Raw genomic sequence first — 57671 nt, 5'->3', positions numbered from 1 at the left:
TGCTACAGCGATACCGAGCCATAAAACGAATGGATACATAAAAATACGTTGATACCAACAAAGTACACAAGGCTCAAATTTCATGATTTCGGAAAAATAAAGACTTCCCAGTGTAGCGATAAAAGAAGCTCCCCATGCGGTAAGTAAAGCATATTCTTGCTTTTTTTCTCGTCCCATATTTTATACCTCTCTTATAATAGTTACATACTAAATTATAGTATGAAGTGGTATGGAAAAGAAAGAAAAAATATGTTTATCAATAAAAGTTTTATGAGGAGAAACTTTTATTGATATAAAAATTTAAAAAAAGCGCCATTCTCCGGAAGAGAATAGCGCTATAGTTTACATTTGAATTTGTTCTACTTCTTCTACATGCGACTTTTGGGATGCGTGGTCAATATATTGAAATAGGAGCTGCAATTGTTTATCAACTTCTGGCAGTTCCTTGCTGTATTGATAAGCGTGTAAAAAATGCTCAATACGCTTAGAAAATAATTGATCGTTCGTTTGAACCATGAGAACGAGTAATTTATCCCAATTACAGCAATACGTGTAATAGAGAGCTTTATCATAGTCGTTATATGTTTGCACTGTGTACCCTCCTTACCGAGAGTTATATATAGTGTGTGATAAGTAAGGAGAAATACACTTGAAAGAATTTGTTAAGAAAAAATGAGAATGAAAAGAAAAAACGAGGAATTCCCTCGTTTTTTAAGCTTTTGGCATTGGCGTAGGTGTTGGTTTGCCATAGCCTTCTTTGTATTTATTATCGATATAGTTACGAATTTCAAGCGTTGATTTTCCTTTTTGTTTCATGGAAGCAGATTCAACTGCAATTTCTAGGCAATTGACGCAAGTCGTTGCATGGGAGTCCCAAACAACTTCACCATTCTTTTTAATTTCACGAATAAAGCAGTTTTTATTATTTTTATGTCCTACACTTTCACCGCAACCACAATAGCATGGAATCCAATCTAATAGCTCTGCATTTTGTCCAGCGACGGTGTAGATATCTTTCATTTGTGGATCAAGCTTATCTAGGAAGGTTGGAAGTGTGTCGACTCCTTTTGTTTTCTCTTGAATGTCAGCTTGCTGAGTGTGCGATGCGTGGTCATGTTCTTCTTGTTTTGATTCAGAAGATTTTTGGTCATTTGTACCAGTACTTCCGCATCCAGCAAGAATTAAGCTTAGTACTGCAAGTAAAGAAAATACATACTTTTTCATTCGCTTGTCCCCTTTACAAATGTATTAATCAAATTGTATCAGAGATTACGGTGTATCGGTTGAAGATTTTTTTGACTGATTTTTGAAGCGCCATCTTAGCGAATGGAATAGAAATAAAATTGGGATATAAGCGTATACAATATATAAACCCGCTTGAGATAGTACGGTATTTAATGTGTTGATACTTTCACGGTTTGTGAAAAGTAGAGAAGCTGAAAATATGATGAAAATAAAAAACGGTAATGTAAATTTAAATGAAATATGAAAGGAACGCTTCATCGTTTGACATGATGACCAAATGGTTAAGCAAAGGTTTGGTAAAATAATTAAAAACCAAACGAAAATAATAATATATTCAAAGCGCTGAATAAAAGGAACTTTAATTATTTTTAACATCGTTAAAGTAGGCCAAATAGTACGGTTTAATTGTCCCTCGCTGTAATACATAAAAGATACGATAGCTAAAACTACATAAATTAAGGTGCTAAAAGCAATTCCAGCATGGGCCCATCGCTTTAAAGATTTTCCTTTTTCAATAAAGGGATAAAAGATAAGAATTGTTTCAAACCCTAGAAATTCCAATGCAGAGTGTTTTGCAGATATAAGCATGTCAAAAGGTGAATGTGTAAAAATAGGTAAAATATTACGAAAATGTGCATACTTCATCGGATAGACTAAAAAGAATACAACGAACATAGGAAGAACAATACCCCAAAAACATATCCCTGTCACAGAACGGAAGCCACCTTTTATAATGTAGTAAGTGACTAATAAAAACATAAGCGTAAGTTTCCATAACTTAATGGTAGGGAAAATCCAAACTTGTATCACTTCTATATATGTACGAAGAACAGTAAGGCAAAATAATAAGCAATAAAGAGTGAAAATTACAGAAAATATAGAGCCAACCCATTTTCCAAAGGTTGTTGTATGAATACTAATTAAATCTCCGTCTTTTTCAAGCATTTTTAACATACAAAACAGTACAATATGAGTTGCAATACCTGTAATAATAAGAGAAATCCAAGCATCATAACCTGCATTTTTCAAAATTACACGTTGATATCCGAGAATTCCTATACCAACCTGGAGAGAATGCAATAAAATAAATGCAAAATATGGAGATACGGTCTTTGTTTTATTCATTGTATTCATTGCTTATTTCACCTCACTATTCTCCGATTCCAGATTGTACAATATTAAGATCTAAATTTATATCTACCGCTATATTTTTATACATATTTCGAATTTGTTTTATATTCCATTTTCTCGTATGGCTTCTAATTTCATCTCGTATTCCTAAAGGATCAATTTCTTTTTCTTGAAATTGTTTTATTAAATCTTCACAGTCTTTTTCGACATTTCGTTCAATTTGTTTTTTTATATAGTTGATATTTGTTTTTTTTCTTAGATCAATCCAATTAGGAGAGTTTTTAATTAATCCATTTAGTTTTAAATGGATTTTTACTTTTGGTATGTCGCCAGTTTGATCTATATCATACTTATTTTCCCCAGCTAAGTTTTGTATAACAACCATACCTTTATGTTTATCCTTTTTTATTGCTGCTTCGTAACGTCCATTTTTCGTAGGATTAATAAGTAATTTTGCTAAAACAGAATGTCTTTTATCCGTATACATGACGACTTTATCGCCTTTTAAAAAGGCAAGTCCTTTGACAGCGACAGAATGATTATCGTCCATTTTAATATAAGGAACATAGGCATCACATACAGAAGAGTAATAATTATATAAAAAAATGTTTAATTCAGTTTGTGGAATGTTCTCATTTCTTATATTTTGCTCGAGTAAATCAGCAATATATAAAGACCCATTTTTTTTTCCGTAATTTAAAAGCTCTTCAGCCGATCCATCTACAATTGCTAGTTGTACATCACGCCCGATATTTGGGTCACGTTGTAAGTTAGTAATAATCTCTCCCATTCCGCGTTCCCCTAGAGCCTTTCCAAATAGGACGACACGCATTTGACCTACAACAACATTGTGAGGAGATTTCGCATTTAATCGTGAAGCAATTGTTTCAAGTGAACGGGCAGATGTTGTTTGCGTCTCTGGTTTAGACTTTACACCATGTGTGTACTCTGGGAATAGAATAGTTCCTTGGAATTTTTTGTTTTTTGTGATGTCAAATCCAGCAATATGAATAATACGCTGTGCATCCACTATATACGTTTGTGTACAGCCAGTTTGTAAAACGAAGAAGATAATGATAAGGTGCAATAAAATTTTTTTCATTCATTCTCACCATCACGTTTTTGCTTCGATTTGTTTGGATTGTAGCGCCATTTTGATTTTGGTCTAAGAAAAGAAGGTCTTTGTGCCGTTTGACTAAATGGTAATCGAAGAAAACCTTCTGCTGTACCTAAACCACGAAATGGATATAAAGGTAATAAATAAGGTGATCCAAGTGATTTTAATTTAATTAAATGAGCTAAAATAAATACAAATCCGACAATAAGGCCTAATCCTCCGAATGCACCAGCTAAAAGAATAAGCGGAAAGCGTAACAACCGGATAGTAGAAGACATCTTTACAGTCGGTGTTGTGAAAGATGCAAGGGCGGATAAAGCAACTGCAATTAATAAAATTGTACTTGTTAAAGCTGCTTCAACAGATGCTTGTCCAATTACAATCCCCCCAACAATCCCAATCGTTTGTCCGACTTTTGTCGGTAAACGTGCTCCTGCTTCACGAAGCAATTCAATTGTAATTTCTAAAAAGAGTGCTTCTAGAATAGGAGGGAAAGGTACGTTAGCTCTCGAGAAAATAATAGGACCTAGTAAATCGGCAGGAATCATTTGATAATGATATGTTAAAGCCGCTGTATAAATAGCGGAGGAAAACAGAGAAAATATAGCTCCGAAAAAACGAATAATACGAAAGAACGATCCAATCATCCACGGTAAATAATAATCTTCTGGTGAAATGAAAAAATCCAGTAACGTTGTTGGTCCTGATAAAGCATATGGAGAGCCATCTGTTAAAATTAAAACTTCCCCGTTAATTAACGCAAATACAGCTCGATCTAATCGCTCTGTAGGTAATAGAACAGGAAAAGGTGAATTGCTATTATCACTAATAAATTGCTCAATCATAGTTGAATCAAATGGGACATCAAAGTCAATGTCTTCTAGCCGTTGAAGTGCGGTGTTGACAAATTGTTCATTTGTAATTCCTTCTATATAAGCAACTGCTACTTTCGTTTTTGATATAGATCCGACGGTAACTTCTTTAAAAATGAGTTGCTCCGTTACGATATTTCGGCGTAATAAGTGGATATTTGTATCAAGGTTTTCAACGAAACCGATTTTAGGCCCGATTACGCTATACTCATTTTCTGTATCGTTATATAATCGTTTTCCTAAAACAGTACTTTCGGCACGAATTAAAGCATATTGATCAGGATTCGAATTGTTTTTTAATCGTATTAAAATATATCCACCTAATAATTTTTCACGAATATCATCAATAGAAGGGGAGGTAATAATGTCTTCAATAGAGATGATATTACATAAATCAGAGATGTTTTGGATTTGTTCCGATTCCTTTTTTATAGGAGTTAAAATGAATTGTTTAATAATAAGTGCTTCCACGACAGATTTATAATAAAACAAGCACAACGTTTCATCTTTAAGTATGTTATAAGAGACAAAATCGCTTGATTCTTTCATGGTTTGTATAAATTCTGGGATAGAACAAAGTGTTTTTGTATTAGTCTTTTTTGATTTCTTAGATGATAAACCGAACATTTTCTCACCCCTAACTTACATCATTTACTTGTGTTAGTTTTTGGGAAAGACGGGAATTTATACTTGAAAATTGAAAGTTCATAAAGAAAAGGAAGAGTGGTGAATGGCTCTTCCTTTTTAGCATTTTAATTTGTTTTTTGTTCTTTAATAGACTTCACTAATTTCATCATTTCCGCTCGTATATCTTCTCTTTTTACATTTAATTTTTCGGCAATTTGTTTAATGTCCATTCCATCTTTTTTCATTTTTAATACATCATCAAGAGGGGTATTGCTTTTTTGAGAGATGATTGTTAACACAGTAAGATGACGCAATTTGATGTTATATTCTTTCATTTTTTGCTTTAGCTGATCAGGTGTGGATTTTTGCATAGTTGCTAACTGTTGTAGCAGTGCTTGCTTTGTTTCTTTATTCATATGATGCTTTTTCAGCTTACTTGGATCTACACCGAAATGCTCGGCTGTTTTCTCCCAAGATTTATTTTGCTTATAGTAAGCTAAAACATCTTTTATTTCTTTATTACTAATTCTTGCAATATGAGCAGCTTTCCAAATTTCATGTTTGTTATAGCCGAGTTTTTCTAGCGATTGCACTTCTTCTTCTGGAATTGGTTTATGGTGATGCATTGTTACTTCTTTTGGTGTGGCAGCGGAAGCGGGGAAGGTGGATATCCCGCATAATAATGCTGCCATAGTCATACAAACAGCGATTTTTTTGTACATGTAAACTCCTCCTAGATGGATAATGTAGAAAACTGTACACATATCATTTCCATAAAATGTGAAATACTTGTGAACAAATCAAGTTTTTTTATTCACAGTATGAAATGACGTTTTTAGAAGTTTTCCAACATAAAACATTGATTAATAGTAAAAAACTAAGGTATAATCGAAATTGAAAATCAATATCAATGATGACGATAAACTTATACATATAGATAAAAATAAGGGAGAGATAAATATGACTACATATACTTCCATCGCTAATGTGATTAAAGAAAGACGCTCTGTTCGTACATTTACAGACAAAGCAGTAGAAAAAGATTTATTAATTGAACTATTAAACGATGCAACATGGGCACCAAATCATAAGCACCGTGAACCATGGAATTGTAAACTATACATCGGAGAAGGCCGCAAGAAATTAGTAGATGCAGTATTAAACTCTTTCACGGAAGAAGAAAGAGCGAAACGCGGTAAAATTTTATCAGATCGTTTTTTAAGCACGCCTGCACAAATCGTTGTATATATAAATGAAGATCCGCGTCAAATTCAACGTGATGAAGATTATGCTGCAACATGTGCATTCATGCAAAACTTCCAACTTCTTGCTTGGGAACGCGGATTAGGTTGCGTTTGGAAATCAGGCGGATTAAACTACAATCCATTATTTATAGAAGGAATCGGTTTAACAAGAGGCCAACGTATCGTTGGAATTCTTCATATCGGCTATTTCGATAAAGCGCCAGAAGGAAAAGCACGTACTCCGATTACGGAGAAGATGGAGATTATTGAAGGTTAATAGATGAGACATTCTCGTTTTTGCGGGGGTGTCTTTTTATTATGCAATCAATCCTCATGAAAGCTTGTTCTTCATCATACACTTTCTTAAGGGAAAGTGTAAGGAGGGAAAATAATGAGAGCAAGTGACGATAAAGCACTGCAATATGCGATTGCGGAAATTACGGAAATTGCGACTGGATTTGGGCTTGATTTTTATCCGATGCGTTATGAAATATGTCCAGCGGAAATTATTTATACATTTGGTGCATATGGGATGCCGACAAGGTTTTCACATTGGAGTTTTGGAAAACAATTTTTCAGAATGAAATTACAATACGATTTAGGACTTAGTAAAATATACGAACTCGTTATTAACTCTGATCCATGTTACGCCTTTTTATTAGATACGAACTCTTTAATTCAAAACAAATTAATTGTAGCGCACGTTTTAGCACACTGTGACTTCTTCAAAAATAATATTCGTTTTTCAAATACGAAGCGAGATATGGTAGAGAGTATGTCAGCGACAGCTGAACGGGTGAAAGCATATGAGCATAAGTACGGAAAAGAAGAAGTAGAAACATTTTTAGATGCCGTACTTGCCATTCAAGAGCACATTGACCCGTCGCTCATGCGTCCCAAACTTGCGTGGAGTATTGATGATTTAGAAGAAGAAGTAGAAAAGAAAAAGGTATCACAATACGATGATCTATGGAATTTAGATGATCGAAACAAAAAGAGAGAACGATCCAATATACGCAAAAAGAAGAAGATCCCACCGCAACCAGAGAAAGACTTGCTCCTCTTTATTGAAGAATATAGCCGTGAGCTAGAAGATTGGCAGCGTGATATATTAACGATGATGCGTGAAGAAATGTTATATTTCTGGCCGCAGCTTGAAACGAAGATTATGAACGAAGGCTGGGCGTCCTATTGGCATCAACGCATACTTCGTGAAATGGACTTAACATCTGATGAAGCAATTGAATTTGCGAAATTAAATGCGGGTGTTGTACAGCCATCAAAAACAAGCATTAACCCATACTACCTTGGGATTAAAATGTTTGAAGATATTGAAGAACGTTACAATAACCCAACAGAAGAAATGAAACGCCGTGGTGTAAAACCTGGGTCTGGTCGTGACAAAATCTTTGAAGTACGCGAAATTGAATGGGATGTATCGTTCTTAAGAAACTACTTAAATAAAGATCTCGTTATGCGAGAAGATATGTACTTATTCCAGCGCCAAGGAAAAGAATATAAAGTAATAGATAAAGAGTGGGAACATGTGCGTGATCAACTCGTAAATATGCGTACAAATGGCGGCTTCCCGTACTTAGTAGTAGAAGACGGAGACTACTTAAAGAACGGAGAATTGTACATTAAACATAGTTACGAAGGAATCGAGCTCGATTTAAAATACTTAGAAAAAGTATTACCATATCTTCATCAACTATGGGGAAGAACGGTGCATATGGAGTCCATTGTGGAGAGTAAGGGTGTTGTGTTTTCTTATGATGGAAAGATGGTGCATCGGAAGTATGTGTGAGGGGAAGAACGGACATAGGATACTGTGTCCGTTCTTTTTTATTTGGAACAAGGTCAAATATGCTATTCTTTAAAAAAGGGAGTTACATAGAGAAATGGAGCGATTCAAATGAGCAAAATAGGGGTATGTAAGGTTGATATTACGCCGCCTGTAGGTATTGATTTTGTCGGATATCATAGAGAGGCAGGCATAAATAATGTTGAAGAACGTATTTACGGGACAGTTTTTGTATTTGAAAAAGATGAAATGAAGACCGTGTTTATAAGCATTGATAATATCGGTATGTTAGTAGAAGATACGAATATGATTCGTGAACGAGTAGCGAGTGAGGTTCATGTGCCAGTTGAGCGAATAACTGTTGTTTATACTCATACGCATTCCGGTCCAGAGACAGTCGGTGATGATCCGCTAGTGCAGTCGTATAAAATGATTTTAGTAAATAATGTAGTACATGGTGCTGTTACTGCAAATAACAATTTAAAGCGATGCGAAGTTGGATGGGGTGTTACGACAGGTGATATTGGTGTAAACCGACGAGAGAGAACATCTGATGGAAAAGCAAAGATGGGAACAAATATAGAAGGTGTTGTAGATAAGCGAATTGGCATGTTGGCAATAAGAGATGCTGAAACGAAGGAGCTATCTGGGATTATAGTATTTTGTACGGCGCATCCGAATGTTTTAAAAGGTGATAGCGATGAATTATCAGCAGATTATCCTGGAATAACGAGAGAGATTCTAGAGCAGATAGTGAACTGCCCTGTTATTATCGTTCAAGGTGCCGCTGGAAATGTGAATGCGAAGTATCGCGGTTCAAGTGAAGCCTTAAAACAAATGGCTTACATACTTAGTGGACATATATTAACGATGTTGCCAGCAGTTACATATAGCCCAATTTTAAATTTAAGGACAGTTTCAAGTATGATGCAAATGAAGTTGAATGATATTCCTGAAATTGATGAGATACGAAGCATGGCTCGATTAGCCGAGAAGCAGTGGGGCGTGAATACGGATGAATGGGTTGCTATCGTATTAGAGAAATATAGGCAAGGTATTCGGAAGTTACGTATAGATTTAGAAGTTCAACTGTTTCAAGTTAATGATGGTATGTTTTCAGGTATACCGATGGAACCTTTTTCAGAAACTGCCTTAGCAATGAAAGAGAGCCTTCAAAATGAATTGGCTTTCTTTGGTGGATATATGAACGGATATCTTGGTTATTTACCGACAAAAGACGAATATGCATATGGCGGATATGAAGTAGAATTAAGTCCTATTGTGTATGGAACAGTTACAAATTTGTTAATGCCACCGGGAGAGAATACTGCGGAGTTGATTGTGAAAAAGGTTATGGATTTATGTAATATGGTGAAACTTTAATGAGACAGGTTTTTGAACGCAGAGTAAAGAATATGACTCATTGTTTGATTTTGTTAAGTCAATGTAATTAATAATGATAATCATTATTAATTACATTGACTTCTAAAAAAAGAAAAACTAGAATTTATAAAGGGATCTTCAATTGTTCGCTATCATTTGTATAGGAGGTAAGTTATGTTGGATAGCTTTATTTCTATAAGATGTAGGTTGGCTCTTTATAGTTTTGGTGTTCTTTTTATCTTTTTTTGTACAGTATTTTTGGTGAATCAGAAGGTGTATGCAGAAGATGTACCGTGGACATCAGTTTCAAATGAGGGAGAACGTGTACTTTTTCAAGAACAATCTTTGTATAGTAATGATCGAAGGGGAGAAGATCTTGTTTCACCTTCATTTGAAGGGCGTAAACATGGTGGGGAAGATTGGGGAGCCTTCTTAGAAAATACGAAGTTAAATTATTCACCTAACATTCTTACCTATTCTGTTATAGGAATAGATGATCGAATACGGGTTAATGATACAACTTCATATCCGTATAGTGCTGTAGTCCATATAGCAACTCAGTATAATAGTGGAGAAATTTATGGATGTACAGGAGCACTAATTAGTAAAGATACAGTGCTGACAGCTGGACATTGTATTTACAATAAAGAAATTGGTGGATGGGCGACAAATGTTATTGTAACTCCAGGACGTAATGGAGGACAAGCACCGTATTTACCTTATAAAGGAACAAAACTTTACTCGGTAAGTGGATGGACTGATAACGAAAATTCAAATTATGATTATGGAACGATTAAATTAAATGGGTCTCCAGGAGATTATACGGGTTGGTTTGGATATAGAACTACCTATGTAGAATCACCAAAAGGTTTACTTGCGGTGATTCCTGGATATCCAGCTGATAAAATAGGAAATGAACGTTACACAATGTGGAGAGATTATGGTCCAATTGAAGGTGTTAATCCTAGCAGACTAACATACAAGATTGATACTTATGAAGGGCAAAGTGGATCACCTGTATATCATTATTTTGATACAGGTATCAAAATAATAGCCATTCATACAAGAGGAAATAAAAATATGAATTTTGGAAATCGGATAACAGACAATGTGTTTAATAATATTAAAAGATGGTCTGAATAAATATAGTAAATCCATTTGGAGTCATTTTCTTAGATTGTGGTATTTAAGAATTTTAAGCGAAATATATTTAACTTCAAGTGAAACTATTGAGTTTGGAAATTTAAATGTAGGTGTAGTTCAGTTATCTAAAACAAGTATTCCCTCATACTACACCATTTTTAGGTATTGATGTAATAGTAAAGAAAGTTATAGAACAGAACTATATGAAAAAGAACTTGGAAATATCTAAGTTCTTTTTTGTTTCAAATTTGTGAAAGAAAGACATATTGATTGAAATTAAATTTTTTATACCCTATTATATACCCATACAGGTATAGGTTTTTGTGTGATTCATGAAAAAATTAAATAATAAATAACATGGAGGTTTGAAATATGTCTAGAAAAATTGTTGTAGTAGGCGGAGTTGCTGGCGGGGCATCAGTAGCTGCAAGGCTTCGTCGTTTAAGTGAGGAAGATGAAATTATTATGGTTGAACGCGGTGAATACATTTCGTTCGCAAACTGTGGATTGCCATATTATATTGGCGGTGTCATTACAGAAAGACAAAAGTTATTAGTACAAACTGTTGAAAGGATGTCAAAACGTTTTAATTTAGATATACGTGTATTGAGTGAAGTTGTAAAGATTAATAAAGAAGAGAAAACAATTACGATAAAGAATGTAACTACAGATGAAACATATAACGAGGAATATGATGTTTTGATTCTTTCACCAGGGGCGAAACCAATTGTTCCACCTATTCCGGGCATTGAAGAAGCGAAGGCGTTGTTTACGTTACGAAATGTACCTGATACAGATCGTATAAAAGCGTATATTGATGAGAAGAAACCACGTCATGCGACGGTTATTGGTGGAGGATTTATTGGAGTGGAAATGGTTGAGAATTTAAGAGAACGCGGGATTGATGTTACTCTTGTAGAGATGGCGAATCAAGTAATGCCACCAATCGATTATGAAATGGCAGCATACGTACATGAACATATGAGAAATCACAATGTTGAGCTTGTTTTAGAAGATGGTGTAGATGCGTTAGAAGAAGACGGGGCTATTGTACGTTTAAAAAGTGGCTCAGTTATAAAAACAGATATGATTATTTTAGCAATTGGTGTACAACCAGAGAGTAGTTTAGCGAAAGAGGCAGGATTAGCATTGGGAGTTAGAGGAACGATAAAGGTAAATGAGAAATTTCAAACATCTGACCCATATGTATATGCAATTGGTGATGCGATTGAAGTGAAAGATTTTGTTACAGAAATAGAAACGATGATTCCTTTAGCGTGGCCAGCTAATCGTCAAGGTCGCATGTTAGCAGATATTATTCATGGTCATACGGATTCTTTATATAAAGGTACGATGGGAACTTCTGTGGCTAAAGTTTTTGATTTAACAGTTGCTTCGACTGGAGTGAATGAGAAAATATTAAAACGACTAAATATACCCTATGAGGTAGTACATGTACAGGCAAATTCTCATGCAGGATACTATCCGAATGCTACGCCAGTGCTAATAAAATTAATCTTTAATAAAGAAAGCGGAAAAATTTACGGAGCACAGGCTTTAGGGCGTGATGGGGTAGATAGGCGTATCGATGTTATTGCAACGGCAATGAAGGCAAATTTAACTGTAATCGATTTACCAGATTTAGAATTATCATATGCCCCGCCGTATTCTTCTGCAAAAGATCCAGTAAACATGGTGGGGTATGCTGCAAGTAATATAGTAGATGGTTTTGTGGACACAGTGCAATGGCATGAAATAGATCACATTGTTAAAAATGGTGGGTACCTTATTGATGTTCGAGAACCTAATGAACTAAAACAGGGAATGATTAAAGGCTCTATTAATATTCCATTAGATGAATTACGTGATCGATTGGAGGAAGTACCAATGGACAAAGAAATATATATCACTTGCCAACTTGGTATGAGAGGGTATGTTGCAGCGCGTATGTTAATGGAAAAGGGATATAAGGTAAAGAATGTAGATGGTGGTTTTAAGTTGTATGGGACAGTATTGCCAGAACGTGTTGTATATTGATATTTTTCATCTTCTACTTAAAAATTTAGTGGAAGATGAAAATCTATAGATTAAGGTTTTATTTTTTGGTTTGCGAACATATAAGACAAAAATTAAAAATAGGGGTTTACAAAATACCCTACAGGGTATAATATATTGTCATAGGTTATAAATGGTGACATAATGGTAATGAGGTGATTATAGAATGGAATATAATCAAGATATGAAAAATAGATTGAAACGTATTGAAGGTCAAGTTCGTGGTGTGCTTCGTATGATGGAAGAAGGAAAAGATTGCCGAGAAGTTATTACACAGTTAACAGCATCTCGTTCTGCACTTGATCGTACAATTGGACTCGTTGTTGGAACGAATTTAGAGCAATGTTTGCGTGAACAGTTTGAAAGTGGTAATGGTTCAAATGAAGAGTTAATTAAAGAAGCTGTTCAATTACTTGTAAAAAGCCGATAATCTGTCAAACGTAAGTGTTGACAGATTTTCAAAAACGTTTTAATATACCCCTACAGGTATACGTATATAAATTGTGGAGGAATCGATTATGAGTATAAAAGTGGATATGAGTTTAGATTGTAAAGGTTTGGCTTGTCCGATGCCTATTGTGAAAACGAAGAAGGCAATAGAAGGGTTAACACCAGGGCAGGTGATTGAAGTTAAGGCAACAGATAAAGGATCTACGGTAGATATAAAAAGTTGGGCGGGTAAAGTAGGACATCAATATATCGGGACGAAACACGAGGGTGATGTATTGGTGCATTATGTTAGGAAAGCAAACGAGCATGAAGTGAATGAAATTGTGAAATATCCTCATACAATTATGAATGCAGAATTACAGTCTATATTGTCTAATGGAGAAGAGAACATTGTATTAGATGTTCGCGAAGCAGCGGAATTTGCTTTTGGCCATATTCCATCCGCCATTTCGGTACCATTAGGTGAATTAGACAGCGCAGTATTAGATAAGACGAAGCAAATTTATGTTATTTGTCGAACTGGTAACCGTAGTGATGTAGCTTGCCAAATGTTGAATGAGAAAGGTTATTTAAATGTGAAAAATGTCATTCCAGGTATGGTAGAGTGGCAAGGGAATATAGAGAAGTAAATTTTTTTGAATAAAAATATACCTATGGGGGTAATGAAATGAATGTTAAACCGTTACAAGCAAAAGATGTGGCAGAGAAAATTTTATTCGGAGAGTTATTCATTTTAGATGTTCGTAATGAGACGGATTATGAAGATTGGAAAATTGAAGGGAAACAAGTTTCTTCTATTAATAGACCTTACTTTGACTTATTAGATGGTGTAGATCATATTGTAAGTGAATTACCTAAAGATAAAGATGTTTTAGTAGTATGTGCAAAAGAAGGGTCTTCTATATTTGTGGCAGAGCAATTAACAGAGGCGGGATTACAAAATATTTATTATTTAGCTGGTGGCATGAAAGCTTGGAGTGAATATGTGAAGCCGTTAAAAGTAGGGGATGTACAGGGCGGAGGAAGTATATATCAATTTAATCGCCTTGGAAAAGGCTGTTTATCTTATATGGTTGTTTCTAACGATGAAGCAGCAGTTATTGATGCAGTAAGAACGGTTGAAGCATATGAGGAGTTTGCGAAAGAGCATGGTGTTACGATTACGAATGTAATGGATACACATTTACATGCAGACCATATTTCTGGTGGGCGTAAGTTAGCAGAAAAGGTAGGTGGTACGTATTGGTTACCGCCAAAAGATGCCGAGGAAGTCGTTTTCTCATATGAACCACTTGTAGAAGGATCTGTTATTACGGTGGGGGGTACAAAGATTGAAATTGACGCGTTATACTCACCAGGGCATACGATTGGAAGTACGTCATTTATTGTAGATGATTCTTATTTATTATCAGGCGATATTTTATTTGTAGATTCAATTGGACGTCCTGATCTTGCTGGTAAGGCTGAAGATTGGGTGAGTGATTTAAGAAATACGTTATATACACTTTATAAGGAACTGTCTCAAGATTTAATTGTTTTACCAGCTCATTATTCAAAAATAAGTGAAATGGATGAAAGTGGTATTGTGAGTGCGAGCTTACAAGATCTATTTAAAGAGAATGTAGGGTTAAATATTGCTGATGAAATAGAGTTTCGTAAAACTGTGACAGAGAACTTACCGCCACAACCAAATGCATACGAAGAAATTCGTCAAACGAATATGGGGAAAATTCATCCGAGTGTGGAAGAAGAGCGTGAAATGGAGATTGGCCCAAATCGTTGTGCAGTGCATGAGTCATTATAAAAATAACAAATTGGAGGAATTGATGATGAATATAAAACAAGTATTAGATGCGAAAGGTTTAGCATGTCCAATGCCGATTGTAAGAACGAAGAAAGCGATGGATACTTTGCAAACTGGAGAAGTGTTAGAAGTACATGTAACGGATAAAGGATCAGTTAAGGATATTCCAGCGTGGGCAAATAAAGGTGGTCATGACATCGTAAAGCATGTAGAAGAAGCTGATGTGCTAAAATTTTGGATTAAGAAGGCGTAGGAAAAAATATTGTTATAAATGCAGAGAGGGTGGTTATATGAACACAATAGTAAGTACGCTTTTCATTGTACTTGCTACATGGTTTGTTATTTCACGATTTTTACCAGTGAAAGGTGTGCAAAATATCAGTGGAAAAGAATTAAAGAATATAGTGGAAAAAAAGGGGAAACAACTTATCGATGTTCGTACAGTAGGTGAATATAGAGGAAATCATATGAAAGGATTTCAGAATATCCCGTTAAATGAGTTAGCTAGTAGAGCAAGTCAGTTAGATAAAAATAAGGAAGTAATCGTTATTTGCCAAAGTGGAATGAGAAGTAAGCAAGCTGCAAAGATGTTGAAAAAACTAGGGTTTCAGCAAGTAATAAACGTTTCAGGTGGTATGAATGCTTTGTGAGGAGGGACTTTAAAATGAAAGAAATGACAGCAAAAGAATTAGAAGAAAAATTGTTACGTAAAGAAGCAGTAAATATCGTAGATGTCCGTGAAGTAGAAGAAGTAGCAGAAGGAAGAATTCCAGAAGCATGTAATATTCCGCTAAGGCTATTAGAGTTTCGAATGCATGAATTAAATAAAAATCAGGAATATATTATCGTTTGTCGTTCAGGCGGGAGAAGTGCAAGAGCTGTTCAATTTTTAGAAAGTTACGGTTTTCAAGTAATCAATGTGGTAGGTGGTATGTTAGCGTGGGAAGGTAAAGTCATATAGTGAAGTAAGTGATTTGGGCCTTTTTATAAACAGATAAATACCCCTATAGGTAATTGGAGGGAGAACAATATGGAACAACAGAAGAAAACGACAATCGTGTTATTTAGCGGAGATTACGATAAAGCAATGGCTGCTTATATTATTGCAAATGGTGCAGCGGCGTATGACCAAGAGGTAACTATTTTTCATACTTTCTGGGGATTAAATGCTTTAAGGAAAGATGAACATGTGAATGTAAAGAAAACATTTATAGAAAAAGTATTTGGAAAAATGATGCCACGCGGTGCCGATAAGATGGGATTATCCAAAATGAATTTTGCTGGCATGGGGCCAAAGATGATTAAAGGCATTATGAAAAAACATAACGCAATGCCTTTGCCAGATTTAATTGATTTGGCGAAAGAACAAGGAATTAAACTTGTAGCTTGTCAAATGACAGTAGATTTATTAGGGTTAAAAGAGGAAGAGATTATGGAAGGGGTAGAGTTTGCAGGCGTAGGGGCATATTTAGCAGATGCTTCGGATGGGAATGTAAACTTATTCATTTAAATCACCTTCTTTTTAGAAGGCGGGGGATGTAAGATGAGCTTAGTCGTATTACTTTTTATAATTGGGTTTATAGGATCGTTTATATCAGGAATGGTTGGGATTGGTGGCGCGATTATTAATTATCCAATGATCTTATACATTCCAGTATTGCTAGGATTTACTGGCTATACGTCACATGAAGTGAGCGGTATTACAGCGGTACAAGTATTCTTTGCAACTTTTGCAGGCGCGTGGGCATACCGGAAAAGTAATGACATGAATAAAACATTAGTTATGTATATGGGAGCTAGTATATTAATAGGAAGCTTCATAGGGAGTTTCGGTGCTAACATATTAGAGGAACATACAGTTAATGTTGTTTATGCAGCATTAGCTACAATTGCAGCTATTATGATGTTTGTACCGAAACAAAATAATAGTGGAGATGTGAAGTATAATAAATGGTTAGCAAGCTTGTTAGCGTTCGTTGTAGGGGGAGCTTCAGGCATTATAGGAGCTGGAGGTTCGTTCCTTTTAGTTCCCATTATGCTAGTTATTTTAAAATTACCACTGCGCATGACGATCGCAACATCTATCGCTATTACGTTTATTTCCTCAATAGGGATTACTACAGGAAAAGTGATTACTGGGCAAGTAGTTATCATTCCAGCTCTAATTATTGCGGTTGCCAGTATATTTGCTGCGCCACTTGGAGCACGAGTCGGGAAGAGGCTAAATCAAAAAGTACTGCAATATGTATTGTCCACTTTAATTGTAGGCACTGCTGTTAAAATGTGGATCGATATGATATCAAAATAAAAGGATGGTGCTGCTTACAGCCCATCCTTTTATTTATTGCCCGTAAACCTAACGGATTATAGTTTTACTTTATGCCCAAATAACTTTCATTAAGTTTTTATATTCGTCATTTGCTAATTTATATAGCATTCTCGTATGTTCAAAGACAAGTGCTGGATTAAAGTTTGGTTCTGAGAATGCAAGAGATGCTGAAATATCAATTGCATTTTGCTTGTTTAATGTGAATTTTGCAAAGCGATAAGATGTGTTTAATTCATTAATAACATGTAAAATATCATTTGTTGATGTTGCATCAGGCACGTGAGCAACATTGAAGCAGTATATATCTACCGTAGGATGTTCGTTTTGGAAAGCAGCGATAAGTTGAATTTTTGCGCCAGCTTCTGTCTCTAATCCTACTGAAAAATGAACAGAGCCATCATTTTCATCTATATTTTCTTCCATGTATATATCGTTGGATTTTAAGTAGTCTTTAAAATCTGAGATGTTATGTTTTACTGCAGCTTTCATATGTATGAGCCCCCTGATAATTGGAATAGATTGCTACTATTTATTATAATTTAAAAATATTAAAAAAGATAGTTAGAAAGTTCTGATTTTTGATTCTGAAGAAATAAAAAGAAGCAGTACTCTACCTCCATAGAGTACTGCTTCTTTACTATTCATTGTCGCTAGACGATGTTTCTGTATCTTCACTGCTATTTTTGTTTTTATTTTTCACTTCATTGTTACTTGATTCGCGTTCACTTGAATTTTCAGACTTAGATTCTTTTGTCTTTTTCGAATCAGAGTCTGAGTCAGACTTTGTATATGCAGGTAGCCCAAGATGAGTACGAAGTTCATTTGTAACATTAGCTAATTCTTTTTTATCTGGATTGTAGTAGTAAGTTCGACCACCACCAGCAGATTTGCTACATGTATCGTCACCTTTTGCCATATAGCAATCATCACCTTGGATTTGTAATTTCTCAATTTCCGAATCCGATCCATATTTATAGAATGAAAGCATATCATCAAATGTTAAGTTTGTAACGAATTGTCCGTTAATATCATCAATGATGTTGCCAACTTTTGTTACAGAACCAACACTTGTTAGTTTCTTTAAAATAGCCTCGATAACGAGTTGTTGACGTTGTCCACGCATTGCATCACTATCGATGTGTCTTGTTCTAGCAAGAGCAAGAGCTTCTTCGCCATTTAACTTTTGAACACCTTTTTCTAGGTGAATTGCCTCAGCATTATCATTGCTATCTTGCTCAGTAAATTCAACTGGTACATCAACTTCAACACCGCCCAAGTCATCGACGATTTTTATAAATGATTTAAAGTTAAATTTCACAAAATAATCGACAGGAACATTCATTAATTTTTCAACTGCATCAATGCTTGCTTGTGGTCCGCCATTTTTTCCGTTTTTAGCAGAACCGAATGCATGAGCGTGTGTAATTTTATCTTTTTTCTTTTCTATTGGAATATAAGTATATGTGTCACGTGGGATACTCAATAGTTTAACAGTTTTGCTATCTTTATTAAATGTTGCAAGTAAAAGCGCATCTGTTCTTATAGCTTCACCATATTCTTTTCCTCGGACATCGCTTTCATCAACACCCATTATTAAAACAGAGACGTTATTTGTAATAGGTTTTACAGCTTTATCTCGTAAATCAGATTTATCACCGCGTGCTAAATCGTGTGCGGCATTTCGAACAGCAGAAGATGCTTTATTTACTAAAAACCAAGTATAACCGCCGCCTATTAATAAAACGAATAGTATAGCGCTTATAATAATTTTTATTTTTTTCTTATTTTTTTTCGGTTTACTGCGTGTATTTTCTTGCAAAGATGGGTTTTGCTCCATTTCTTGTACTCCTTCATTTGGATTGAAATACGACACTCATATCCACTTATTATAATGAAATTTAGCGAAAAAAAACATTACAAATCATTTACATTTCGTAAAAATTCAATTTATTTATAAAAAGTCAGATTTTCTATATATTATTTTGTAGATGTAGAATAAGTATAAGGGCTATTAGTAGAAATGAAAATATATATTATGAGAAAGAGATAGGGAAGTAAGATTTGTTGAAATATAGCCAAGAAGAAATGAGTAAGCTTACTTATTTCTTCTATATAATAAAGAAGAATTTGACGGATAAAGGAGAGAGCATAATGAATCATACATCATTCCGAGCAATCGTTGTGAACGAAACGGGAAATCATCAGTTTGTAAGAAAAGTTGTTGAGAGAGAAGTAAGTAGTTTACCTGAGGGAGACGTACTCATACAAGTTCATTATTCTTCATTAAATTATAAAGATGCCCTTTCAGCTACTGGTAATAAAGGGGTTACGAGAACGTATCCCCATACGCCAGGAATTGATGCCGCAGGAGAAGTTGTGAGTAGTGAAGATAACTCCTTTAAGGTAGGAGATCAAGTTATTGTAACGGGATATGACTTAGGTATGAATACCTCTGGTGGTTTCGGAGAATATATTCGCGTCCCATCATCTTGGGTCGTGCCTTTACCAGAAGGAATGTCATTAAAGGAAAGTATGATGTATGGGACAGCGGGTTTTACTGCTGCTTTATCGGTATATAAGCTTATTGGAGCAGGAATCAAGCCTAGTATGGGAGATGTTTTAGTAACGGGTGCTACAGGCGGCGTAGGGAGTGTAGCTGTTAGTATATTAAGTAAGTTAGGGTTTAACGTAGTAGGAGCGACAGGGAAAATGGAAGAGGAACAGATGCTACTACGTCTAGGAGCGAAAAAAGTGATTCATCGCGCGGAATTGAATGATGAATCAGGAAGACCGATGTTAAAAGGGATATACGCCGGAGTTATCGATACTGTAGGTGGACATATGTTAGAAACAGCTTTAAAAACAGTAAAGTATGGTGGTTGTGTAACGACATGCGGTAATGTGGCAGGCCAGGAACTACAAACAACAGTATATCCATTTATTTTACGAGGCATAAGCCTTTTAGGGGTAGATTCCGTGCAATGTCCAGTGGATGTGAGAAGAGATGTGTGGACGCTTTTAGCGAAAGAATGGGGAAATAAAGAATTACTATCTTATACAGAAGAATGTACATTAGAAGAATTAGAGAAGAAGTTTACACTTATATTGCAAGGAAAGTTAAAAGGAAGAACAGTTGTTAAAATATAATGAAAAAAGAGACGCTTAAGTTAGCGTCTCTTTTTTCATTATAATGATTGTTTTAAATTGATTTTTCCTTGTTCGCCTAAAACACCGTCAGCGATATTTACAGCGTGATCGCCAATGCGCTCTAAGTTACTTACCATATCGACGAAGATGATACTTGCATCACCTGAACAGCTGCGTTCGTTTAGACGTAATACGTGACGTTTACGAAGAACACGTTCCATTTGGTCGATTTTGCGTTCTTTTGCAATAACAGTTTGAGCTAGTTCAGTATCGAAGTTTGTTAAAGCTTCAACTGAGTCTTGCAGTGTTGAAATTGTTAATTCAAGCATTTCGTTTAACTCAGCTAATGCTTCGTTTGATAGTGAAACACGATTTGAAATTTGGAAATCTACAAGTTCTACAAGGTTTTCTACATGATCACCGATACGTTCAATATCTCCAACAACACCTGCTAAAACAGAATGTTTTTCAGAATCCGTAGGTGAAAGTGGCTTTTCTGATAGTAAAACTAAATACTCGGTAATTTTTTTATCTAAATTGTTAATAGCTCCTTCTAATTGAGTAGCCATGTTTGCGTGTTTTTTGTCTTGTGTATTTAAAAATTGATTTGCTTCTTTTAATCCATGTAATGAGAACTCAGCCATACGGATAATCTCTTTTTGAGCTTCAGTTAAAGCGATGGCTGGAGATTGTTCAATAAAGATTGGATTTAAATGTTGCGGTTTGAAATTAATAGCAGAATCTTCGCCGCGGATAATTTTTGTTACAATCCATGCTAATACTGCAATGAATGGGAACTGAATGATTGTATTTGTTACGTTAAATGTTCCGTGTGCAAATGCAATAGTCATTTCTGGATTCAAGTTTAATGATGTTTGGAAATATTGAATTAAACTTGTAAATGGTACTAATAAAATTGTAAAGATAATTGTACCGATAATATTAAAGATAACGTGAACTAATGCTGCACGTCTTGCTGCAATTGAAGTACCGATTGCTGCTAATACTGCTGTAATTGTCGTACCGATGTTATCACCGAATAATACAGGAAGAGATGCTTGTAAATCGATTGCACCTTGACCGAATAGTTCTTGTAAAATACCGATTGTTGCACTTGAGCTTTGTACAATTAAAGTGAAGACTGTACCGACAACAATTCCTAAAATTGGATTATCACTCATGCTAATCATTAAATCTTGGAATGACTCTAAAGAACGAAGAGGTTTCATACCTGCGCTCATTAATTCTAAACCGAAGAATAGCATACCAAAACCGAATACAACTTGACCTACAGAATGTACTTTTTTATTTTTAAAGAAGAATAGTAAGATCGCTCCAACTGCCATAACTGGGAGAGCATATTCTCCGATTTTAATTCCGATAATAAATGCAGTAACTGTCGTACCGATGTTTGCACCCATAATAACACCGATTGCTTGTCTTAATGTCATAAATCCGGCACTTACAAGTCCGACTGTTAAAGCGGTTGTTCCTGAACTGGATTGGATTAATACAGTAACTAACATACCTGCTAGTACACCCATAAGTGGGTTTGTTGTAAAACGATCTAGAATATCACGAAGACGATCTCCAGCTGCTTGTTGCAGTCCATCGCCCATGTATTTAATCCCGAATAAGAAAATACCTAATCCACCAATGAACTGGAAGATCATATCTTGAACATTATATTCCACGCATTCCACTCCTTAAATTTCATGTACGATGTAATTATTAACTGAACCTTGAGGCACTGTAAACGGTTTGGTAGTAAAATTTACACTAATTTTACAAAGAGAAGAAAAGTTTACAATCCCTTAAAGAAACAGCTGTATTTTATTGGTTTTCATCTTGTATAAATCTTAATTTTGTAAAGAAATCACACTTTTTAGAATAATAATGTCCAGTTGAATATCAAGGAAAGCGTCTGCGAGTTCATCGTATATTTTTTGATGAAAGTTAAAAAAATATGTAGGAAAATGCATGTAGTTTTATAACAGCAAAACGAGGGGGAATAATTTTTTAACACGATAAAAAAGCCACTGATTTATCCAGCAGCTTTTTCCGTGTTTTTATCGCTATGCTTTTGTTTTCTTATGCTTGTAATGTAAATGAAGAGAAAAGCAATAAGTAATAGAGAGGAGTAACGATATACAGTTGCATAGTTTGTAAAATGAGCAATAAATCCAAATATAATAGCTCCAGCGCCGATTCCAAGGTCAAATGCGGAGAAGAATGTAGCCGTTGCTACGCCGCGTCGATGCGGTGCTACGCGGTCAATCATCCATGCTTGTAGTGCAGGTTGGATCGCTCCAAAACCACTTCCGTAACATGCTGCAGCAATAATTAAGCTCGGAATTGTCGTCGTATACGACAATAAAATAATACCTGTAAACGTTATAATAACTCCCGGAATAATGACGAATGTATGGCCTTTTGCATCATATAGCTTTCCAGAGAATGGACGAGTTACAGCGATTGCTAGTGCGTTACATAAAAAGAAGAGGCTAATATCAGCTATGCCCACTTCTGTAGCAAATAGTGTGATAAAACTTCCGATTCCTCCGTACATTAATGTAATACATAATATTAATAATGAAGGAAGTAAAGCTTTACGCTCAATAAATCCATCGAGAAAAGTACTAGATGATTGTTGTGGAGGCTGTTTCGTTTTTTGGATTTGAAGTAGTTTCGTTAATATTAATGAAACAATTGTGCACGATAATGCACATAAAAAAAGAATTGTGAAGTTATATGTTTGCATAAGCCATAGTCCGATAAGTGGACCGAGGGCCATTGCGATTGTTCCAGAAAGACCAAAATATCCCATGCCTTCTCCGCGGCGAGCTGAGGGAATTAAATCAGAAACGACAGTTCCATATGTAGTCGTTGTAATACCGAAACCAGCTCCGTGTAAAATACGAACAGCAAGCAAGAGAAAGATAGTTGAGGCGAAAAGGTAACTGCCCATAGCAAGTAAACAAATAGCAGTACCGATCATTAAAATGATTTTTTTATTGAATTTTTGCAAGGCATTCCCAGTTAGCGGTCTAACAAAAAGTGCCGCAACGGTAAACATGCCGACAACCAATCCGATATTGGAACTTGTGCCACCAATTTCTTTCACATAAACAGGTAAGGTTGGAATTAACATTTGAAACCCTAAAAACATACATAAGTTTGCAAAAATTAAAGCAACAAACTCTTTTGTCCATAACGGTTCTCGTTTTACGAGTATTGCTTCTCCCATATATTCATCCCCTATATAAAATTTTCTCTTTTCTTTCGAGTATATGTATTGGCCAATGAAACAGTCAAGGAAGGTGTCTTGAAAACGGATAACAATTTTTAAGATGAAAAACTGACAAATTTGTGTAAAAGCTACACAACTATGAAAAAAAGATGTAAAGTATAGATGTATAGACTTGTAGGTGTTAAGAATGATAGAAATTGTTTTTTCTTTAAAGAAAGCGGATTCAAAAGGGTAGTGAACAAGAAGGGGATATATACTTTTTCACTACATATATTTGAAAAGGTTTACAATATGATGAAGAAAGAGGCGTGTACATATGAGACGATTAGGTATTTCTATTTATCCAGAACATTCAACAGTAGAGAAAGATAAGGAGTATTTAACATTAGCAAGTAAATATGGATTTACACGTGTGTTCACATGTTTATTATCTGTGGATGGAGAAAAAGAGAAAATTATAGAAGAATTTAAAGAAACGATCTCTCATGCGAATGCATTAGGGTTCCAAGTATTAGTTGATATTAGTCCATCTGTTTTTGAACAATTAGGTATTTCGTATAATGATTTATCATTCTTCCATGAATTAGGTGCGTACGGTATTCGTTTAGATGTTGGTTTCTCAGGATTAGAAGAATCAATTATGACTTATAATCCGTATGGTTTGAAAATTGAGATTAATATGAGTAATGGTACGAAGTATGTAGATAACATTATGAGTCATAGACCAAATCGTGAAAATTTAATTGGTTGTCATAATTTTTATCCGCATCGTTATTCAGGGTTATCATACGATCATTTCATTAAATGCTCGAAACAATTTAAAGATTACGGTATGAGAACGGCTGCTTTTATTTCATCATTTGATGCAACATACGGACCTTGGCCAGTAACAGAAGGGTTATGTACATTAGAGCAGCATCGTGAATTACCGATGACAACACAGGCGAAGCATTTATTTGCGACGGAATTAATTGATGATATTATTATTGCAAACGCATATGCGTCAGAAGAAGAATTACAAGCACTAGGTGCATTAAATAAAGAGAAACAAACATTTGATATAGAACTATATGATACAACGACAGAATTAGAAAGAATTATCGTATTAGACGAACCACATTTTTATCGCGGAGATGTATCTGAATATATGATTCGTTCTACACAAAGTCGTGTGAAATATAAAAAAGAAGAGTTTAAACCTCATAATACGCGTGAAATTAAGCGTGGAGATTTATTAATTGATAATGAACAATATGGCCAGTATAAAGGCGAATTACAAATTGCATTAAAAGATATGGTGAATACAGGAAAAACAAATGTAGTTGGTCGAATTATAGAAGAAGAAATTTTCTTATTAGATTATTTACAAGCATGGGATAAATTCGGGTTCACATTAAAGAAATAGAGAGAATATAAAGGGGAAAAACTACTGATTTCAGCAGCTTTTCCCCATTTATATATAAAGAGCGAGAGGAAGAGCTATGACAAAGGTGCATCAGCGATTAATTTCTATTTTAGAGGAGTTTTTAGAAGAGAAATCGATGTTAAATCGAGCTTTTTTAGCGGGCCGTTTACATGTATCGACGAAGACGATTCAAAAGGATATAAAATTATTAAATGATATATTGGAAGAAAACGGAGCGAAAATCGAATCGCAAAGAGGGACTGGGTACGAATTAGAAATTATACAAATGAAGAAATTTGAAGAATTTTGTGTGAGTCTATTTCAAAAACAGACGGAAAAGATTCCAACTTCTTATGAAGAAAGAATAGCTTACATTCTGCAGCGTGTTTTAACGACAGAGGGATATGTGAAGCTTTCAGAATTAGCGGAAGAGATTTATGTGAGCAAATCAACGGTCAATTTAATTATGAAAGATGTTACAGATATATGTAGTCGCTATAAATTACAAATTGAGAAGAGACCGTATTATGGTATACGTATTGTTGGAGAGGAATTTAATATTCGTTCTTGTTTATCACAATATGGTTTACCGCGTTATGACCATACTCCGTTTCATGAGCAATTTGAGCAGACGGAGACGTATTTATCGCTACCTCATATATCACTCATTCGTTCAATTATATTAAAGTATATTGAAGGCGGAACAATATATTTATCTGATATAGAAATTGATAATTTAGTCATTCATATTGCAATCGCATTAAAGCGTTGTCAAAGTCAACATTATATGAAAGGACTGCATGCGGAGCAATCAGAACTTATAATAAAGAAAGAATATACAATTGCGAAGCAGATTTTAGGAGATTTAGAGAAAGAGTTAAAATTTTCATTTCCAGAAGAAGAAGTATTATATGTGACGATGCATTTATTAAGTACTGCTGTTACAACGAGAGATCGCTATGAAAATGTAGAAGAGCTATTAGGGAAAGATATATATGCATTTATGCAACATATTCTTTTTAAAGTAGCGGAAGAACGGAATCTTATTTTTTATTATGACGAAGAATTATTATTTGGATTTGGTATTCATTTAAAAACGTTATTAAATCGTTTGAAGTATAAGTTAAATACGAGAAATCCTCTTTTGGCAGAAGTGAAAAAGAATTATCCGTATGCTTTTGAAATTGCGGTTCTTGTTGGAGATATCATTGGTGAATATACGGGTGAATCGATCCCTGAAAGTGAAATTGGCTATATTGCAATTCACTTCGGCGGAGCGATGAGCCGTTTGCAGGAGCAAAATCAAAAGAAAAGATGCTTATTAGTTTGTGCGACTGGTCAAGGAAGTGCACAGCTATTAAAATATAAAATTTTATCACAGTTCCGAGATAAATTAGAGATTGTAGGTATTACAGGCTATTATCAATTGAAAGTAGAAGATCTTTATAAAGAAAAAATAGATTGTATTATTAGTACGATTCATATACCGAGTGGCTTGCCTGTTCCAGTTATAAAAGTGAATTCAATATTTGATGATAAAGAGATTAAATCGATTGGTCAGCGGTTGTTTACGCATGTAAATAATAGTGTGCGGCAATATATTAAGGAAGATTTAATCTTTTTAAATCATAGTGCTTCTACGAAAGAGGATGTTATTCAGTTTTTATGTGAGAAAGCTGCTGAGAAACATTATGTACAAGAAAACTTTTATGCTTCTGTTATGGAAAGAGAAAATACGTCTCCGACAGCGGTTGGGAATTCAGTTGCAATCCCGCATCCGATGCAGTTATTAAGTGAGGAAACTTTTTTGATGTTTTGCACACTTGAAAAAGCTGTTGATTGGGGAGATAAAAAAGTACAAGTAATTATTTTATTTAGTGTAAAGCGCAATAATAATGAAGATTTGCAAAGGCTTTATGATTTTTTATATGATATTATGTCTAGTCAAACTACGATAGAGAAACTTACTCAGACCGAGGTAATTGAAGATTTTCAAGAGATTTTATTATCATTTTGAAAAAGTATATAAAAACTTCCGTTACATAACGGAAGTTTTTTATGTTTAATTGTATGCGTTTTCATAATAAGATAAAAATATAGAAAACATATAGCTTGGGGGAATTTAAAATGGCTGATATGCAAACTCCATTTGCGTTAATTTTACATGGTGGCAATGCGAGAAGCGCGGCGCTTGAAGCAATTGCTTTTGCAAGACAAGGAGATTTTGAGAATGCCGGTGAAAAGATGAAACTTGCTAGTGAGGAAATTTCAGCAGCGCATCGTATTCAAACGGATTTAATTCAAGAAGAGGCAAGAGGAAATCATGCAGAAATCAGTTTACTGTTAGTGCACGCACAAGACCATTTAATGAATGCAATTACAGTGAAAGAACTAGCTGAAGAATTTATTACTCTTCATAAACGAGTGGAAGAGAAAGTGACAGTATAAGATGTATATTTTATTATGTTGTGCAGCAGGTATGTCAACGAGTATGGTCGTAAGAAAAATGCAAGAAGAGGCAAAGAAACAGGGGAAGAATTATAAAATTAAGGCGGTTGATTCAGAACTTGTGAAACTTGAAATTAAGGAAGCTGATGTCGTTTTAATTGGTCCACAAGTGAAATATTTATTTCCAGCTGTAGAGTTTCTTGCAAACTCATACAACATACCAGTTGCAATTATAGACCAACGAGATTATGGCATGTGTGATGGTTTGAAGGTGCTTAAGCAAGCAGAACAATTAGTTTTAACATAATTATATCTTTTTAAATATAAACATTATAATGTTATAAAGTTTATTTCATTCTTTTATAGTAGAGAGAAAGAGGAGGGCTATTGATGAATGGGTTTATGAGTTTTATGGAACAAAAGATTATGCCAACAACGCAAAAGATTGCAGGACAACGACATTTATTGGCAATTCGAAATGGGGTTATTTCTACATTACCGTTAACGATCGTCGGGTCATTTTTCGTTATCTTTTTAAATTTACCAATTGATGCATATATGGAATGGATTGCACCGTTTCGCCATATTTTAGATATTCCATTCCGATTTACAGTAGGACTAATGGCCTTATACGCAGCGTTTGGTGTAGGGGCTTCGCTCGCGAACTTTTATCAGCTCAATCAATTAAGTGCAGGGCTACTATCTGTACTCGCCTTTTTACTAGCATCAGTTGAACCAATTCAAATTACGAAAGCTGTACCAGGTGTTATTGATGCAGGTCGATATATTTCAGTAGGAACATTAAGTGCAACGTCTTTATTCGGCGCAATTGTTACAGCATTAATTGCAGTAGAAATTTATCATTTTATGATTAAGCATAATATTTCAATAAAATTACCAGACAGTGTACCACCAGCAGTTTCAAATTCGTTTGCAGCATTAATTCCAACATTAGTCGTTATTCTTTTATTCTGGGGCATTCGCTACGGTTTGAAATTCGATGTAAATACAACAATTACATACTTAATCGCACCATTAAAATCAGTACTAGTAGGAAATAACTTATTCGGTGGTTTATTAACAGTATTCTTAATCGTGTTCTTCTGGTCATTTGGTATACATGGACCGGCGATTTTAGGACCAATCATTCGTCCGATGTGGGATTCAGCAATTCTTGAAAATATGGAAGTGTTCACGGCTACAGGAAATGCACATCAGTTACCAAACTTATTTACAGAGCAATTCATTCAATGGTTCGTATGGATTGGCGGATCAGGCTCAACGTTAGCTTTAGTAATTATGTTTATGTTCTCTAAATCTAAGTTCCTAAAAGAGTTAGGTAGATTATCATTCGTACCAGGTTTATTCAATATTAACGAGCCAATTATTTTCGGAGCTCCGATTGTAATGAACCCAATCTTAATTATTCCGTTCGTTATTACACCGCTAGTGACAACGACAGTATCATATTTCGCAGTTGTTTCAGGTATGATTCCGCTGATGATGGCGAAACTGCCATTTACGATGTTAGCACCAATTGCAGCGGTAATTAGTACGGACTGGACAATTATGGCTGGTGTACTTGTACTTGTTAACTTTGTTATCTCGTTCGTTATTTACTATCCATTCTTCAAAATGTATGAGAAACAACAATTAGCAGGAGAGGAGAAAACAGAATGCTCGGAGCAATTATCATCTTAATTACATTCGTGGTTGGACAGTGTATTGCGCATTATTCAAAATGGGTACAAAGTAAATCTTTATTAGTTTTACTATTCGTATCAATTTTATTTATCGGTTGTTCAATGGGTGCTTATGTAATGTTAGGATTACAATCACCATACGTAATTATTGTACCGACAATTTTATGTGCAACGTGTTTATCTGCAAAATATAGATTTACGAGCATGGCATTAATACAACGTGTGAAGGAGATGCAAAAGCATGGAGCGTAAATTAGGAATTTCACTTTATCCAGAACATTCAACGAAAGAAAAAGATATGGCTTATATTTCCGCAGCGGCACGACACGGTTTTTCAAGAATATTTACATGTCTTTTATCTGTAAATCGTCCGAAAGAAGAAATTGTAGCTGAATTTAAAGAAATTATTAATCATGCAAAAGATCATAATATGGAAGTTATTTTAGATGTAGCTCCGGCGGTATTTGATCAACTTGGTATTAGTTATAGCGATCTATCATTTTTCGCAGAGTTAGGCGCAGACGGTATTCGTTTAGATGTAGGTTTTGACGGATTAACGGAAGCGAAAATGACGAATAATCCGTACGGTTTAAAAATTGAGTTAAATGTAAGTAACGATATTGCGTACTTAGAGAATATTCTTTCGCATCAAGCGAATAAATCAGCTTTAATTGGTTGCCATAACTTTTATCCGCAAAAATTCACTGGTCTTCCGTATGATTATTTCATTCGCTGTAGTGAACGCTTTAAAAAGCATGGTATTCGTAGTGCAGCCTTTATTACATCACATGCCGCAAACATCGGTCCATGGGATATTAACGACGGATTATGTACGTTAGAAGAGCATCGTAATTTACCAATTGAAGTACAAGCGAAGCATTTATGGGCAACAGGGCTAATCGATGATGTCATTATCGGAAATGCTTATGCGAGTGAGGAAGAGTTAGAGAAACTAGGAAACTTAAATCGCTACATGTTACAGCTAAAAGTGCACTTTGTAGACGAAGTGACTGAAGTAGAGAAGAGAGCTACGCTGCAAGAATTACACGTAAGACGCGGCGACATAACAGAGTATATGGTACGTTCTACAGAAGTACGTAAAAAGTACAAAGACTATGACTTCCCAGTGCGTGAAAGTGTGCTACAGGAAAGAGGGCAAGTTGTAATTGGTAATAACTCATTCGGAAAGTATAAAGGTGAACTGCAAATCATTCTAAAAGAAATGCCGATAGATGAACGGAAAAATATTGTCGGTACAATTGCGGAAGAGGAGTTGTTCTTACTAGATTATGTAGGGGCTTGGACGCAGTTTACTTGTGTGGAATAGGGAAGATAGGGGGCGTTCCAAATTTTGGACCGCCTTTTTAATATTAAAGTACTTTTAACGTCAAAATTTGTCGGTAAATCGATATCTCTTGTCGAATCGTTGATATATTATAAGTTACGATAGATATATTCGAAAAATCGTTGATATATTGTAGGTTACGATAGATATATTTGAAAAATCGTTGATATAATTTCATTTACTATGTCATTTTTCAGTAGTTTAATAGAGTAAAAAAAGAGCCAGCCTCAACGATGAGACTGACTCTTTTTTATAACTAGTTTAATACTTTAACTGTAACTGTTTTACGTCCCCAGCTACTTGATGTGCCTTTATCTGGCATTAAAACGTCGATTTTATTACCTTTAATAGCTCCACCAGTATCACCAGCGATTGCTACTCCGTAACCTTCAACCCATACTTTTGAACCTAATGGAATGACACTTGGATCAACTGCAATTAGTTTCATGTTTGGATTAGCTGTTAAGTTGTGGCCTAAAGCTGATTTTACTTGGTCGCCTGCTTTATAACCATTTTCAAGTGGATCTGCTGTATAAGCTGTTGCTACAACACGTAACTCACGAGAAGATGATGGTGCACTTGTTTCAGTTTCTTTTGCAGCAGGTTGTTGTGTAGCTGGTTTTTGAGCTTTAGCTGCTTCTTGAGCTTTAGCCGCTTCACGAGCTTCAGCTGCTTCTTGAGCCTTAGCCGCTTGAGCTTCAGCATCTGCTTGAGCTTTAGTCGCTTCACGAGCTTTAGCTGCTTCTTGAGCCTTAGCCGCTGCTTGAGCTTCAGCATCTGCTTGAGCTTTAGCTGCTTCACGAGCTTTAGCCGCCTCTTGAGCTTTAGCTTCTGCTTGAGCTTCAGCATCTGCCTGAGCTTTAGCCGCTTCTTGAGCTTTAACTTCTGCTTGAGCTTCAGCTGCTTCGCGAGCTTTAGTTGCTTCCACTGCTTTAGCTTTTGCTTGAGTTTCAGCTACTTCCTGAGCTTTAACAGCTTCACGAACTTTAGCTGTATCTTGAACTGTAGTTGTTTTTTCAGCTTTAACTACTGGTTGAACTTTAATTGGTGCTTTACCTGTTAAGTAAGGAACATGAACATAAGCTGTTTTTCCGTTATATTCAAATTGAATCCAATCATTTTGTACTTGGTGTGTTGTTTCGATTATATCATCTTTTTTCAACTTACCAAGAATCTCTGAGTCTGTGTTTGCACCAGCACGTACGTTTAATACGTTTGCTGTTACGTAGTAAGTGTCTTTTGTATAGTCAGCGTTTATGAAAGCTTCTTTACCGCTATTCAATTGAACTTTTGACCAACCATTTTCTGTATGTAAAACATTTACTTTATATCCATCTAATAATTTTCCTACAACTTTTGATTCAGTAGTTGGGTTTTCTCGTACGTTTAGTACGTCAGTCGTTACGATCGTTTCTGCTTTAGCAGATGTTGTGAAAATCCCAAGACCAAAAACCGCTGCTGTTGCTATACCCATAAATTTTTTCATAATAGCCTCCATTGCATTTGTTTTCGTTGACCTCATTATAGCAACCATTATTTTCTTATTTGCGAAAAACATATAATTACAAAGCTTTCGTAACGGGTCATTAATATTCTGTAACAATTCCATAAATATCCTGATAGCGCTTCCTTGTTGTTTTTTGGCGTATTAGGGCATGTAAAACACAAAATGAGTAGTATTTCAATTACTGTAACATTAATAATGTTACAGTAATGTTTCTTGCGGATATCTATAGTGTTACGAAAACAGCTTATTTTACTGTTTAAATGAAAAAATAGTTATGGGATAATAACCTTTTTAGATGTGAAAAGATATAAATGAGGTGAAATTTAATGAAATATCGATATAATTGTTACAAAATCAGTCGAAGCATGGAAAAAATTACGCCTTGATTTTCGTCTGTTACATAGTATTTTTGCAATAATAGGATTAGATAATAGCCTTAGTACCTATAAATAATGAAGAGTATTAGAATGATAGTTGTAACGTGAAACATATATAATAGAAGAAACTCGATTTAATAGGTAAATAAAAAACGTAGGAGTGTAAACTCCTACGTTTTTGTTTATTCATATCGTAAACATTCAATTGGATCAAGTTTTGCAGCTTTGTTAGCTGGTAATAGTCCGAATGCAATACCGATTAGCATTGAAATACCTACTGCAAGAAGTCCAAGTTCTTTTGAGACAACGAGTGGCCATCCAGCAAAGATTGAGACGATCCAAGCGAAGAAAATACCGAGCATGAATCCGATGAAACCACCAAGTCCTGTTAAAATACAAGATTCGATTAAGAATTGTGTTAATACTTTACCACGTGTTGCACCAAGTGCTTTACGAATACCAATCTCGCGCGTACGTTCTGTTACAGATACAAGCATAATGTTCATTACACCGATACCACCAACAAGTAAGGAGATAGCAGCAATACCACCGAATACCATTTTCATCATACCGATTGATTCGTCTAGTTGTTTCGTAAATTCACCTAAATCTTGTGCTTCGAATTTGTGCTCAAATTTAGGAGCTTTCATTTCGTTTAAGACAGAAACAGCTTGTTTTTCTACACTTTTACGTTCTGTCGGAGAGGTCATTGTTAATCTTACAGAGTCATACTCATTTACTCCTGAAATGACAGGCGCGTTTTCAAGTGACGTATAACCTTCAGGCATAGGCATTCCGAAGTCGTTTTTCGTTTCGTATACACCGACTATTTTATAAGGCTTTCCTTTTATATCTGTGTATTGGTTTGATTCCCAACCACTAAATAATTTGTTGAAAGCTTCTCCATTTAATATAACAGCAGGGATTGCTTGGTTTAGTTCACTGTCATTTAATTCACGACCGTGAACTAATTTTATTTTCGAATCTTTCATAAAGGCGCCTGTTCCACCTTTTAAATCAAGATTTACATCTTTTGAACCAGCAGCTGCTTTTACTTTCATACTTACGTCTGGATATACATCTTTAACGCCTGGTACAGTTTGCAGACGGTTTAGCATATCAGGTGTGATTTTGGCACTATCTGTTCCGTAATCAGGGTTGTTGTAGTAAATCGTTACTTCATTATCTTTTCCTTGGCCTAATTCTTTTTTAAACTTTGCGTTTGTACCATCACCCATTGAGATGATAGTAATAATGGCACTAATACCGATAATAATACCTAACATTGTTAAGATAGAACGCATCTTATGAGCAAAGATAGAGGAAAGGGCCATGCGTATATTTTCACTCGTATTCAAAATTAACCCCTCCAATCTTGGACGATATTTCCGTCACGAATTACAATTTGACGTGCTGCAGCTTCCCCGATTTCACGATCATGGGTAATCATAATAATTGTTGAGCCTTGTTTATTTAATTCGTAAAAGAGGTCCATAATTTGTGTGCTTGTTTTCGTATCAAGTGCTCCCGTCGGTTCATCGGCTAAAATGAATTTTGGGTTATTTACGATTGCACGTGCAACAGCGACACGCTGCTTTTGCCCACCGGACAATTCGTTCGGTAAGTGAGTAGCGCGATCAGCTAAGCCTACTTTTGTTAAAGCAGCTAACGAGCGCTCACGTCTTTCTTTTTTATCGACTCCAGCGTAAATAAGAGGTAGCTCTACATTTTGAAGTGCTGTAAGTCTAGGTAATAACATGAAGTTTTGGAATACGAATCCGATTTCTTTATTACGTACGTGTGCAAGTTCTGTTTCAGACATGTTTGAAATGTTTTGACCAGCTAGTTCGTACGTACCTGTCGTCGGTTTATCTAAGCAACCGATAATGTTCATTAATGTTGATTTACCAGAACCAGAAGGTCCCATAATTGAAGTGAATTCTCCTTGGTTCAGTGTTACATCAATTCCGTGTAATATTTGAACGGACTCTGCACCATTTTGGAAGGATTTCGTGATGCCTTTTAAGTTAATCACTGGGCGACAACCTCCATACCATCTTTTAAGTCTTTTTCAGGCTTAGAGATAATTTCCTCTCCTTTTTTCACTCCAGAAACTTTTGCTTCGCTATCAGTCTCGAATTCAACAGTAACTGCTTGTTCTTTCGCTTTACCGTCTTTTACAACGAAGACAACATTTTTGTCACCTTTTTTCACGATACTGCTTTTCGGAATAATTGTACCAGTTGCTTCGCCAGATTTACTTGTTACGTAAACGTGGAAGCCGTTTTGTAGTTCGTCACTATTATCTAATGTGACAGTGAATTGGTAATTAGAAACAGTTTTATTTTCATCCATGCTCTTTAAAGGTGTAGAACCGATTTCTGTTACTTTTCCTGTCCAAGTCTTACCAGCGACAGTTTTTGAGGAAACCGTTACTTCTTGCCCAACTTTCATACTAGCAAGCTCATATTCAGAAAGTTGACCTTTTACTTTAAATTGACCAGCGTGACGAAGAGTAATTCCGCTCATACCTGTTTTTTCGTCAGCAGTTTTTACGATATCATCAATTACGCCATCAGCAGGACTTGTTACAGAAAGATTGTTTGCTTTCTCTTTTGCTACTTTAATCATTTCATCAGCTTTTTCAACTTCAAACTTTTTCATTTCAATTTGTGATTCTAATTGCCCAACTTCGGCTTCTGATGCTTTTAATGCTTCAGCAGGAAGGCCTGCATTTTTATCTTTTTGTAATTTTTGTTTCGCTGCATCAATTTGTTTTTGGAGCAACGTTACTTCTTTTTGTGCGATTTTCTTTTGCATTTCTGCTTCTGTTACACCTTGTTTCGCAGTCGGATCATTGTATTTAAATAGAAGCTGACCCTTTTTCACTTCATCGCCTTTTTTCACAGCTAATTCATATGTTCCTTTTGTTGGATCGAATGAAATAGTTTCAATTCCGTTTGGAATAACTTCGCCACCAAATTTTTGCGCGTTTTGGATTTGTTTTTCAGTTACTTTATATCCGCTATATGCCATCGCTACATCTGAACCGCCCCCAGCAAATGCAAAGTATGATCCAGCTGCAATTCCGATTGCTACTACACTAGTAATTAACACTTTATTTTTCTTCTTCATCTATTTATCACCTTTTCGTTCGTTTTAGTATCTACATTAAGTATAGAAGAGGTGAAGAATCTGACAAATCGTTTTAGCTTACAATAACCTTACAGTTTTGTAAGGTATGAATATGTAAATGTAAGGTAGAGCTTGTCCAAGTGTAAGCAAATGAATTGACTCGTCGTTTCTTTCTTACAATAATATTGTATGAAGGAGAGGAGGAAGGAAGATGGAAGCTTATTTTAGTGCGCATCCATTAAAATCGTTTATTCCATACTCAAGGCAACATGCCATTATATTATTTATTATGTTGGTGGGGATATTTTTTCTGTATCAATACCAAGATGTATTACGTCAAAGTGAGTGGAATATAACGGTTCGATATGCAATTGCATTTTTATTTATAGGTAGTGAAATTGGGCTTCATATGTGGGAGTGGAAAGCGGGGATTTTTGAGCTAGCTACTTCATTACCGTTTGAATTATGTACGATTAGTTTATTATTAGCGTCGATTATGATCGTAACGAAAAGTTACCGCATATATGAGATTGTATTTTTCACGGGAATTATTGGTGCATCACAAGCTATTTTAACGCCAAACTTGCAGTATGCTTTTCCGCATTTTCGTTTCATTGAATATTTTATTGCGCATATATTGCTCATTTGGGCACCACTCTTTATGACTTGGGTGGAAGGATATCGTCCGACAGTACAATCTATTAAACGCACAATGATATTTTTAAACATATTGATTCCAATTGTTTCGTTTGTAAATTACAAAACAGGTGGTAATTATATGTTTTTAGCTCATAAGCCAGAAACAGCTTCATTACTTGATATGTTAGGGCCGCATCCTTACTATATTATTTCATTAGAAATAGCTGCGCTTATTGGATGTTTGGTTTTGTATATGCCGTTTGCGAAAAGAGAAAGGCATGCGCATAAGGAATCACTAGGATCATAGCCTAGTGATTTTTCGCTCTTAAAATATTTACAATTCAGAAAATTAAGAATAAAATTAAGGGGTAAATTATAGAGAGAGAAGGGCGAAAATGGTCAAAAAAGTATTTTTGAATGGAATGGAAGTGACGATTCAATTTCTTATTTCGATTTTGGGGATTATTATGTTAGGGGCTCTGCCGAAATTGTTTTATGGATTTAAGCTGGATGTATCAAAGTACATACAGAGTTTAAAAGAAGTGTTTGTGAACTTAATGGATATTTCCAATTTGCAATATGTGAGAGGTAAATTTTTATTTCCGCAGTTGTTCGTCCATTATAAAGAAACGATTATTATTTTTTTAGCTGCTTTTTTTATTTCATTATTTGTAGCATTTTGTATTGTTTATGTAATTATGAGTAGTTCACCGCGTATACAACATCGAATTAAATCATTTCTTATCTTCCTAGAATCCATTCCAGATATCCTTCTTATTTTAGTATCACAAATTTTAGTTGTATGGTTTTTTAAACAAACAGGTTTTTTACCTTTTCAAATTGCTTCAATTGGAGGCGAGTCGATTAGGGGGTTGCCAATATTGTGTTTGAGCATCCCGACTACGATTATGTTTGTAAAAATGGTCGTGCTTCGTTTTGAAAATGAACTAGAAAAAGATTATGTACTATTTGCTAAGGCGAAAGGGCTGGGGCGCTTTCATATTTTAAATCGTCATATTTTACGAAATGTGTTGCTTAGTACATTATTCTTTGCGAAAACGAATATCTTTTTTATGTTATCTAATTTATATATTATAGAATGGATTTTTAATACGGGTGGTATTTTTATGTTTTTGAAATCGTATTTCGGTATTAGAGTTGAGGTTTTCATAGTGAGTGTACTGCTTATATATATTCCGATTTTTATTTTATTTAAATTGTTTCATTATCTCATTCCGGCTGCGATGAAGGAGAGATTATAATATGTGGACGTATATAAAACGTGATAAAAGATTTTGGATAAGCATTGGTTTTCTTCTCCTATTAGTTCTTTTGAGCATCGGAAATACGTTATGGAATGATGGACATATTAGACAAGTTACATTGCAATATGATGCGGATGAAAATCCACAAGTGCCACCGTTTCCACCTTCATTACAATTTTTACTCGGGACAGACCGGAAAGGGTATGACCTGTTACATTTAGTCATTGAGGGCGCGAAGTGGACGATTGGTATATCTATTTTAATTGCGGCACTTAGAATGGTAATAGGTGTATTTTTCGGTGTCGTACTCGGAACGTACATAAAAAGAGGATTTTCAAAAATTGAGGCTTTTTTTGATAGTTTTACAGTTATTCCGACAGTTATGATTGCGTATTTTTTTCTTCAATCTGCAAATGCATTTGGAAGCGGAGAGGAGACAACAACCTTTTTTGAAAGGGCTTCGTTTCAAGTGGTATTACTTGTACTGCTTGTAATGCCAGTTATTGCACTGTATGTTGCGAAGGAAGTTCGTAAATTGCGAACGGAAGAATTTGTTGATGTCGCGCGCATATTAGGTGGATCGAGAAGACATATTGTTATAAAACATATTTTTCCGCATCTCTATATGCCGTTTATACTCGTATTTCTTCAGCAGTTTACGCAGACTCTTACTATTTTACTGCACTTAGGATTACTTGAAGTGTTCTTTGGTGGGACTGTAATGTTTGGTGGACAAATAAAAGAGGTGGAATCTTATACGCATGAATGGTCAGGTTTAATTGGAGTATACTTTAGGTCATTAACAGTGAATCCGTGGATCCCTCTCGTTCCGATTACATTTTTTGGACTTACTATTTTTTCAGGAAATATGATTGTAAAAAGTATCGAAGAGGCGATGATGAAAGTAAGGTTAGGAGGAGAGCTAAAGAAGGATGTTGTAGAAGAGGAACAATCTGTTGTGCAGTCGAAAGAAGAGTTATTTACTTTTAAGCATACGATGTGAAAATAAAGAAAAGAAGCAAGCATGTATTTCATGCTTGCTTCTTTTCTTTATTTTGTAGAGACTTCGCCTTCCGCTTCTGTTTGCGGAATAAAGTATCCGATTATACCACCGATTATTGCTGGAATGATCCAGCCAATTCCTAGGTTATAAAAAGGAATTGTGTGTACGATATTAGCGATAAAACTTGGTATCAATTCCACATTATCAAGTGCATGAATACAGCTAATAATGAATGCTGCGAGCATTGCTCCGATGTAGACAGAAGGTTTACGTTTCGTATATTTATCAATAAATGATACGAAAATTAAAATGATTGTAATTGGATACAAAATGATTAATACAGGTAATGTGATTTTAATTAATAAGCTTAATCCTAAGTTTGAAATCACGAAGCTAAAAATACAAACGTATAGTACGAGCTTCTTATATGAAACGTTTGTTAGTACTGTTGCGAAATAGTTGGCGAACGCACTTACAACGCCGATTGCTGTTGTTAAACAAGCGAAGATAATGGCGATACTTAATAAAACATTACCGCTTGTCCCAAAGAATTGATACATAACAGTAGCTAATAGCTGCCCACCGTTTTCGAATTGTCCTAAGTTTCCGTTTGAAGCTCCAATATAACCGAGTAAGAAGTAAACAATTGTTAAGAATAGAGCAGCGATACTTCCGCAAATGATTGTATATTTTGCGATAGATTTCTTCTCTTGTATACCATTTTGACGAATTGCATTTACAACAATTGTTGATAGTACGAGAGCCCCAATTGCATCTAACGTTAAAAATCCTTCAAGAAATCCTTTGAAAAACGGGATGTCTTTATAGTCACCGATAGGCTCTGCAAACGTTCCTGGTGAAAGAATCGCTTTTGTTGCCATAATTGCAATAATTACAAGTAAAATTGGCGTTAATATTTTACCGATATGATCTACTAGCTTGGATGGATTTAATGATAAGAAGTAAACGACTGTGAAGAAAATCGCACTAAAAACTAACATAGAATACCATTGATCTGGGAAAAGTGGTGCAATCCCGATTTCATAAGATACAGATCCAGTTCGTGGAATAACAAATAGTGGGCCGATTGAAAGATAAATAATGATAGCGAATACTGCTGCGAATTTTGGATGAACACGGCTCGCTAAAGTGTTAAAACTACCACCAGCAAGGGCAACAGCAACGATAGCAAGTAAAGATAAACCGACGTCTGTAATAATAAACCCTGTAATGGAAACCCACATATTTTCTCCGGAAGAAAGACCAAGAAGGGGCGGGAAAATCATATTACCAGCACCGAAGAAAACTGCGAATAGTAATAAACTAATCGAAAGTATTTGCGCTGGTTTTAAAGTTGTATGCATATAAAGAAAATCCTCCTAATGAGTGTTTTTGTCGAAAATTCAAATAATTTGTCGAGTAACTGTTATTATTTTAAAGGTCTGATGACTAGAAAGCAATAGGGAATTTTGAAAATATTAAAAAATAATGCATTAAATCGAATAAATATACTATTTATATGTTTAATAGGAAGGATTTAACTTTTAACATAAAAAAACACATATCGCTAGGATACGTGTTTTAAAAAAATATTTTTTTATCGCGTTCTTCTTTTAAAATTTCAACTGCTTCTCGGAAACGTTGTGAATGGACAATTTCTCGTTCACGTAAGAAGCGTAGGCTGTCATTTATATCTGGATCATCTGATAAGTTAATGAGCCATTGATATGTTGCGCGTGCTTTTTCTTCAGCTGCAATATCCTCGTATAGATCGGCAATTGGATCACCTTTAGCCTGTATATAGGTTGCAGTAAATGGAACACCAGCAGCGTTATGGTAATGAAGAGCACTGTCATGATCAGCGTAATGAGGGTCAAGACCAGCAGCTTTCATTTGTTCAGGGGTCGCATCTTTCGTCAGCTTATAAACCATCGTAGCAATCATTTCAAGGTGAGCAAATTCTTCTGTACCAATATCAGTAAGTAGGCCAATGACTTTATCAGGAATTGTATAACGTTGATTTAAGTAACGTAGTGCAGCAGCTAATTCTCCATCTGCACCACCGTATTGCTCGATTAATAATTTTGCAAGTGCGGGATTACAAGTTCCCACTTTAACTGGGTATTGTAATTTCTTTTCATAAATCCACATAGTTTCTCTCCTTTATATTTGCCATGGCCAAGGACCTTTGCTCCATTCCCAAGGGGCATTAGAATAGCTGTTTCCAAACTGTTGGAGTGGTCCGTATTTTTCTTCCATCTTTTGTTTTAATACTCTCCGCTTATAGGAAAAGTCATTAAATTGATTAATCGCGGCGGTGTCATCTGGATGTGTATCTAAATAAAGAGTGAGTTCAACTAGTACAAAGTCTAATTCTTGAAGCTCCAGTAAAAGCTGATAGTATTCTTCTGGTAGCGATTGATTCACGTCAGTAGTCACCGCCCTTTTTTATAAGGATTTTCATAATAGTCATAAAAAACAGGCCATAAAGTCCCTTTTTGTAGTGCTTCTTTTGGTGTGAATTGAGGCAAGTTTGGCGGTTGAAAGCCTAAAAATAAATTAGGAGGAGTAGAATAATATTTTTTTTCGATAGGAGGACAAGGATCGAGAGGACTATGATAGGGCACGAATGATCTCATATATTTATTCATGAATAAACCTCCTTACATGTTCATTACTACGTATTGTATTCAGACATAATGAGCATTTATGACACATATAAAAAAGTAATAAGTACAGGGGGAATGAATGTGGAGAATGTAAAGAATTTAATCGTGTTAGAAGTAAAGAACTTAAAGGAAACTCTGTATTTTTATGAAGGGATTTTAGGAATCAAGCCTAGTTTAGAAAGACCCCAATTAGATGTAACAGGGGTTTGGTATGATACTGATTCAACGAGAATTAGTTTTGTAATGAATCGTAGTTTGGGTGGGCGTGAGAAGAGTGTTACGGATGCGGTTGATGTTCTAATGTTTTCAATTTCTAACATAGAGAATTTAAAGAAGAGGTTAGTGTTTTATAAAATTGCATATACAGAAAACAAAAGTGAGAAGAGTATTGTAGTACAAGACCCAGATGGATATAAACTTCAAGTGATAGAGAAGGATGAATAAACGGAGGCGATTTAGTGGAGAGGAATTATGAAGAAAGTGCGTTGTTTGAGCATCAATTTTGGCTAAGGGTGCTTACTGATCATTCGCAATTTTTACTTGATGCATTAGCTCCGAAGGAAAAAGAAGATATAAAGAAGGCCACATATTTTCTTGAAACATTTACGAATCTTTTAAATAAAGTTCATAATGTGAATCTCATTGCATTTTCAAAAGAGGCAGAACGAGCCGCAAAGGAAATACGAACGTTTAAATTAAGTATTATACAGAAACAACTCGAGGGAAAAATCACTATTCATTTTACGCCAACTTTCATCAATCATATGGTAAACGAAGTAGAAGAATATATAACGGTGTTAGAATTTTTAAAGAAAGGAGAAGTTCCGCCTGTTTTTCATGAATTACATTACCATCTCGTTTGGTTAACGGATGCGGCTGGTCATGCAGGCTCTATTTCTGGTGGATTAGATCTTGTTGAAAAAAGATTGAAAGAGAAAAGTGAAGAATTTACGAAGCACTTTGAACAATTTTACTTAAAGGCAGTTGAGATGACAGGTTATTTACGGACAGAGCTTCATCATTTTCCTGCATTAAAGAAGTTTACAAAAGATGTTTCACTTGAGTTAAAATTATTTTCGCATTTTCTCCATGAGGTTGAAGAGATGGAGTTATCGAATGAAATATTAAGTGCATTATCTGCTAGAATGGCAGATCATATGGCAAGAGAAGAATGTTACTACTTATTAAAACTAGCTCAATCGTCTGGACTTGAAATGCCGAAATGTAATCCGCTTTAAAGAAAAAGAGGTCAATTTTATTTGGCCTCTTTTCCTGTTTTATTGTCTCTTTTTATTTTTGCTTGTTCAATACTTGCCTGTAATGTCTCCATAATATTGATGATGTTTGGAGCAGGAGAGATGGTTTCGGTTTTTTCCTGTTGTTCAATTTTGTTTTCGATTAGTTCGGTAAGGGCTTCTTTATACTCATCTGTATACATCTCTTGTTCAAAAGGATTTGTAAGATGGTGGATTAAATTGATTGCTGCTGTGAGTTCTTGTTTTTGAATCGGATAATTTTCGTTACTTGGTAAGTTAGGTGTATTTGTTATATCGCGAATTTCATTAGGGTAGTGAATAGTTTGTAATATAAGCCCATCTTCAAAGTTACGGATAATAGCTAAATGTTGTTTTTTTCTAATGGAAATATGGATAAGACCAAGTTTATTCGTACGTTCAAGAGCTTCTTTTAATAATAAATATGATTTTTCATGTCCTAGGGTAGGTCCTATAAAATAAGAGCGATCATAGAGAACAGAATCAATTTCGTTATTTTGGACAAAAGATATAATACGAATGGATCGTGGTTCATGAGCTTGTTGTAATTCAGCTAATTCTTTTTCATCCATAATAATATATTTATGAGGTGCGTATTCATAGGCTTTTACAATATCTTTATCATCAATTTCTTCATCCGTACAATCAGGAGCAAATTTTTTATATTTAATAGGTGTTAAGCATTCTTTATGAAGACTTAAAAATTTTATGTCGTTTTCTTCTACGGCACTATATAGTTTGATTCCTATATTTAATAGTCCAAGTGAAAGTGCACCTTTCCATACAGTATGCAAATGAAACATCTCCTTTCGTTCAAAAATGATTATGTATATTATGAGATAGTAAGAAATTTCCTATACGTTTTTTGTTTTTTACGAAAGGGATTGGGATATAAAATATATTGACAAGCCCTCTGAAATATTTTAATGTGAGTGTATAAAATTGTGTATAAAGGGGAGTAACTTATTACAGTAAAGTCGTCATTACAGGGAGAAACCCTCGGCTTTATTGGCAACGTTTCGTTGTTAGTGAGACCTTTACCAGCAATGGTAAAGGCCCCTTTCTGTCTTTTTGAGGACCCTTACCATATTTGGTAGGGTCCTTTTCGTATACAAAGAGAGGAGATATAAAAATGAAAAAACTTATTAGTAGATTAAGAGTTGTATTTCATGTTCGCCGATTTGTTCCATTCCTATTTGACTTTTTCACTTCAAAAGAGGTTTCAATAAAGAAGAAAATTTTATCTATTGCGTTTTTAGTTGGTTATGTTGCGATGCCGCTCGATTTAATTCCAGACTTCCTGCCGTTTATCGGTATTTTAGATGATATTGGAATTGTGTTATTTATTTTGAACCGAATTGTAAAAATGGCGCCAGTTCAATTACAAGAAAAGCATAACGTAAATGTAGGATAGGAGTTAAAAATATGGAGCAAATTATTTTAGATATAATCGAATTTTTAAAGCAGTTTTCTTATTTTGGAGTTGTGTTAGCATTAACGTTTGAATTTATTCCGGCAGAAGTAGTTTTGCCTATGGTTGGGTATTGGGTATACGAGGGTGATATGAATTTTTGGCTTGCTGTACTAGCCGGAACGCTTGGCGGAACGACAGGACCGTTAACGTTATACGCACTCGGTTATTACGGTGGTCGTCCGCTATTAATAAAATACGGAAAATACTTCTTTATTAAAGAAGAACAAATTCAAAAAGCAGATGATTTCTTTGAGAAATATGGACCAGTTGTAGCATTTGTTGGACGCTTTGTACCGGGAGTTAGAACGCTTATTTCTGTTCCATGCGGTATGGCGAAAATGAACATATGGAAATTCAGCATATATACATTTGTAGCAATGTTCCCGTTAACGACTTTGTATGTTTATTTTGGAATGAAATTAGGTCCGCATTGGGAAAAAGCAGCAGATGTTGTTGGGCAATATATGCTACCGATATTAGGGGGCGTTATTCTTATCGTTGCTAGTATCTTTGTCTATAAATATATGAAGAAAAGAAACAAAACGGAATCTATCTAGTCATTTGAATATTTTTTGAAAATAGATGAATAGTACAGGCAAAAGACTCTGAGGGACATACACATATAGGGAATATAAAAGAGAGAGGGGAAACAACTATGTCTTGTGAGTGCTCAGGGTCAGCATTAACTTGTTGTCCAGATAAAAATTATGTGCAAGATAAAGTGTGTAGTCCGTGGTCTGCTACTGTAGTTGCAACAGCAATTGATAATGTTCTCTATACAAATAATATTAACCAAAACGTAGTTGGTACTGGTTTTGTTAAATATGATGTTGGACCAGGCCCAATTACTGTAGAAGCGCTTGATTCTGCTGGGGGTACAATTGATACACAAACATTAAACCCAGGAACGAGTATTGCTTTTACGTATCGTCGCTTTGATAGTATACAAGTTGTGTTACCTGCAACACCTGCTGGAACGTATCAGGGAGAATTTTGTATTACAACACGTTATCCACTTTCATAGCAGAATAGGAGAGGATCGAAATGGGAATGAGAAGTTCCAGTTTGTCTTGTTGTTCTAATAAAACACTTGTGCAAGACCAAGTATGTACAGACTGGTCTATTACAGGTGCTGGTACTCAAATTGTATATACAAATAATATCACGCAAGAAGTATATGGTTCAGGTTACGTGAAATATGATGTAGGTGCGAACCCGATTACAGTTGATTTTTTAGTTGGTGCTACAGTAATTGATACAATTACTGTACAGCCGCAAAGTAGTGGTACTTTCACTGTACGATATTTTACGACTGTTCGAATTACTACGACAGGAACAACTGTTAATCAAGGAGAGTTTTGTATTACTGTACGTTATCCGATTTCATAAAAAAAGCATACCGTAAATGGTATGCTTTTTTTATTGAGAAAGTAATGAAATTGGTATTCTATAAGCAACATGTAAATTCGCAACAGTACTTGCCTTCTAAATATAGTGAAGGATTACTTGTTATATTGATAATATTGACCGACTGTAGGTTTTTTCCTGTGTACGATATTGTATTACCAGGAAACACAGTGAAAATATTGGTTACTGTTCCAACGATTTGAATTGTAATTGCTTCGGTGCTGCTAGTACTATTGTAAACCGAGACAGTACCTGATATAAGTAGTATCCCATCACTTTGCCATAGTATCATTGATTGTGATGCATCTTTGGCAGAGGGGATGGTGTTATTAGTTATGAGGAAATTCCCTGCAAATTCATTTGTTACTCGCTCGCAATTTGGATTTGGAGGAGGGGGCGGTGGACAAGGGTCTGGACAAATAATAGATAAAGGAGCGAAACAGCCGATATTTTTTTTATTCTTCAATACAACCCCTCCTTTTAAGTTGTTTTTTACTACTATTAAATGTAAAAGCATGGCCGATGTGTTAAAAAAGAAGGAAATATTAAAAATTAAGATTGTCTAATAGGCTTAAACCTTAACTTATCATTAGCGTTATAGAAAAGATTATATGTGAATAGTCATAGGAAAAGAATGATCAGACTCTTTTAGACAAAAGGTGGTTGTATACAATAGTATGAGGAATGTTGGACTTAATTTCTAATTAACTGTATATTTACAAAAATCTAATAAAGTTCATTTGTTATTTAAACGACATTAACATGTATTAGATAAAATAGCCCTTGTAATGAATCAATTATTATGAGGAGGATTCACGTGGACAGAAATGCTTTAAGAAAAGTAAAAGGCCTTATTGGATTATTAATGGTTTTTGTATTAGCGTTCGTATCATTTCCGTGGAGTACATCAGTCAAGGCAGAAGAGAAAAAGCAAGAAAAGGCATCAAGTGAGAAGAAGATAGTTTTTCCAGTTGTAAGTGATGTGCATATTAAAAATAGTGGAACGGATGATACGTTTCGCTGGAAAAGAGCGATTGAACAGTTTAATACATTAGCACCGAAGCAAGATGCGTTCGTAATTGTGGGAGATTTTACTGATTCAGGATCGGTACAACAGTATGATCGTTTCATGCAAGTATATAATGAAAATGCAAATAAAGATGCGGTACGAATGAACTCCCTAGGGAATCATGATTATTGGAACGGTTTATCAGAAGCTGGAGCACAAAAGAGGTTTTTAGAAAAAACAGGTATGGAATCAATTTATTATCATAAAGTGGTAAAAGGTTATCACTTCCTTGTTATGTCTCCAGAGAATGGAACAACTCATGGATATTATTCAGACAAGCAAATTAATTGGTTAAAAGAAGAAATGGCGAAAGCGCAAAAAGATGATCCAACAAAACCAATTTTCGTATTTTTACATCAACATATTAAAGATACAGTGTACGGTAGTCATGAATGGGGAACACAAGATAGCGCAAAAATTAATACAGTATTAAAGGAATATCCACAAGTTATTACATTTTCGGGTCATTCGCATTATCCGTTAGACGATCCAAGATCGATTCATCAAAAAGACTTTACATCAGTTGGTACTTCTTCAGTAAGTTATATGGAAGTTGAAGGTGGTAAAGTACAAGGGAATATCCCGCCAGGAGCTAGTACGTTAAGCCAAGGTTTATTAGTAGAAGTAGATGATGAAGAAGTAACGATTAATCGTCGTGATTTCCATACGAATTCTTGGACAGGCGAGCCTTGGAAAATTAAATTACCAGCAAAGAAAGAAACATTTACACATGTAGAAGATCGTGATAAAGAAAAGCCTTACTTTGCTAAGGATGCAAAGCTTGCTGTATCAAATGTAACAGAAAATGCGGCAACAGTAACATTCCCGCAAGCATTGGACAACCTTCTTGTTCATTCTTATCGTGTACAAGCTAGAGATAAGCAAACGGGAGAAATAAAGAATAAATTGTTAGCATTCTCAGAGTTTTATCGTGATCCAGTGCCAAAAGACCTTACATTTACACTTGCAGGATTAGATGGCGGGAAAACATATACACTTGAAGTCGTTGCAATTGATTCATTTGGCAATGAAACCGCACAGCCGTTAACTGCGGAAATTACTACGAAAAAAGATAATATTGACCCGAATGTGAAAGTACCAAAAGCTGATGTTTTCGATGTAAACTTTGCAGATGGTACATTTAAAGACAATTCACCATTTGGTACAAAAGGTGATGTGAAAGGCAATGTGACTATTGAATATGATAAAGCATTGAAAAAGAATGTGATGAAGTTAAACGGACAATCTAATACATTTGGATACCTTCCATTTTCAGCAGCACAAAAAGAGAAAGTAGCAAATACATTTACGCTAGAAACGGTATTTTCAATGAATCAAATCCGTGGCCAAGGTATTTTGCAAAATACAGAGAGCGGCGGAATTGGATTTGAGTCTACAGGAAGTGGATATGTTGAATTATGGGCTCACATTGGTGGTAGCTATAAACGTGTTGGCGTTCAATTAGAAGCAAACAAAACATATCACTTAACAGGAACGTATAACGGAAGCGAAGTGGCAATTTACGTAGATGGTAAAAAAGTAAATAGTCAGCCAGCTACTGGGAAAGTGTATCATCCAAACGTACCATTTGCATTTGGAGCGGATCCTGATAGTAACGGAAATGGTGGTATTCCGTTAAATGGACAAATCGCGCTTGCGAAATTATATAGTAAAGCGTTAAGTTCTTCAGAAGTATTAGCGGCGTACAATGAGTTCTCTAACCGTACGAAGTTAGAGCAAGTAAATGCGTTATTTGAAGAGCTTGGAAAAGTAAAGGAAGTGCTAGCTGGTACGTATGAATTTGGTGATAAACCAGGTCAATATTCAAAGGAAGCATTTCAAGAACTAGAGAAAAGCTATAATAATGCAAAACAAGTGTTTGAAAATGTAGGGAGTACGGGAGAGCAAATCGTTCAAACATATAACGAATTAAAAACAGCTAATGTAACATTTGTACAATCTAAAGTAGTAGAACAACCGAAAACACCGAAAGAAAAATTACAAATCAATATTGAATCTGCAAAAGTAGTAGTGAAAAAAGCGCAAGATGCAAATGTAACGGACGGTTCAGTGAAAGCATTGAGTCAAAAAATTACAGTGGCCGAAGCTGTAGTGAAAGATGTAAAAGTAAAAGATGCACAGGTAGAAACGATGAATCGTACATTAGAGTATACGATTTCACTTGTTGAAAAAAGTATAAACAAATAAGAGAGAAGAAAAGAAGCTTATCATGATAGGCTTCTTTTTTGTTATACTAAAAGTAGTATAGAATGAAGGAGCGAATAATTTGGAACAGAAAAAGCTAAAAAGAATTCTTGAATATGTATGGATTGCGGTTGTGCTCCTTGTAGGATATTATTTCTTAAAAGAGAAAAGTATTTGGGTTCTATTTTTAATGACGTTTTTATTAGCGGGTTTAGGCACGTTATTTATTAATTTCTTCTTTGATAGTTTAAATGCATGGAAGAAGAAAAAGAAGGGAACGAAGTAAAGGAGGGAATATATGCAAAAGTGGAAGCTCATATATCAGGTGATTATTTTCCTATTACTTGTAGGTATTGGAATTATTAAATACGCAACGCCAATAGGAAATTGGGCATGGTTTACAGCTTGCATTGGCATATTTTTCATTTTACAATCGTTAACGAAAAAATATAATAGTACAGAAAAATAGCTCGCCGCTAAAATGGCGAGCTATTTTGTTATGCTTTTTTCTTTTCATCATTCGTTTTTTCGGTAGCTAAATGACTATGTTTCCTAGAGTAGAAGAAATAGAAGCATAAGCCGACTATAAGCCAAACTGCAAAGCTAATCCATGTTGTTTTAGACAAATTGATCATTAAATATAAGCAGCAAAGAATCGCGACAACTGGTAATACAGGTACGAAAGGTGTACGGAATCCACGTTTTAAATCAGGATGTGTTTTTCGTAAAATAAGTACTGCGCAGCAAACGAATGTAAAGGCTGTTAACGTGCCGATGTTTACTAAATTCGCTAGCAAATGTAAATCTAAAAGTCCTGCTAATAAAGCGGCAACAACGCCAGTAATCCACGTATTTAATAAAGGGATTTTTACTCTTTTATTTACACGTGCTAACGCTTTTGGAAGTAGACCGTCACGGCTCATTGCATACGAAACGCGAACTTGTCCATACATAACGACTAAGAGAACGGTTGTCATTCCAGTCATCGCTCCGACAGCGAGTAGTCCTGCAATTGTATCCTCACCAACGAAATGCAATGCAAATGCAACTGGATCAGAGACGTCTAATTGCGTATAAGGAACCATACCTGTTAAAACGAAAGATACAATCATATATAAAACAGTACAAATAAGAAGAGAACCGATAATACCAATTGGTAAGTCACGCTGCGGTTTTTTCGTTTCTTCTGCAGCGGTTGCGATTGCATCAAAACCTAAAAAGGCGAAGAACACAGTGGCAGCCCCAGTAATAATACCGTCGTATCCGAATGGGATGAACGGTGTCCAATTTTCAGGTTTTACATATTTTGCACCTGCTACGATAAAGGCAATGATAACAGCTAGTTTAATAAGAACCATAATATTATTAATGCGTGCACTTTCACGTATACCAAAACTTAAAAGGCCAGTAATAAGAAGTAAAATGCAGACAGCTGGTAAATCGATGAGACCACCTTTTCCTACGCCGGGGGCCGAGGCGATTATGGCGGGCAGGTGTATATTGAACCCTTGTAGTAATGATTGCAAATAACCAGACCAACCGACAGCTACTGCTGCAACGGCAAGTAAATATTCGAGCATTAAACACCATCCGACGATGAAGGCGACGACTTCTCCGACTGTCATATATGCGTAAGTATACACACTTCCTGAGACAGGAATAGAAGAAGCAAATTCAGCATAACAAAAGGCTACACAAGCACAAGTAAATGCAGCAATAAGAAATGATAGCATAATACCAGGACCAGAATGTTTTGCTGCAACAATACCTGTTAATACAAAGATCCCTGTCCCAATTACGGCGCCGATCCCTAAAAACGTTAAATCGAGTGCAGTTAATGTTCTATCTAGCTGCTTTGGTGATTCAGTACTAAGCGCTTTTTTTCGTAATAATGACTTCACTGTGGACTCTCCCCCCGTTTTTTCATTTCCATAACTGCGACTATAGTATGAGCCCATTAAAAAAGAGTATGTAAGGAAATGGAGGTACAGTTATGGTATGTAGTTTTTTAAAATTGCTGGATTAATCTTAATATAATTCAGAATATTTTGTCAAATAAAAATATGAAAAATAAAATTCGGATCAATAGGGGAAACTACTTGCAGAAATGGACGGGGGTTAACGACCCACTGATTAAAGTTAAAGTAGGAGCAGATGCTATGTTATTTTATTTTGAACTTGTCGTCATTTTACTTTGTACGAAATTAGCTGGTGACATTAGTGTGAGACTTGGTCAGCCTTCTGTACTTGGTAAGTTAATTGTTGGTATTATTATCGGTCCGGCTGTACTCGGTATTATTAATAGTTCTGAACTGATTGATGAACTGAGTGAGATTGGTGTTTTGCTACTTATGTTTATGGCGGGACTTGAAACAGATTTAGAAGAGTTAAATCGGAATTTGAAATCGTCATTTGCAGTAGCGGCTGGTGGAATTATTTTTCCTTTCATCGGTGGTTATGTAACAGGGTTACTGTTTGGATTAATACAGTCCCATGCCATTTTTTTAGGGTTATTACTTTGCGCAACATCGGTTAGTATTACGGTGCAGACGCTACGTGATCTAGGAAAAATGAATACGAGAGAAAGTACAACAATTTTAGGTGCTGCCGTATTTGATGATGTCATTGTCGTTATTTTATTGGCATTTGTAATGAGTTTTTTAGGAACACAAGATGTGAATATAACACTTGTCATTGCAAAGAAAATTATTTTCTTTGTAAGTATTGTTTTTATTGCTTGGAAAGTCGTTCCTTGGATTATGAAAATGCTTGTCCCGCTTCGTGTAACAGAAGCGTTAATTAGCGCGGCTCTTATTATTTGCTTTTCTTTTTCTTATTACAGTGAAATGATGGGAATTGCAGGTATTATTGGAGCATTTGCAGCAGGAATTGCTATTTCTCAAACAGAGTATAAGCATGAAGTGGAACATAAAATTGAACCGATTGCTTATGCAATATTTGTTCCAGTATTCTTCGTAAGTATCGGAATGGAAATTACATTTCAAGGCATTGGAAGCCAGCTTTGGTTCATTATTATTATGACCCTCATTGCAATTTTCACAAAGTTAATTGGATCAGGTTTAGGAGCGAGATTGACAGGTTTTAATCTCCAATCTTCTATTAGTATTGGCGCGGGGATGGTATCACGTGGTGAAGTAGCGCTTATCATCGCAGCAAATGGACTTACGGCGAATTTATTAGCGAAAGAAAATTTCACAGCGATTGTTATTGTTGTTATATTGACGACGATTATTACACCGCCACTTTTGAAGAAATATTTTGTATAGAGAGGAAGGGCTTATCTGATGTAGGTAAGCTCTTTTTTTATTCCAAAAAGCAATGGTCATATAGCATGAAGGGTTTGTAATTATGGTAAAATCTATGTATGTGATATGACAAGGAGAGGGAAGTGTGAAGATTACGAAGGAGAAGGTTATCGGTGTAATCGTACTTATTGCAGTATGTATACCATTTACTGCATGGAAAGAATCAAAAGTGAAAGATTTTCCGGTTTCTATTTTTTCGGAAGAAGCAGATGGTGAGTACGGTCAGAAGCTGAAATATACTGCTTTTTTACCTGATGTTGCGATTTGGATGAACGGTTGGAAAGAGAAGTGGACAGAAGGAGAAAGAACTGTTTATCAAAAAGGGAATCGCATTGTAAATGTGTTTCATCCTCCTGGCGATGATGGTTTTTACCTTCTTGAAGCAAGAGAAAATAAGTGAACGCAACCGTAAGAAGTGGAGGTTAAATAGTGAAAGCTTCAACATTACTATTTAAAATTGAAAGTAATATGGATCAATTTTCACCAGCTGAAAAGAAGGTTGCCATGTACATAATGGAGAATGCAGAGATTGTTCCGAACTTAACGACGAAAGAAGTGTCAACGAATGCAGGCGCAAGTGAGGCGAGTGTCGTTCGTTTTTGTAAGTCGATTGGGATCGGAAGTTTTAAAGCATTTAAGATAGCACTCGTTCGTGAATTAACGATTGCTGATTATAATATTAACGATTTTTCAGTGATGAATACGGAAGATGGACCGTACGATTTGTTTAATAAAGTCACTTATGTGAATAAAGCTGCAATTGAGGCGAGCGTTACTGCGATAGATAAGAAGGAACTTGAGAAAGCTGTAGATCGTATTGTCAATGCGGGCAAAATTATATTTTACGGCGTAGGTGGATCAGCTACGCCAGCAATGGATGGGGCGTATAAATTTACACGGCTTGGATTTACAGCGATGATGCTATCTGATTTTCATATGATGTTGCCGCTTGTGACGAATTTAAAAGAAGGCGATATATTTGTTGCGATTTCAACATCTGGTCGAACGAGAGATGTGCTTGAAATGGCGCAGTATGCAAAGAGACAAGGTGCAACTGTTATTGGAATTACGAAGCTAGATCAATCATCCCCCTTATATAAAGAAGCGGACATTCGTCTTTGTATGCCAGATGTAGAACAAGATCATCGTATTGCAAGTATTGCGTCGAGAATGACGCAACTGAATATGATTGATGCTTTATATGTGATTACTTTCAACCGAATTGGTAATAAAGTATTGGATCAATTTATGGAGACGCGAGAAGAAGCGTTGCGGTTACGGAAGTTAAAGTAGAAGAAAAGATGAGGAGACTCATCTTTTTTATTATCTTTGACACAAATATGTCATGTTGTGAAATTTTATTTCATAAAATAAGAAAGAGTTATTGATTTTTAGTTTCTTAAAGTTATAATAAAAGTGTGAAATATAATTTCAAAGAGGGTGGCAATATGTTAGAAAATTTATCGACAGAACATCGTAATGAGAAAACAATGAATCTGGATGAAATGAGTATAAAAGAAGTGTTGCAAAGTATGAATGAAGAAGATCGAACTGTTGCGTTAGCAGTTGAAAAAGAGATAGAACAAATTGAAAAGGTTGTACAGACTGTTATTAAATCTTTTGAAGAAGAGGGACGTTTAATTTACATTGGTGCTGGTACGAGTGGTCGTTTAGGTATTCTAGATGCAGTGGAATGTCCGCCGACATTTGGCACGGATGATAAAATGGTGCAAGGATTTATAGCAGGTGGGTTGAAAGCGTTTACTAAAGCGGTGGAAGGTGCCGAAGATCGCGAAGAGTTAGCAGAAGAAGATTTAAAAAGTATTGGATTAAATGAGAAAGATACAGTGATTGGAATTGCTGCAAGTGGCAGAACTCCTTACGTAATTGGCGGCTTGAAATACGCACAGAGCGTAGGAGCGAGTACAGCGAGTATTTCTTGTAATAAAAATGCTGAAATAAGTAAATATGCAAAGTTAAATGTAGAAGTAGAGACAGGTGCAGAAATATTAACAGGATCAACGCGTTTAAAAGCTGGTACAGCACAAAAATTAGTGTTGAATATGATTTCAACAGCTTCGATGATTGGTGTAGGAAAAGTATATAAAAACTTGATGGTAGATGTTCAATCCACAAATGAAAAGTTAGTAGAACGGTCAAAACGAATTATTGTGGAAGCAACAGGCGCTAGTTATGAAGTAGCGACAGAGTATTATGAAAAGGCAGAACGTAACGTAAAAGCTGCCATTGTTATGGTGTTGTTGCAGTGCGAATATGGGGAAGCACTGGAGAAACTAAAATGCGCAAAAGGGTTTGTGAAGAAAGCACTATAAAATAATAGGGAGGGGGATTCTATTATGAAGAAAGAAGAGAGAATGGCCAAGGAAATTTCGGAGCAACTTGGAGGAATAAAAAATATTCGTAGTATTGCTCATTGTATGACGAGACTACGTTTAACGCTTCATGATGAAAGTAAAGTAAATATGGACCTTTTGAAAAAAGTTGAAGGCGTTATGGGTGTTATAGAAGATGAGACGCTTCAAGTTGTCGTTGGTCCAGGAACAGTAAATAAAGTAGCAGCTGAAATGGAAGGCTTAACAGGACTACGAATTGGTGAGGTAGCAGATCATCACCTTGAAGATATTGGGCAAGAGATGAAATCAGAGATTAAGAAGAAAAATAATACACCGGTGAAAAACTTTTTACGAAAAATAGGAAGTATTTTCATCCCATTAATTCCGGGGCTTGTTGCGTCAGGAATTATAAACGGGGTTGCTAACTTTGCGAAAAATGCTGGTGCTGATCCAAATGCAACGTGGTTACAAATGTTACTACTCATTGGCGGCGGTATCTTTACATTCTTAGGAATTTTAGTCGGCTGGAATACAGCGAAAGAATTTGGCGGGACACCGGTTCTTGGGGCAATTGCTGGTATTTTAATTTTCAACCCGGCGATGGCAAACGTAAAATTGTTTGGTGAAGCATTAGTGCCCGGACGGGGCGGATTGTTTGCAGTTATTTTTGCAGCATGGCTTATGGTTGTAGTGGAAAGACAAGTTCGAAAAGCAGTGCCAAATGCAGTTGATATTATCGTGACACCACTCATTACTGTATTAGTTGTAAGTATCGTAACGATGTTAGCCATTCAGCCATTAGCAGGTTTCTTATCAGATGGTATTACGAGCGGAATTAATGCTATTTTAAATATCGGCGGAGCATTTGCTGGCGCAGTACTTGCGGGAACATTTTTACCTCTCGTTATGGTCGGATTGCATCACGGTTTAACACCAATTCATATGGAATTCATTAATCAAACACACGTAACACCTTTATTACCAGTACTCGCAATGGCTGGTGCTGGCCAAGTGGGCGCAGCAATTGCGATTTATGTGAAAACAAAAAACAAACGACTTCGAAATGTAATTAAAGGTGGATTGCCAGTTGGCTTTTTAGGAATTGGTGAGCCGCTATTATACGGGGTTACATTACCACTTGGGAAACCGTTTATTACTGCTTGTTTAGGAGCAGCTGTCGGTGGTGCATTCCAAGCAGTTATGCAAACAGCTTCTCTTGGGATTGGCGTATCAGGGCTATCTTTAATTCCGTTAATTGCTGACAATAAATATTTACTATATTTCTTAGGTTTAGTAATTGCATATGCTTTCGGATTTATCTTTACGTACTTCTTCGGATTTAAAGAAGAAATGGCAGAAAACATATAGAGAAAGGGATTACTTTCTCTTTTTCTATTAATAGAAAGGGAGATTTATATGATCGGAGTTTCCATTTATCTTTCAAAAGAACGAGTAGAGAAACAAGAAGAGTGGCTAAAAGTAGCGAAGGAAAATGGGTTTACATCTATTTTTACATCACTGCACATTCCAGAAGATGATCCAAATACGTATAAAGAGTTAATTCAAATATTAGGGAAACAAGCTCTTGCACATGAAATGGAGTTAATGGTTGATGTTTCTCCAAAATCGTTACATCATTTAGGGCTAACATATGAAAATGTGGAAGAACTATTGGACTGGGGCATTACCGGTTTAAGAATGGATTACGGCATTGCGCCAAAAGAAATTGCAAGCGTATCTCATAAGATGAAAGTAGCTTTAAATGCGAGTACGATTACAAAGTCATTTTGGAAAGAGTTACTTACAGAACATATACGAGTAGAGAATGTAGAAGCGTGGCATAATTTTTACCCACGTCCAGAGACAGGACTAGCAAGGTCCTTCTTACAAAAGCAAAATCAATATTTACAGGAGTGTGGAATAAAAACGATGGCATTTATTCCAGGAGATGCGGAAAAGCGTGGTCCGTTATATGAAGGTTTACCGACGTTAGAGAAACACCGCAATATGCGCCCGCTTGAAGCGTATTTAGAACTGGTTCAAGATTGTGGCGTCGATAAAGTGTTGATTGGGGATATAAGCGCAGGTTTGGAAAGCATGCAAGAAGTAGCTAGTGCGAGTAGAGGGATTATTCCATTGCGTTACAAATCATTTATAACTGATAAAGAAGTATTAAAAGTGGTGGAGCAAGTGCATACAAATAGACTAGATCCGGCTCGTGATGTTATTCGATCTGTAGAATCAAGGGAAGGAAATAGAGTGGTGTTACAGCCGATGCATACAATTGTAAGAAAGAAAGGCAGCATTACAATTGATAATGAATTGTACGGTAGATATGCAGGGGAGATGCAAGTTGCTACACATGATTTACCTGTAGATGAGAAAGTGAATGTTGTTGGAATGGTTGTGGAAGAGGACGTTTCTTTACTACCTTATATTGGCGCTGGAAAAATGTTTCAACTTTTTCTATGCGATAGAATAAAAGCTTGAATTAGCGCTATTTTGTAGGAAAACATTATCCGTAAAACGGATAATGTTTTTTGTTTTCTTTAAAAAAGTAATTGACGAATGAAATAAAATACCGTATTGTTTTGACTTGTAAATAAAAGTTCACTATAACAAAACAAAAAGGAGAGTTCAAAATGAATCAATATATTGGGAATTTAATTATTCGTATCGTGTTAGGAGTTACGTTCTTTGCACACGGTTTAGCAAAGTTTCAATCAGGTATCGATAATGTAGCAGGATGGTTTACAAGCATCGGTTTACCAGGTGGCCTTGCATACGGCGTAGCAACTGTAGAATTAGTTGGTGGTATATTATTAATTATCGGTTTAGGTGTACGATATGTAGGATTGTTATTCGCTCTTATTTTAGCTGGAGCTATCGTAAAGGTAAATGGAGCAGCAGGTTTATTAGGAGATGGAAAGAATCCAGGATATGAATTAGATCTTGCATTATTATCAATGGGTGCGTATTTATTCGTAGTAAAAGCAGAAGGATATGTAGATCGTTTCTTAAAAGAGAAAGTAATGAAAACGAAGTAAATTTTATTTATAAATTGTTGACTTGAAGAATTATTGTAACTATAATGATTACAACTGATGAATTACGAATGAAACAATTTAAATATTTTTTTACACAAGATGTAACTGCATTGGTTACGTCTTGTGTAAAAATAAATAAACGGGAGGAAGTAATATGCCTAAATCAAATTTAGAAATTATTCAAAGCACGTATGAAGGATCAGCTTCTTCGAATGCAAAGCATTTAGCAGAAGCCCTCTCTGAAAAAGTGGAATGGACAGAGGCAGAAGGTTTCCCGTATGGCGGAACATATACAGGCGTAGAAGCTATAATGGAAAATGTATTTAGCCGTTTAGGATCAGAATGGGATGATTATAAAGCAAGTGTAAATACATATCATGAAGTAAACGGAAAAGATGTAATTATTGCTGAAGGTATG

General features: G+C 35.5%; 64 protein-coding genes (2 of these 64 running past the window's edge). 42 read left to right on the top strand and 22 right to left on the bottom strand.

The features are described from left to right. From AC1Q8L_RS08275 to AC1Q8L_RS08245, 7 genes are all read right to left on the bottom strand, one after another. Window positions 1–177: the start of a disulfide formation protein C gene (locus tag AC1Q8L_RS08275; RefSeq protein ID WP_000532264.1), read on the bottom strand. The gene continues 243 nt to the left of window position 1, outside the view; the window shows 177 of its 420 coding nt (coding positions 1–177); its start codon is at window positions 175–177; the stop codon falls past the left edge of the window. A gap of 165 nt (window positions 178–342) precedes the next feature. Beyond that, window positions 343–591 carry a YhdB family protein gene (locus AC1Q8L_RS08270; protein ID WP_001195459.1) on the bottom strand — a complete coding sequence of 83 codons (249 nt, stop codon included), beginning with the start codon at window positions 589–591 and terminating at the stop codon, window positions 343–345. Window positions 592–711: 120 nt separating this feature from the next. Continuing rightward, window positions 712–1224, bottom strand: coding sequence for a PCYCGC domain-containing protein (locus AC1Q8L_RS08265; RefSeq protein WP_000761029.1), 513 nt, complete (start codon window positions 1222–1224; stop codon window positions 712–714). A gap of 45 nt (window positions 1225–1269) precedes the next feature. After that, window positions 1270–2379, bottom strand: a complete 1110-nt coding sequence (locus AC1Q8L_RS08260) for a GerAB/ArcD/ProY family transporter (protein WP_001095046.1) — start codon at window positions 2377–2379, stop codon at window positions 1270–1272. Between the two features lie 16 nt (window positions 2380–2395). Further along, on the bottom strand, window positions 2396–3478 hold the full coding sequence (locus tag AC1Q8L_RS08255; RefSeq protein WP_000722245.1) for a Ger(x)C family spore germination protein: 1083 nt from the start codon (window positions 3476–3478) through the stop codon (window positions 2396–2398). Beyond that, on the bottom strand, window positions 3475–4992 hold the full coding sequence (locus tag AC1Q8L_RS08250) for a spore germination protein (protein ID WP_000467494.1): 1518 nt from the start codon (window positions 4990–4992) through the stop codon (window positions 3475–3477). Before AC1Q8L_RS08250 ends, AC1Q8L_RS08255 begins: the two co-directional genes overlap by 4 nt. A gap of 125 nt (window positions 4993–5117) precedes the next feature. Then, complete coding sequence (locus AC1Q8L_RS08245) at window positions 5118–5714, bottom strand: hypothetical protein (RefSeq protein WP_000276960.1); 597 nt, start codon at window positions 5712–5714, stop codon at window positions 5118–5120. A 238-nt stretch (window positions 5715–5952) separates the two neighbouring features. Between AC1Q8L_RS08245 and AC1Q8L_RS08240 the strand changes: the two genes are divergently transcribed. The 13 genes from AC1Q8L_RS08240 to AC1Q8L_RS08180 all read left to right on the top strand — a co-directional run bounded on the left by AC1Q8L_RS08240 (window position 5953) and on the right by AC1Q8L_RS08180 (window position 17183). Further along, entirely contained in the window at window positions 5953–6513 is a 561-nt protein-coding gene (locus AC1Q8L_RS08240; protein WP_000214819.1) for a nitroreductase family protein, read from the top strand. Between the two features lie 114 nt (window positions 6514–6627). Next, a complete protein-coding gene (spoVR, locus tag AC1Q8L_RS08235; RefSeq protein ID WP_001202717.1) occupies window positions 6628–8043 on the top strand; it encodes a stage V sporulation protein SpoVR in 1416 nt (471 codons plus the stop codon). 108 nt (window positions 8044–8151) lie between these two features. Continuing rightward, complete coding sequence (locus AC1Q8L_RS08230) at window positions 8152–9423, top strand: neutral/alkaline non-lysosomal ceramidase N-terminal domain-containing protein (protein ID WP_000034536.1); 1272 nt, start codon at window positions 8152–8154, stop codon at window positions 9421–9423. 174 nt (window positions 9424–9597) lie between these two features. Further along, window positions 9598–10566 (top strand): trypsin-like serine peptidase, encoded by a 969-nt coding sequence (locus AC1Q8L_RS08225; RefSeq protein ID WP_000887279.1) that lies wholly within the window; start codon window positions 9598–9600, stop codon window positions 10564–10566. A 372-nt stretch (window positions 10567–10938) separates the two neighbouring features. Then, window positions 10939–12603 (top strand): CoA-disulfide reductase, encoded by a 1665-nt coding sequence (gene cdr / locus AC1Q8L_RS08220; protein ID WP_086387763.1) that lies wholly within the window; start codon window positions 10939–10941, stop codon window positions 12601–12603. Window positions 12604–12787: 184 nt separating this feature from the next. After that, entirely contained in the window at window positions 12788–13051 is a 264-nt protein-coding gene (locus AC1Q8L_RS08215; protein WP_000456206.1) for a metal-sensitive transcriptional regulator, read from the top strand. 88 nt (window positions 13052–13139) lie between these two features. Further along, window positions 13140–13700: a sulfurtransferase TusA family protein gene (locus AC1Q8L_RS08210; RefSeq protein ID WP_016513701.1), complete on the top strand. Its 561-nt coding sequence runs from the start codon at window positions 13140–13142 to the stop codon at window positions 13698–13700. A gap of 38 nt (window positions 13701–13738) precedes the next feature. Next, complete coding sequence (locus AC1Q8L_RS08205; protein WP_016513700.1) at window positions 13739–14875, top strand: MBL fold metallo-hydrolase; 1137 nt, start codon at window positions 13739–13741, stop codon at window positions 14873–14875. Window positions 14876–14897: 22 nt separating this feature from the next. Continuing rightward, a complete protein-coding gene (locus AC1Q8L_RS08200) occupies window positions 14898–15128 on the top strand; it encodes a sulfurtransferase TusA family protein (RefSeq protein ID WP_016513699.1) in 231 nt (76 codons plus the stop codon). Window positions 15129–15165: 37 nt separating this feature from the next. Then, window positions 15166–15525 (top strand): rhodanese-like domain-containing protein, encoded by a 360-nt coding sequence (locus AC1Q8L_RS08195; protein WP_016513698.1) that lies wholly within the window; start codon window positions 15166–15168, stop codon window positions 15523–15525. Window positions 15526–15539: 14 nt separating this feature from the next. Continuing rightward, window positions 15540–15836, top strand: a complete 297-nt coding sequence (locus tag AC1Q8L_RS08190) for a rhodanese-like domain-containing protein (protein WP_016513697.1) — start codon at window positions 15540–15542, stop codon at window positions 15834–15836. A 69-nt stretch (window positions 15837–15905) separates the two neighbouring features. After that, complete coding sequence (locus AC1Q8L_RS08185) at window positions 15906–16385, top strand: DsrE/DsrF/DrsH-like family protein (protein WP_000437741.1); 480 nt, start codon at window positions 15906–15908, stop codon at window positions 16383–16385. 33 nt (window positions 16386–16418) lie between these two features. Further along, window positions 16419–17183, top strand: a complete 765-nt coding sequence (locus AC1Q8L_RS08180; RefSeq protein ID WP_000060742.1) for a sulfite exporter TauE/SafE family protein — start codon at window positions 16419–16421, stop codon at window positions 17181–17183. 69 nt (window positions 17184–17252) lie between these two features. Here the strand turns inward: AC1Q8L_RS08180 and AC1Q8L_RS08175 are convergent, their stop codons facing one another. Further along, window positions 17253–17693 carry a hypothetical protein gene (locus AC1Q8L_RS08175; RefSeq protein WP_000642361.1) on the bottom strand — a complete coding sequence of 147 codons (441 nt, stop codon included), beginning with the start codon at window positions 17691–17693 and terminating at the stop codon, window positions 17253–17255. A 148-nt stretch (window positions 17694–17841) separates the two neighbouring features. Further along, a complete protein-coding gene (locus AC1Q8L_RS08170) occupies window positions 17842–19041 on the bottom strand; it encodes an LCP family protein (RefSeq protein ID WP_000437407.1) in 1200 nt (399 codons plus the stop codon). A gap of 314 nt (window positions 19042–19355) precedes the next feature. On the opposite strand from AC1Q8L_RS08170, the gene AC1Q8L_RS08165 reads away from it, so the two are divergent. Next, window positions 19356–20351, top strand: coding sequence for a YhdH/YhfP family quinone oxidoreductase (locus AC1Q8L_RS08165; RefSeq protein ID WP_001016998.1), 996 nt, complete (start codon window positions 19356–19358; stop codon window positions 20349–20351). 38 nt (window positions 20352–20389) lie between these two features. On the opposite strand, the gene AC1Q8L_RS08160 is transcribed toward AC1Q8L_RS08165, so the two are convergent. Both AC1Q8L_RS08160 and AC1Q8L_RS08155 read right to left on the bottom strand, forming a co-directional pair. Beyond that, a complete protein-coding gene (locus AC1Q8L_RS08160; protein ID WP_016513696.1) occupies window positions 20390–22045 on the bottom strand; it encodes a Na/Pi cotransporter family protein in 1656 nt (551 codons plus the stop codon). 350 nt (window positions 22046–22395) lie between these two features. Next, window positions 22396–23598, bottom strand: a complete 1203-nt coding sequence (locus tag AC1Q8L_RS08155; RefSeq protein ID WP_000503255.1) for an MFS transporter — start codon at window positions 23596–23598, stop codon at window positions 22396–22398. A 319-nt stretch (window positions 23599–23917) separates the two neighbouring features. Here AC1Q8L_RS08155 and AC1Q8L_RS08150 point away from each other — a divergent pair, with 319 nt between their 5' ends. The 7 genes from AC1Q8L_RS08150 (at window position 23918) to AC1Q8L_RS08120 (ending at window position 30484) form a co-directional block, all read left to right on the top strand. Continuing rightward, the gene (locus tag AC1Q8L_RS08150) at window positions 23918–25006 is read left to right on the top strand and encodes a DUF871 domain-containing protein (protein WP_086402829.1); all 1089 of its coding nucleotides are present in this window, start codon (window positions 23918–23920) and stop codon (window positions 25004–25006) included. 76 nt (window positions 25007–25082) lie between these two features. Continuing rightward, the gene (locus AC1Q8L_RS08145) at window positions 25083–27023 is read left to right on the top strand and encodes a BglG family transcription antiterminator (protein ID WP_000169801.1); all 1941 of its coding nucleotides are present in this window, start codon (window positions 25083–25085) and stop codon (window positions 27021–27023) included. Window positions 27024–27133: 110 nt separating this feature from the next. Further along, window positions 27134–27454, top strand: coding sequence for a PTS lactose/cellobiose transporter subunit IIA (locus AC1Q8L_RS08140; RefSeq protein WP_000774623.1), 321 nt, complete (start codon window positions 27134–27136; stop codon window positions 27452–27454). 1 nt (window position 27455) lies between these two features. Next, entirely contained in the window at window positions 27456–27761 is a 306-nt protein-coding gene (locus AC1Q8L_RS08135; RefSeq protein WP_000275643.1) for a PTS sugar transporter subunit IIB, read from the top strand. An 83-nt stretch (window positions 27762–27844) separates the two neighbouring features. Continuing rightward, window positions 27845–29155 (top strand): PTS sugar transporter subunit IIC, encoded by a 1311-nt coding sequence (locus AC1Q8L_RS08130; RefSeq protein WP_001013060.1) that lies wholly within the window; start codon window positions 27845–27847, stop codon window positions 29153–29155. Beyond that, entirely contained in the window at window positions 29131–29409 is a 279-nt protein-coding gene (locus AC1Q8L_RS08125) for a hypothetical protein (protein WP_086387970.1), read from the top strand. Before AC1Q8L_RS08130 ends, AC1Q8L_RS08125 begins: the two co-directional genes overlap by 25 nt. Beyond that, window positions 29399–30484, top strand: a complete 1086-nt coding sequence (locus tag AC1Q8L_RS08120) for a DUF871 domain-containing protein (protein WP_086387969.1) — start codon at window positions 29399–29401, stop codon at window positions 30482–30484. Before AC1Q8L_RS08125 ends, AC1Q8L_RS08120 begins: the two co-directional genes overlap by 11 nt. Window positions 30485–30758: 274 nt before the next feature. Here the strand turns inward: AC1Q8L_RS08120 and entC are convergent, their stop codons facing one another. The 4 genes from entC to AC1Q8L_RS08100 all read right to left on the bottom strand — a co-directional run bounded on the left by entC (window position 30759) and on the right by AC1Q8L_RS08100 (window position 35521). Beyond that, window positions 30759–32111, bottom strand: a complete 1353-nt coding sequence (gene entC / locus AC1Q8L_RS08115; protein ID WP_492339422.1) for a cell wall-binding protein EntC — start codon at window positions 32109–32111, stop codon at window positions 30759–30761. A 457-nt stretch (window positions 32112–32568) separates the two neighbouring features. After that, the gene (locus AC1Q8L_RS08110; protein WP_417894932.1) at window positions 32569–33720 is read right to left on the bottom strand and encodes an ABC transporter permease; all 1152 of its coding nucleotides are present in this window, start codon (window positions 33718–33720) and stop codon (window positions 32569–32571) included. Window positions 33721–33746: 26 nt separating this feature from the next. After that, window positions 33747–34421, bottom strand: coding sequence for an ABC transporter ATP-binding protein (locus AC1Q8L_RS08105; RefSeq protein WP_000609100.1), 675 nt, complete (start codon window positions 34419–34421; stop codon window positions 33747–33749). Next, window positions 34418–35521 (bottom strand): efflux RND transporter periplasmic adaptor subunit, encoded by a 1104-nt coding sequence (locus tag AC1Q8L_RS08100; RefSeq protein ID WP_000728805.1) that lies wholly within the window; start codon window positions 35519–35521, stop codon window positions 34418–34420. The genes AC1Q8L_RS08105 and AC1Q8L_RS08100 overlap by 4 nt, the downstream gene beginning before the upstream one ends. 211 nt (window positions 35522–35732) lie before the next feature. On the opposite strand from AC1Q8L_RS08100, the gene AC1Q8L_RS08095 reads away from it, so the two are divergent. The 3 genes from AC1Q8L_RS08095 (at window position 35733) to AC1Q8L_RS08085 (ending at window position 38428) form a co-directional block, all read left to right on the top strand. Then, on the top strand, window positions 35733–36467 hold the full coding sequence (locus AC1Q8L_RS08095; protein ID WP_000388713.1) for a YwaF family protein: 735 nt from the start codon (window positions 35733–35735) through the stop codon (window positions 36465–36467). An 88-nt stretch (window positions 36468–36555) separates the two neighbouring features. Next, window positions 36556–37422, top strand: coding sequence for an ABC transporter permease subunit (locus AC1Q8L_RS08090; protein WP_000239699.1), 867 nt, complete (start codon window positions 36556–36558; stop codon window positions 37420–37422). Window position 37423: 1 nt separating this feature from the next. Then, entirely contained in the window at window positions 37424–38428 is a 1005-nt protein-coding gene (locus AC1Q8L_RS08085) for an ABC transporter permease (RefSeq protein WP_086387966.1), read from the top strand. A gap of 47 nt (window positions 38429–38475) precedes the next feature. On the opposite strand, the gene brnQ2 is transcribed toward AC1Q8L_RS08085, so the two are convergent. The 4 genes from brnQ2 to AC1Q8L_RS08065 form a co-directional block, all read right to left on the bottom strand. After that, complete coding sequence (brnQ2, locus tag AC1Q8L_RS08080) at window positions 38476–39792, bottom strand: branched-chain amino acid transport system II carrier protein BrnQ2 (protein ID WP_025118500.1); 1317 nt, start codon at window positions 39790–39792, stop codon at window positions 38476–38478. A gap of 217 nt (window positions 39793–40009) precedes the next feature. Continuing rightward, window positions 40010–40579: a spore coat protein CotJC gene (cotJC, locus tag AC1Q8L_RS08075; protein WP_000265273.1), complete on the bottom strand. Its 570-nt coding sequence runs from the start codon at window positions 40577–40579 to the stop codon at window positions 40010–40012. 12 nt (window positions 40580–40591) lie between these two features. Continuing rightward, window positions 40592–40855 (bottom strand): spore coat protein CotJB, encoded by a 264-nt coding sequence (locus tag AC1Q8L_RS08070; RefSeq protein WP_001076510.1) that lies wholly within the window; start codon window positions 40853–40855, stop codon window positions 40592–40594. 8 nt (window positions 40856–40863) lie between these two features. Further along, window positions 40864–41079 carry a spore coat associated protein CotJA gene (locus AC1Q8L_RS08065; protein WP_086387965.1) on the bottom strand — a complete coding sequence of 72 codons (216 nt, stop codon included), beginning with the start codon at window positions 41077–41079 and terminating at the stop codon, window positions 40864–40866. A 48-nt stretch (window positions 41080–41127) separates the two neighbouring features. Between AC1Q8L_RS08065 and AC1Q8L_RS08060 the strand changes: the two genes are divergently transcribed. Together AC1Q8L_RS08060 and AC1Q8L_RS08055 are read left to right on the top strand one after the other, a co-directional pair. Beyond that, window positions 41128–41541 carry a VOC family protein gene (locus AC1Q8L_RS08060; protein ID WP_072939912.1) on the top strand — a complete coding sequence of 138 codons (414 nt, stop codon included), beginning with the start codon at window positions 41128–41130 and terminating at the stop codon, window positions 41539–41541. Between the two features lie 14 nt (window positions 41542–41555). Continuing rightward, window positions 41556–42335 (top strand): DUF2935 domain-containing protein, encoded by a 780-nt coding sequence (locus tag AC1Q8L_RS08055; RefSeq protein ID WP_000440991.1) that lies wholly within the window; start codon window positions 41556–41558, stop codon window positions 42333–42335. 17 nt (window positions 42336–42352) lie between these two features. Here AC1Q8L_RS08055 and ku read toward each other — a convergent pair whose 3' ends face one another. Further along, a complete protein-coding gene (ku, locus tag AC1Q8L_RS08050) occupies window positions 42353–43165 on the bottom strand; it encodes a non-homologous end joining protein Ku (protein WP_086387964.1) in 813 nt (270 codons plus the stop codon). Window positions 43166–43503: 338 nt separating this feature from the next. Here ku and AC1Q8L_RS08045 point away from each other — a divergent pair, with 338 nt between their 5' ends. The 4 genes from AC1Q8L_RS08045 (at window position 43504) to AC1Q8L_RS08030 (ending at window position 45234) form a co-directional block, all read left to right on the top strand. Then, the gene (locus tag AC1Q8L_RS08045) at window positions 43504–43785 is read left to right on the top strand and encodes a YkvA family protein (protein ID WP_000733844.1); all 282 of its coding nucleotides are present in this window, start codon (window positions 43504–43506) and stop codon (window positions 43783–43785) included. A gap of 11 nt (window positions 43786–43796) precedes the next feature. Further along, on the top strand, window positions 43797–44402 hold the full coding sequence (locus tag AC1Q8L_RS08040) for a DedA family protein (protein ID WP_000435017.1): 606 nt from the start codon (window positions 43797–43799) through the stop codon (window positions 44400–44402). 98 nt (window positions 44403–44500) lie between these two features. Then, window positions 44501–44869 carry a DUF3992 domain-containing protein gene (locus AC1Q8L_RS08035; RefSeq protein ID WP_001277540.1) on the top strand — a complete coding sequence of 123 codons (369 nt, stop codon included), beginning with the start codon at window positions 44501–44503 and terminating at the stop codon, window positions 44867–44869. 20 nt (window positions 44870–44889) lie between these two features. Continuing rightward, window positions 44890–45234, top strand: coding sequence for a DUF3992 domain-containing protein (locus AC1Q8L_RS08030; RefSeq protein WP_000525814.1), 345 nt, complete (start codon window positions 44890–44892; stop codon window positions 45232–45234). Between the two features lie 58 nt (window positions 45235–45292). Here AC1Q8L_RS08030 and AC1Q8L_RS08025 read toward each other — a convergent pair whose 3' ends face one another. Further along, window positions 45293–45673, bottom strand: a complete 381-nt coding sequence (locus tag AC1Q8L_RS08025; protein ID WP_240522936.1) for an S-Ena type endospore appendage — start codon at window positions 45671–45673, stop codon at window positions 45293–45295. Between AC1Q8L_RS08025 and AC1Q8L_RS08020 the strand changes: the two genes are divergently transcribed. From AC1Q8L_RS08020 to AC1Q8L_RS08005, 4 genes are all read left to right on the top strand, one after another. Continuing rightward, entirely contained in the window at window positions 45588–45818 is a 231-nt protein-coding gene (locus AC1Q8L_RS08020; RefSeq protein WP_240520395.1) for a hypothetical protein, read from the top strand. The genes AC1Q8L_RS08025 and AC1Q8L_RS08020 overlap by 86 nt on opposite strands. Before the next feature lie 251 nt (window positions 45819–46069). Beyond that, complete coding sequence (locus AC1Q8L_RS08015) at window positions 46070–48529, top strand: LamG-like jellyroll fold domain-containing protein (RefSeq protein WP_025118498.1); 2460 nt, start codon at window positions 46070–46072, stop codon at window positions 48527–48529. Between the two features lie 79 nt (window positions 48530–48608). Continuing rightward, on the top strand, window positions 48609–48812 hold the full coding sequence (locus AC1Q8L_RS08010) for a hypothetical protein (RefSeq protein ID WP_000435796.1): 204 nt from the start codon (window positions 48609–48611) through the stop codon (window positions 48810–48812). A gap of 12 nt (window positions 48813–48824) precedes the next feature. Beyond that, window positions 48825–48995, top strand: a complete 171-nt coding sequence (locus AC1Q8L_RS08005) for a hypothetical protein (protein WP_001174835.1) — start codon at window positions 48825–48827, stop codon at window positions 48993–48995. A 28-nt stretch (window positions 48996–49023) separates the two neighbouring features. On the opposite strand, the gene bcaP is transcribed toward AC1Q8L_RS08005, so the two are convergent. After that, on the bottom strand, window positions 49024–50427 hold the full coding sequence (gene bcaP / locus AC1Q8L_RS08000) for a branched-chain amino acid transporter BcaP (protein WP_000838715.1): 1404 nt from the start codon (window positions 50425–50427) through the stop codon (window positions 49024–49026). A gap of 162 nt (window positions 50428–50589) precedes the next feature. On the opposite strand from bcaP, the gene AC1Q8L_RS07995 reads away from it, so the two are divergent. The 8 genes from AC1Q8L_RS07995 to AC1Q8L_RS07960 all read left to right on the top strand — a co-directional run. Continuing rightward, the gene (locus AC1Q8L_RS07995) at window positions 50590–51813 is read left to right on the top strand and encodes a cation:proton antiporter (RefSeq protein WP_050457855.1); all 1224 of its coding nucleotides are present in this window, start codon (window positions 50590–50592) and stop codon (window positions 51811–51813) included. Window positions 51814–51937: 124 nt separating this feature from the next. Continuing rightward, on the top strand, window positions 51938–52252 hold the full coding sequence (locus AC1Q8L_RS07990) for a hypothetical protein (protein WP_000704960.1): 315 nt from the start codon (window positions 51938–51940) through the stop codon (window positions 52250–52252). A 29-nt stretch (window positions 52253–52281) separates the two neighbouring features. Next, window positions 52282–53145 carry a MurR/RpiR family transcriptional regulator gene (locus AC1Q8L_RS07985; RefSeq protein WP_071713872.1) on the top strand — a complete coding sequence of 288 codons (864 nt, stop codon included), beginning with the start codon at window positions 52282–52284 and terminating at the stop codon, window positions 53143–53145. 155 nt (window positions 53146–53300) lie between these two features. After that, the gene (gene murQ / locus AC1Q8L_RS07980; RefSeq protein WP_000892347.1) at window positions 53301–54185 is read left to right on the top strand and encodes an N-acetylmuramic acid 6-phosphate etherase; all 885 of its coding nucleotides are present in this window, start codon (window positions 53301–53303) and stop codon (window positions 54183–54185) included. 24 nt (window positions 54186–54209) lie between these two features. Beyond that, window positions 54210–55574 carry a PTS transporter subunit EIIC gene (locus AC1Q8L_RS07975; RefSeq protein ID WP_000711293.1) on the top strand — a complete coding sequence of 455 codons (1365 nt, stop codon included), beginning with the start codon at window positions 54210–54212 and terminating at the stop codon, window positions 55572–55574. A 48-nt stretch (window positions 55575–55622) separates the two neighbouring features. Beyond that, entirely contained in the window at window positions 55623–56696 is a 1074-nt protein-coding gene (locus AC1Q8L_RS07970; protein ID WP_000580632.1) for a DUF871 domain-containing protein, read from the top strand. 152 nt (window positions 56697–56848) lie between these two features. Further along, window positions 56849–57253 carry a DoxX family protein gene (locus AC1Q8L_RS07965; protein WP_001077751.1) on the top strand — a complete coding sequence of 135 codons (405 nt, stop codon included), beginning with the start codon at window positions 56849–56851 and terminating at the stop codon, window positions 57251–57253. Window positions 57254–57407: 154 nt separating this feature from the next. Continuing rightward, on the top strand, window positions 57408–57671 hold the 5' portion of the coding sequence (locus tag AC1Q8L_RS07960) for a nuclear transport factor 2 family protein (protein WP_001126708.1). Its footprint extends 138 nt past the window's final position; the window shows 264 of its 402 coding nt (coding positions 1–264); it begins with the start codon at window positions 57408–57410; its stop codon lies beyond the right edge, outside the window.

It is taken from the genome of Bacillus sp. GW823-FHT06A11 (assembly GCF_058795355.1).
The sequence above is the reverse complement of the archived record's forward strand: the minus strand, read 5'-3'. Positions and strand labels throughout refer to the sequence as shown.

Coding starts and splice junctions, on each gene's coding strand:
- AC1Q8L_RS08265 (WP_000761029.1), bottom strand. CDS start 1,224: ATGAAAAAGTATGTATTTTCTTTACTTGCAGTACTAAGCTTAATTCTT.
- AC1Q8L_RS08260 (WP_001095046.1), bottom strand. CDS start 2,379: ATGAATACAATGAATAAAACAAAGACCGTATCTCCATATTTTGCATTT.
- AC1Q8L_RS08255 (WP_000722245.1), bottom strand. CDS start 3,478: ATGAAAAAAATTTTATTGCACCTTATCATTATCTTCTTCGTTTTACAA.
- AC1Q8L_RS08250 (WP_000467494.1), bottom strand. CDS start 4,992: ATGTTCGGTTTATCATCTAAGAAATCAAAAAAGACTAATACAAAAACA.
- AC1Q8L_RS08245 (WP_000276960.1), bottom strand. CDS start 5,714: ATGTACAAAAAAATCGCTGTTTGTATGACTATGGCAGCATTATTATGC.
- AC1Q8L_RS08240 (WP_000214819.1), top strand. CDS start 5,953: ATGACTACATATACTTCCATCGCTAATGTGATTAAAGAAAGACGCTCT.
- spoVR (WP_001202717.1), top strand. CDS start 6,628: ATGAGAGCAAGTGACGATAAAGCACTGCAATATGCGATTGCGGAAATT.
- AC1Q8L_RS08230 (WP_000034536.1), top strand. CDS start 8,152: ATGAGCAAAATAGGGGTATGTAAGGTTGATATTACGCCGCCTGTAGGT.
- AC1Q8L_RS08225 (WP_000887279.1), top strand. CDS start 9,598: ATGTTGGATAGCTTTATTTCTATAAGATGTAGGTTGGCTCTTTATAGT.
- cdr (WP_086387763.1), top strand. CDS start 10,939: ATGTCTAGAAAAATTGTTGTAGTAGGCGGAGTTGCTGGCGGGGCATCA.
- AC1Q8L_RS08215 (WP_000456206.1), top strand. CDS start 12,788: ATGGAATATAATCAAGATATGAAAAATAGATTGAAACGTATTGAAGGT.
- AC1Q8L_RS08210 (WP_016513701.1), top strand. CDS start 13,140: ATGAGTATAAAAGTGGATATGAGTTTAGATTGTAAAGGTTTGGCTTGT.
- AC1Q8L_RS08205 (WP_016513700.1), top strand. CDS start 13,739: ATGAATGTTAAACCGTTACAAGCAAAAGATGTGGCAGAGAAAATTTTA.
- AC1Q8L_RS08200 (WP_016513699.1), top strand. CDS start 14,898: ATGATGAATATAAAACAAGTATTAGATGCGAAAGGTTTAGCATGTCCA.
- AC1Q8L_RS08195 (WP_016513698.1), top strand. CDS start 15,166: ATGAACACAATAGTAAGTACGCTTTTCATTGTACTTGCTACATGGTTT.
- AC1Q8L_RS08190 (WP_016513697.1), top strand. CDS start 15,540: ATGAAAGAAATGACAGCAAAAGAATTAGAAGAAAAATTGTTACGTAAA.
- AC1Q8L_RS08185 (WP_000437741.1), top strand. CDS start 15,906: ATGGAACAACAGAAGAAAACGACAATCGTGTTATTTAGCGGAGATTAC.
- AC1Q8L_RS08180 (WP_000060742.1), top strand. CDS start 16,419: ATGAGCTTAGTCGTATTACTTTTTATAATTGGGTTTATAGGATCGTTT.
- AC1Q8L_RS08175 (WP_000642361.1), bottom strand. CDS start 17,693: ATGAAAGCTGCAGTAAAACATAACATCTCAGATTTTAAAGACTACTTA.
- AC1Q8L_RS08170 (WP_000437407.1), bottom strand. CDS start 19,041: ATGGAGCAAAACCCATCTTTGCAAGAAAATACACGCAGTAAACCGAAA.
- AC1Q8L_RS08165 (WP_001016998.1), top strand. CDS start 19,356: ATGAATCATACATCATTCCGAGCAATCGTTGTGAACGAAACGGGAAAT.
- AC1Q8L_RS08155 (WP_000503255.1), bottom strand. CDS start 23,598: ATGGGAGAAGCAATACTCGTAAAACGAGAACCGTTATGGACAAAAGAG.
- AC1Q8L_RS08150 (WP_086402829.1), top strand. CDS start 23,918: ATGAGACGATTAGGTATTTCTATTTATCCAGAACATTCAACAGTAGAG.
- AC1Q8L_RS08145 (WP_000169801.1), top strand. CDS start 25,083: ATGACAAAGGTGCATCAGCGATTAATTTCTATTTTAGAGGAGTTTTTA.
- AC1Q8L_RS08140 (WP_000774623.1), top strand. CDS start 27,134: ATGGCTGATATGCAAACTCCATTTGCGTTAATTTTACATGGTGGCAAT.
- AC1Q8L_RS08135 (WP_000275643.1), top strand. CDS start 27,456: ATGTATATTTTATTATGTTGTGCAGCAGGTATGTCAACGAGTATGGTC.
- AC1Q8L_RS08130 (WP_001013060.1), top strand. CDS start 27,845: ATGAATGGGTTTATGAGTTTTATGGAACAAAAGATTATGCCAACAACG.
- AC1Q8L_RS08125 (WP_086387970.1), top strand. CDS start 29,131: ATGCTCGGAGCAATTATCATCTTAATTACATTCGTGGTTGGACAGTGT.
- AC1Q8L_RS08120 (WP_086387969.1), top strand. CDS start 29,399: ATGGAGCGTAAATTAGGAATTTCACTTTATCCAGAACATTCAACGAAA.
- entC (WP_492339422.1), bottom strand. CDS start 32,111: ATGGAATTGTTACAGAATATTAATGACCCGTTACGAAAGCTTTGTAAT.
- AC1Q8L_RS08110 (WP_417894932.1), bottom strand. CDS start 33,720: ATGGCCCTTTCCTCTATCTTTGCTCATAAGATGCGTTCTATCTTAACA.
- AC1Q8L_RS08100 (WP_000728805.1), bottom strand. CDS start 35,521: ATGAAGAAGAAAAATAAAGTGTTAATTACTAGTGTAGTAGCAATCGGA.
- AC1Q8L_RS08095 (WP_000388713.1), top strand. CDS start 35,733: ATGGAAGCTTATTTTAGTGCGCATCCATTAAAATCGTTTATTCCATAC.
- AC1Q8L_RS08090 (WP_000239699.1), top strand. CDS start 36,556: ATGGTCAAAAAAGTATTTTTGAATGGAATGGAAGTGACGATTCAATTT.
- AC1Q8L_RS08085 (WP_086387966.1), top strand. CDS start 37,424: ATGTGGACGTATATAAAACGTGATAAAAGATTTTGGATAAGCATTGGT.
- brnQ2 (WP_025118500.1), bottom strand. CDS start 39,792: ATGCATACAACTTTAAAACCAGCGCAAATACTTTCGATTAGTTTATTA.
- cotJC (WP_000265273.1), bottom strand. CDS start 40,579: ATGTGGATTTATGAAAAGAAATTACAATACCCAGTTAAAGTGGGAACT.
- AC1Q8L_RS08065 (WP_086387965.1), bottom strand. CDS start 41,079: ATGAATAAATATATGAGATCATTCGTGCCCTATCATAGTCCTCTCGAT.
- AC1Q8L_RS08060 (WP_072939912.1), top strand. CDS start 41,128: ATGAGCATTTATGACACATATAAAAAAGTAATAAGTACAGGGGGAATG.
- AC1Q8L_RS08045 (WP_000733844.1), top strand. CDS start 43,504: ATGAAAAAACTTATTAGTAGATTAAGAGTTGTATTTCATGTTCGCCGA.
- AC1Q8L_RS08040 (WP_000435017.1), top strand. CDS start 43,797: ATGGAGCAAATTATTTTAGATATAATCGAATTTTTAAAGCAGTTTTCT.
- AC1Q8L_RS08035 (WP_001277540.1), top strand. CDS start 44,501: ATGTCTTGTGAGTGCTCAGGGTCAGCATTAACTTGTTGTCCAGATAAA.
- AC1Q8L_RS08030 (WP_000525814.1), top strand. CDS start 44,890: ATGGGAATGAGAAGTTCCAGTTTGTCTTGTTGTTCTAATAAAACACTT.
- AC1Q8L_RS08020 (WP_240520395.1), top strand. CDS start 45,588: ATGAGGAAATTCCCTGCAAATTCATTTGTTACTCGCTCGCAATTTGGA.
- AC1Q8L_RS08005 (WP_001174835.1), top strand. CDS start 48,825: ATGCAAAAGTGGAAGCTCATATATCAGGTGATTATTTTCCTATTACTT.
- AC1Q8L_RS07995 (WP_050457855.1), top strand. CDS start 50,590: ATGAAAAATAAAATTCGGATCAATAGGGGAAACTACTTGCAGAAATGG.
- murQ (WP_000892347.1), top strand. CDS start 53,301: ATGTTAGAAAATTTATCGACAGAACATCGTAATGAGAAAACAATGAAT.
- AC1Q8L_RS07975 (WP_000711293.1), top strand. CDS start 54,210: ATGAAGAAAGAAGAGAGAATGGCCAAGGAAATTTCGGAGCAACTTGGA.
- AC1Q8L_RS07970 (WP_000580632.1), top strand. CDS start 55,623: ATGATCGGAGTTTCCATTTATCTTTCAAAAGAACGAGTAGAGAAACAA.
- AC1Q8L_RS07965 (WP_001077751.1), top strand. CDS start 56,849: ATGAATCAATATATTGGGAATTTAATTATTCGTATCGTGTTAGGAGTT.